General features: G+C 66.1%; 55 protein-coding genes and 2 pseudogenes. 27 read left to right on the forward strand and 30 right to left on the reverse strand.

Annotation, left to right across the window (positions count from 1 at the left end):
* The 20 genes and pseudogenes from IG78_RS48530 to IG78_RS0132485 all read right to left on the reverse strand — a co-directional run.
* Positions 1-676, reverse strand: a pseudogene (locus IG78_RS48530) (IS5 family transposase); the annotation flags it as partial.
* A 284-nt stretch (positions 677-960) separates the two neighbouring features.
* Positions 961-1,314, reverse strand: a complete 354-nt coding sequence (locus tag IG78_RS0132390) for a hypothetical protein (protein WP_030570048.1) — start codon at positions 1,312-1,314, stop codon at positions 961-963.
* A gap of 718 nt (positions 1,315-2,032) precedes the next feature.
* Complete coding sequence (locus tag IG78_RS0132400) at positions 2,033-2,485, reverse strand: hypothetical protein (protein WP_157855938.1); 453 nt, start codon at positions 2,483-2,485, stop codon at positions 2,033-2,035.
* Positions 2,486-2,786: 301 nt separating this feature from the next.
* Positions 2,787-3,590 (reverse strand): hypothetical protein, encoded by an 804-nt coding sequence (locus tag IG78_RS0132410; RefSeq protein ID WP_030570057.1) that lies wholly within the window; start codon positions 3,588-3,590, stop codon positions 2,787-2,789.
* A gap of 22 nt (positions 3,591-3,612) precedes the next feature.
* Positions 3,613-3,750 (reverse strand): hypothetical protein, encoded by a 138-nt coding sequence (locus IG78_RS49630; protein WP_157855939.1) that lies wholly within the window; start codon positions 3,748-3,750, stop codon positions 3,613-3,615.
* Entirely contained in the window at positions 3,747-4,334 is a 588-nt protein-coding gene (locus tag IG78_RS0132415; protein ID WP_030570060.1) for a hypothetical protein, read from the reverse strand. The genes IG78_RS49630 and IG78_RS0132415 overlap by 4 nt, the downstream gene beginning before the upstream one ends.
* Positions 4,331-5,005: a hypothetical protein gene (locus tag IG78_RS0132420; RefSeq protein ID WP_031129506.1), complete on the reverse strand. Its 675-nt coding sequence runs from the start codon at positions 5,003-5,005 to the stop codon at positions 4,331-4,333. The genes IG78_RS0132415 and IG78_RS0132420 overlap by 4 nt, the downstream gene beginning before the upstream one ends.
* Positions 4,986-5,768, reverse strand: a complete 783-nt coding sequence (locus tag IG78_RS0132425; protein WP_157855940.1) for a hypothetical protein — start codon at positions 5,766-5,768, stop codon at positions 4,986-4,988. The genes IG78_RS0132420 and IG78_RS0132425 overlap by 20 nt, the downstream gene beginning before the upstream one ends.
* 127 nt (positions 5,769-5,895) lie before the next feature.
* Entirely contained in the window at positions 5,896-6,267 is a 372-nt protein-coding gene (locus IG78_RS0132430) for a hypothetical protein (RefSeq protein WP_157855941.1), read from the reverse strand.
* Positions 6,268-6,308: 41 nt separating this feature from the next.
* Positions 6,309-7,055, reverse strand: a complete 747-nt coding sequence (locus tag IG78_RS44420) for a hypothetical protein (RefSeq protein ID WP_051853117.1) — start codon at positions 7,053-7,055, stop codon at positions 6,309-6,311.
* Positions 7,056-7,057: 2 nt separating this feature from the next.
* On the reverse strand, positions 7,058-7,645 hold the full coding sequence (locus tag IG78_RS0132440) for a hypothetical protein (protein WP_030570075.1): 588 nt from the start codon (positions 7,643-7,645) through the stop codon (positions 7,058-7,060).
* 83 nt (positions 7,646-7,728) lie between these two features.
* The gene (locus IG78_RS0132445; protein WP_030570078.1) at positions 7,729-8,001 is read right to left on the reverse strand and encodes a hypothetical protein; all 273 of its coding nucleotides are present in this window, start codon (positions 7,999-8,001) and stop codon (positions 7,729-7,731) included.
* Positions 7,973-8,473, reverse strand: a complete 501-nt coding sequence (locus tag IG78_RS0132450; protein WP_030570081.1) for a hypothetical protein — start codon at positions 8,471-8,473, stop codon at positions 7,973-7,975. The genes IG78_RS0132445 and IG78_RS0132450 overlap by 29 nt, the downstream gene beginning before the upstream one ends.
* A gap of 358 nt (positions 8,474-8,831) precedes the next feature.
* Complete coding sequence (locus tag IG78_RS0132455; RefSeq protein ID WP_030570084.1) at positions 8,832-9,122, reverse strand: hypothetical protein; 291 nt, start codon at positions 9,120-9,122, stop codon at positions 8,832-8,834.
* 13 nt (positions 9,123-9,135) lie between these two features.
* Positions 9,136-9,570, reverse strand: a complete 435-nt coding sequence (locus IG78_RS0132460) for a hypothetical protein (protein WP_030570086.1) — start codon at positions 9,568-9,570, stop codon at positions 9,136-9,138.
* A gap of 146 nt (positions 9,571-9,716) precedes the next feature.
* Entirely contained in the window at positions 9,717-10,136 is a 420-nt protein-coding gene (locus tag IG78_RS49635; protein WP_157855942.1) for a hypothetical protein, read from the reverse strand.
* 48 nt (positions 10,137-10,184) lie between these two features.
* Positions 10,185-10,430, reverse strand: a complete 246-nt coding sequence (locus tag IG78_RS0132470) for a hypothetical protein (RefSeq protein WP_157855943.1) — start codon at positions 10,428-10,430, stop codon at positions 10,185-10,187.
* Positions 10,430-10,783, reverse strand: coding sequence for a hypothetical protein (locus IG78_RS0132475; RefSeq protein ID WP_030570131.1), 354 nt, complete (start codon positions 10,781-10,783; stop codon positions 10,430-10,432). The genes IG78_RS0132470 and IG78_RS0132475 overlap by 1 nt, the downstream gene beginning before the upstream one ends.
* A gap of 88 nt (positions 10,784-10,871) precedes the next feature.
* Positions 10,872-11,321, reverse strand: coding sequence for a homing endonuclease associated repeat-containing protein (locus IG78_RS0132480; protein WP_030570134.1), 450 nt, complete (start codon positions 11,319-11,321; stop codon positions 10,872-10,874).
* Positions 11,322-11,354: 33 nt separating this feature from the next.
* Positions 11,355-11,543 carry a hypothetical protein gene (locus IG78_RS0132485; RefSeq protein WP_030570138.1) on the reverse strand — a complete coding sequence of 63 codons (189 nt, stop codon included), beginning with the start codon at positions 11,541-11,543 and terminating at the stop codon, positions 11,355-11,357.
* 528 nt (positions 11,544-12,071) lie between these two features.
* Here IG78_RS0132485 and IG78_RS0132490 point away from each other — a divergent pair.
* From IG78_RS0132490 to IG78_RS0132530, 9 genes are all read left to right on the forward strand, one after another.
* Positions 12,072-12,698 carry a hypothetical protein gene (locus IG78_RS0132490; RefSeq protein ID WP_030570141.1) on the forward strand — a complete coding sequence of 209 codons (627 nt, stop codon included), beginning with the start codon at positions 12,072-12,074 and terminating at the stop codon, positions 12,696-12,698.
* Positions 12,699-13,066: 368 nt separating this feature from the next.
* Positions 13,067-13,474, forward strand: a complete 408-nt coding sequence (locus tag IG78_RS42995; protein ID WP_030570144.1) for a hypothetical protein — start codon at positions 13,067-13,069, stop codon at positions 13,472-13,474.
* Positions 13,471-14,631: a hypothetical protein gene (locus tag IG78_RS0132500; RefSeq protein ID WP_030570147.1), complete on the forward strand. Its 1,161-nt coding sequence runs from the start codon at positions 13,471-13,473 to the stop codon at positions 14,629-14,631. Before IG78_RS42995 ends, IG78_RS0132500 begins: the two co-directional genes overlap by 4 nt.
* A 49-nt stretch (positions 14,632-14,680) precedes the next feature.
* A complete protein-coding gene (locus IG78_RS0132505; protein ID WP_157855944.1) occupies positions 14,681-15,106 on the forward strand; it encodes a helix-turn-helix domain-containing protein in 426 nt (141 codons plus the stop codon).
* 216 nt (positions 15,107-15,322) lie between these two features.
* Positions 15,323-16,648 (forward strand): zinc-ribbon domain-containing protein, encoded by a 1,326-nt coding sequence (locus IG78_RS44425; RefSeq protein ID WP_051853118.1) that lies wholly within the window; start codon positions 15,323-15,325, stop codon positions 16,646-16,648.
* A 24-nt stretch (positions 16,649-16,672) separates the two neighbouring features.
* On the forward strand, positions 16,673-19,060 hold the full coding sequence (locus tag IG78_RS0132515; RefSeq protein WP_030570155.1) for a DNA topoisomerase: 2,388 nt from the start codon (positions 16,673-16,675) through the stop codon (positions 19,058-19,060).
* Between the two features lie 658 nt (positions 19,061-19,718).
* Positions 19,719-19,952 (forward strand): hypothetical protein, encoded by a 234-nt coding sequence (locus tag IG78_RS49640; protein WP_157855945.1) that lies wholly within the window; start codon positions 19,719-19,721, stop codon positions 19,950-19,952.
* Positions 19,953-20,151: 199 nt separating this feature from the next.
* Entirely contained in the window at positions 20,152-20,562 is a 411-nt protein-coding gene (locus IG78_RS0132525; protein ID WP_157855946.1) for a hypothetical protein, read from the forward strand.
* Between the two features lie 1,032 nt (positions 20,563-21,594).
* Positions 21,595-22,494 carry a hypothetical protein gene (locus IG78_RS0132530; protein ID WP_030570161.1) on the forward strand — a complete coding sequence of 300 codons (900 nt, stop codon included), beginning with the start codon at positions 21,595-21,597 and terminating at the stop codon, positions 22,492-22,494.
* 86 nt (positions 22,495-22,580) lie between these two features.
* On the opposite strand, the gene IG78_RS0132535 is transcribed toward IG78_RS0132530, so the two are convergent.
* On the reverse strand, positions 22,581-23,792 hold the full coding sequence (locus tag IG78_RS0132535) for an IS110 family RNA-guided transposase (protein WP_037686840.1): 1,212 nt from the start codon (positions 23,790-23,792) through the stop codon (positions 22,581-22,583).
* A gap of 231 nt (positions 23,793-24,023) precedes the next feature.
* Here IG78_RS0132535 and IG78_RS0132540 point away from each other — a divergent pair, with 231 nt between their 5' ends.
* From IG78_RS0132540 to IG78_RS0132550, 3 genes are all read left to right on the forward strand, one after another.
* Positions 24,024-26,321 carry a hypothetical protein gene (locus IG78_RS0132540; RefSeq protein WP_030570167.1) on the forward strand — a complete coding sequence of 766 codons (2,298 nt, stop codon included), beginning with the start codon at positions 24,024-24,026 and terminating at the stop codon, positions 26,319-26,321.
* Positions 26,318-29,599: a hypothetical protein gene (locus IG78_RS0132545; protein ID WP_078965744.1), complete on the forward strand. Its 3,282-nt coding sequence runs from the start codon at positions 26,318-26,320 to the stop codon at positions 29,597-29,599. Before IG78_RS0132540 ends, IG78_RS0132545 begins: the two co-directional genes overlap by 4 nt.
* Before the next feature lie 99 nt (positions 29,600-29,698).
* Positions 29,699-30,178 (forward strand): hypothetical protein, encoded by a 480-nt coding sequence (locus IG78_RS0132550; protein WP_157855947.1) that lies wholly within the window; start codon positions 29,699-29,701, stop codon positions 30,176-30,178.
* 72 nt (positions 30,179-30,250) lie between these two features.
* On the opposite strand, the gene IG78_RS0132555 is transcribed toward IG78_RS0132550, so the two are convergent.
* From IG78_RS0132555 to IG78_RS44430, 4 genes are all read right to left on the reverse strand, one after another.
* Positions 30,251-30,820: a hypothetical protein gene (locus tag IG78_RS0132555; RefSeq protein WP_030570175.1), complete on the reverse strand. Its 570-nt coding sequence runs from the start codon at positions 30,818-30,820 to the stop codon at positions 30,251-30,253.
* A 128-nt stretch (positions 30,821-30,948) separates the two neighbouring features.
* Positions 30,949-31,146 (reverse strand): hypothetical protein, encoded by a 198-nt coding sequence (locus IG78_RS0132560; protein ID WP_030570178.1) that lies wholly within the window; start codon positions 31,144-31,146, stop codon positions 30,949-30,951.
* 142 nt (positions 31,147-31,288) lie between these two features.
* Positions 31,289-31,699 (reverse strand): hypothetical protein, encoded by a 411-nt coding sequence (locus IG78_RS49645; RefSeq protein WP_157855949.1) that lies wholly within the window; start codon positions 31,697-31,699, stop codon positions 31,289-31,291.
* A 315-nt stretch (positions 31,700-32,014) separates the two neighbouring features.
* The gene (locus IG78_RS44430; protein WP_051915555.1) at positions 32,015-32,608 is read right to left on the reverse strand and encodes a hypothetical protein; all 594 of its coding nucleotides are present in this window, start codon (positions 32,606-32,608) and stop codon (positions 32,015-32,017) included.
* 831 nt (positions 32,609-33,439) lie between these two features.
* Here IG78_RS44430 and IG78_RS0132575 point away from each other — a divergent pair.
* From IG78_RS0132575 to IG78_RS0132595, 5 genes are all read left to right on the forward strand, one after another.
* Positions 33,440-34,633 carry an MFS transporter gene (locus IG78_RS0132575; protein ID WP_225882294.1) on the forward strand — a complete coding sequence of 398 codons (1,194 nt, stop codon included), beginning with the start codon at positions 33,440-33,442 and terminating at the stop codon, positions 34,631-34,633.
* 21 nt (positions 34,634-34,654) lie between these two features.
* Positions 34,655-34,945: a hypothetical protein gene (locus tag IG78_RS0132580; RefSeq protein WP_030570190.1), complete on the forward strand. Its 291-nt coding sequence runs from the start codon at positions 34,655-34,657 to the stop codon at positions 34,943-34,945.
* Between the two features lie 35 nt (positions 34,946-34,980).
* On the forward strand, positions 34,981-35,136 hold the full coding sequence (locus IG78_RS49650; RefSeq protein WP_157855950.1) for a hypothetical protein: 156 nt from the start codon (positions 34,981-34,983) through the stop codon (positions 35,134-35,136).
* A gap of 130 nt (positions 35,137-35,266) precedes the next feature.
* Positions 35,267-35,728, forward strand: a complete 462-nt coding sequence (locus tag IG78_RS0132590; RefSeq protein WP_030570193.1) for a hypothetical protein — start codon at positions 35,267-35,269, stop codon at positions 35,726-35,728.
* Positions 35,729-35,878: 150 nt separating this feature from the next.
* Positions 35,879-37,117: an ATP-grasp domain-containing protein gene (locus tag IG78_RS0132595; RefSeq protein ID WP_225882295.1), complete on the forward strand. Its 1,239-nt coding sequence runs from the start codon at positions 35,879-35,881 to the stop codon at positions 37,115-37,117.
* Positions 37,118-37,415: 298 nt separating this feature from the next.
* Here the strand turns inward: IG78_RS0132595 and IG78_RS49655 are convergent, their stop codons facing one another.
* Positions 37,416-37,997, reverse strand: coding sequence for a hypothetical protein (locus tag IG78_RS49655; RefSeq protein WP_157855951.1), 582 nt, complete (start codon positions 37,995-37,997; stop codon positions 37,416-37,418).
* 344 nt (positions 37,998-38,341) lie between these two features.
* Here IG78_RS49655 and IG78_RS0132605 point away from each other — a divergent pair, with 344 nt between their 5' ends.
* The 4 genes from IG78_RS0132605 (at position 38,342) to IG78_RS0132620 (ending at position 42,476) form a co-directional block, all read left to right on the forward strand.
* Positions 38,342-39,496 carry an aminotransferase class I/II-fold pyridoxal phosphate-dependent enzyme gene (locus IG78_RS0132605; protein ID WP_051853120.1) on the forward strand — a complete coding sequence of 385 codons (1,155 nt, stop codon included), beginning with the start codon at positions 38,342-38,344 and terminating at the stop codon, positions 39,494-39,496.
* Between the two features lie 369 nt (positions 39,497-39,865).
* Positions 39,866-40,645: an isopentenyl transferase family protein gene (locus IG78_RS0132610; RefSeq protein ID WP_051853121.1), complete on the forward strand. Its 780-nt coding sequence runs from the start codon at positions 39,866-39,868 to the stop codon at positions 40,643-40,645.
* Between the two features lie 35 nt (positions 40,646-40,680).
* Complete coding sequence (locus IG78_RS0132615; protein ID WP_030570205.1) at positions 40,681-41,259, forward strand: LOG family protein; 579 nt, start codon at positions 40,681-40,683, stop codon at positions 41,257-41,259.
* Complete coding sequence (locus IG78_RS0132620; RefSeq protein ID WP_157855952.1) at positions 41,256-42,476, forward strand: cytochrome P450; 1,221 nt, start codon at positions 41,256-41,258, stop codon at positions 42,474-42,476. Before IG78_RS0132615 ends, IG78_RS0132620 begins: the two co-directional genes overlap by 4 nt.
* Positions 42,477-42,944: 468 nt before the next feature.
* Here the strand turns inward: IG78_RS0132620 and IG78_RS0132625 are convergent, their stop codons facing one another.
* A complete protein-coding gene (locus IG78_RS0132625) occupies positions 42,945-44,858 on the reverse strand; it encodes a helix-turn-helix domain-containing protein (RefSeq protein ID WP_030570210.1) in 1,914 nt (637 codons plus the stop codon).
* Between the two features lie 315 nt (positions 44,859-45,173).
* Here IG78_RS0132625 and IG78_RS0132630 point away from each other — a divergent pair, with 315 nt between their 5' ends.
* Both IG78_RS0132630 and IG78_RS0132635 read left to right on the forward strand, forming a co-directional pair.
* Positions 45,174-46,007: a helix-turn-helix domain-containing protein gene (locus IG78_RS0132630; RefSeq protein ID WP_157855953.1), complete on the forward strand. Its 834-nt coding sequence runs from the start codon at positions 45,174-45,176 to the stop codon at positions 46,005-46,007.
* Positions 46,008-46,036: 29 nt separating this feature from the next.
* A complete protein-coding gene (locus IG78_RS0132635; protein WP_030570216.1) occupies positions 46,037-46,843 on the forward strand; it encodes an SAM-dependent methyltransferase in 807 nt (268 codons plus the stop codon).
* Positions 46,844-47,448: 605 nt separating this feature from the next.
* On the opposite strand, the gene IG78_RS0132640 is transcribed toward IG78_RS0132635, so the two are convergent.
* On the reverse strand, positions 47,449-49,179 hold the full coding sequence (locus IG78_RS0132640; RefSeq protein ID WP_225882296.1) for a PucR family transcriptional regulator: 1,731 nt from the start codon (positions 49,177-49,179) through the stop codon (positions 47,449-47,451).
* A 745-nt stretch (positions 49,180-49,924) separates the two neighbouring features.
* Here IG78_RS0132640 and IG78_RS43010 point away from each other — a divergent pair.
* Positions 49,925-50,803 (forward strand): helix-turn-helix transcriptional regulator, encoded by an 879-nt coding sequence (locus IG78_RS43010; protein WP_051853123.1) that lies wholly within the window; start codon positions 49,925-49,927, stop codon positions 50,801-50,803.
* Here the strand turns inward: IG78_RS43010 and IG78_RS0132650 are convergent.
* Positions 50,800-51,960 (reverse strand): MAB_1171c family putative transporter, encoded by a 1,161-nt coding sequence (locus IG78_RS0132650; RefSeq protein ID WP_051853124.1) that lies wholly within the window; start codon positions 51,958-51,960, stop codon positions 50,800-50,802. The genes IG78_RS43010 and IG78_RS0132650 overlap by 4 nt on opposite strands.
* 4 nt (positions 51,961-51,964) lie before the next feature.
* Positions 51,965-52,588, reverse strand: a complete 624-nt coding sequence (locus IG78_RS0132655) for a hypothetical protein (RefSeq protein ID WP_051853125.1) — start codon at positions 52,586-52,588, stop codon at positions 51,965-51,967.
* Between the two features lie 415 nt (positions 52,589-53,003).
* Between IG78_RS0132655 and IG78_RS44435 the strand changes: the two genes are divergently transcribed.
* From IG78_RS44435 to IG78_RS46590, 3 genes and pseudogenes are all read left to right on the forward strand, one after another.
* A complete protein-coding gene (locus tag IG78_RS44435; RefSeq protein ID WP_225882297.1) occupies positions 53,004-53,810 on the forward strand; it encodes an MmyB family transcriptional regulator in 807 nt (268 codons plus the stop codon).
* Between the two features lie 376 nt (positions 53,811-54,186).
* Positions 54,187-55,251 (forward strand): beta-ketoacyl-[acyl-carrier-protein] synthase family protein, encoded by a 1,065-nt coding sequence (locus tag IG78_RS43015; protein ID WP_051853127.1) that lies wholly within the window; start codon positions 54,187-54,189, stop codon positions 55,249-55,251.
* 654 nt (positions 55,252-55,905) lie between these two features.
* Positions 55,906-56,756 (forward strand): annotated as a pseudogene (locus tag IG78_RS46590) (IS5 family transposase).
* Positions 56,757-57,143 lie beyond the last annotated feature (387 nt).

The following is a 57,143-nucleotide window of genomic DNA, read 5'->3' on the forward strand; positions in this document are numbered from 1 at the left end:
AGGTTCGCTCGATGACCCACCTGCGACGTCCCAATCGTTCGCTGGATTCGATGCCCTTGCGTGCGATATGGACGCCGATGTGTTTGCCCCAGAGCCATCGTCGCAGGTGAGGGGTATCGTAAGCCTTGTCCGCATGGAGGCGCTGGGGTTTGAAATCACGGCCGCGATGCGGGTCGTGTCGCGTTTGGAGTCCCGCCATCACCGGCTTCAGTCCCTCGCTGTCATGGACGTTCGCCGCGGAGATCCCGACGACCAGGGGCAGTCCGTTCGCGTCCGACAGGATGTGCATCTTGGTACCCGGCTTGCGCCGGTCCATGTGGCTCGGACCTGTGTGTTCGCCCCCTTTTTAGCGCGGACGTGGGCGGTGTCGAGCACAACGCGGGTGACGTCGATGAGGCCTGCGCCATCGAGTTGGTGGAGCACGGCCTCGTGCAGCCGGCCCCAGACATCGGCTCTGGACCAGATCAGGAACCGCCGATGAGCAGTCGACTTCGAGATCCCAAAGCAGGGCGGCAGCTGCCGCCAGGCACATCCGCTGACCAGCACATAGGCGATCGCGGCGAACAGCGTCTTATCAGGGGTACTCGCTGTTCCGCCGCCATTGCGGTCGCACTCTCGACGGCGGAAGCAACGGCTTCGCGATCTCCCACAACCGGCCAGAGGCAGAGCTCCAAATGAAGCCGGCTGATCCGAACGCGGAGCGTAGAAACTGGACAGTAGCCTCCGAGGGCCTCTGATCACTTGCAGATCTCACGTCAACATGCTGGCAGAAGAATTGATGGACTTCCTCTGCTCCGGACCGGCAGCACGGCCCGAGGGGGGCCATGCCGAGGTCAGGGCGGGAAGCGGCGAGCAGGACGGGCGCCTGGCCCGCCGCAGGTGGGAACGCCGGGACGGAGGGCGGACGACGGCGGCCGCGAAGGCGCAGGGGCCAACGCATCCGAGACGAGAAGGACGGGGCTATGCAGTTGCGCGCAACCGCTCGTCCCAGCAGCAGGTATCCCCCACATAGCCATTGTCGTGCAGGTGCGCCGTGGCCAGAAGGATCTTTCCCCGGCAGAACTTGCACGTCTCCAGCTCGACCTCTTCGCCGTAATCTTCGAGTGCCATTGCAATCTGGGCGTCGGTGGGATGCCTGTCGAACGACTCTTCGGTCAGGACCTTGTCATCACGGCGGCGCACCAAATCGTAGGAACGGCCATCGGTGCCGTTCCAGACTAATTCCCGAACTAGGTACTGCTCTCCTTCTACCTGGAACGGGTCGTGGTCGATTTCACGGACGACGACGGATCCGGGCCTTGAGGCGTTTCCCATAGTAGTTACCAACTTCCGTTCTGGTTTCGATTCTGAAGTGCGTGTCTATCTCGCGCGGAGAGGCGCTTTGGAGCACATGGTCGACGGCCTCGACATCGTGGTCACCGAGGGCCCGAAAGTCCTGGCCCGTGCTGCGGCAGCGTGCGTGATGATCCTCATTACGGACTGCCACTCTTCTGCGCTGCCTTCTGCCTGGTGCGCCTGCTGTAGTCGTCCGATCAGGCGGTAGGAGCTCACGAGACCCTGGGCCAAGGCGCTCGGTGCTGGAAGCGGCATGTGGTGGAGGCTGCCCCACGGCGTGGTGAGCAGCGCGGTCGAGCTGACAACGGCGATTTTCATTGGTCAGGGGTTCCTCTTGAAGATGAAGACGCGCCCGTTCTCCTGGACGAAGGCCTCGTCTTCCCTGAGCACGTACTCAGTTGAAGCGGGTAAGGCACGCGTACGACTTCTCGGCCTCGACCCGAACGCTGTGAGCGAGCTGCCTGTCGGACTGTACGTCCGTCAGCCTCCTCATGCCGTCGGCTGCGGCCACGCCGACTTCTCTCGGACTTCCTCAGGCGTTGTGAACCGCTGCTCGTCGGCGTCAGCGTCCCAGCGGGAGCACCGGACGGCGTCCCCCCACATCCGGATGCGGACCCACACCTTCTCGATGTCCGAGCGGTGATCTTCTCAATGCCGACGATCCGCAGCATCTTCGCCAGGTGCTCCTGCACGTTGCTCACCGGTGCCCCTCCTGCTCGATGATCGCGGCCAGCGTCAGCTCGGCCCACTGCTTGTTGACGTTCTCCACTCCGAGCTTGGAGTTCGGGTAGCCCTCGCGCGGGTTCGGCACGTTCTCGCGGATCGTCATGCTGCCGATACGCGAGCCGTCGCAGAGGCTGAACCGGTGGCCGTCGAACTCGGCGTACTCGCACGCCTCGGTCGACTCGCAGTTGCAGACGCTCGTGATGCTGTCGGCGAAGATGTTGTTGCCCTTGAGGCTCTCTCCGAAGTACTTCACGGCCAGGGAGCGACGGACCTCACCGAAAACGTCCAGTGACATGTTGTGCTCGTCAGCGTACTTCTCTAGCAGGACCACGTCCGTCTTGCGCTCCGCGGTCTCGTCCTGCCCCAGGCCGCCACGCGGGTCCCGGTAGTACCAGACCACTTCAACCGTTCGAGCCAGGCTCACTTCTCCGCTTCCTTCCAGTAGACACGGAACTTCGGCTCCGGCGTGCTCAGTCCTTCTGGCCGGACGGCTCCGGCTTGTTGTATCGGTAGACGAAATAGGCGGCCATCTAGCGGCTCGCGAATCCGGGGATTCCGCCGCCGTTGCAAAGGGTGGGAAGGTACTCGGCGACTCAGTTCGAGCCGCTGATGTGCTCCCACACAAAGCCGTAGGAGACCAGCGGATCGGTCCGGTGCTGGGCCTCGTAGCCGCTGACAGACGTGATCGTGCGGCGCACGAACCTGAAGGGCAGACTGCGGCTCGGTCATGTGCTCGGGTACTGCCGCATCGAGAACTGGACGGTGGAGAGGTTGCCCCACTTGTCGATGATCGCGGCCAACAGGTCGTCGAATTCGATGCCCTCCGCCACGTCGAGGGTGCCCCTGTCGAATCCGTTGGCCTCGTACAACGCGACGGTCGTAGCGCCCCGGTGCCAGATCGCGAAGTCGGGGCTGCTGTACTTGTTCGCCCGCTGCGGGTCAGCGAAGTGACAGGAGATTTGCCGGTAGTTCCCGCGGTACTCCAGGTCGACGAACATGGGAATCCAGCAGTCGTGCTTGCGGAATTCGGCGAGGCGTGCCACGCGCTTGCAGTCGACGCACCTGAACAAATACGCGCCGCTGCGCAGGTTCTTGTACGAGCGGCCAGTGTTCGAGAGCCGGTGGCCGGACTCGTGCACGTAGCGGACACGGACCGGGATGTCGGCCTCCACGTCCACCTTGACGAGCTGGCGGTACAGGGCGAGCAGCATGATCAGTCCGTCGCGGCCGAAGAGATGCTCGGCGTAGGGCCAGTACTTGTCCCGGTCCCCCGGTGCCTTCTTCACCTGCGCGTCGGCGTCGTCGAAGACGGTGGTCCACAGCTTCCACGTCAGCAGCTCTTCGCCGACCAGCGGGTAGTACGGGTAGTCGTCCGGCCGCAGGATGCCCGCCGCCAGGTCGTCGGTGACGAAGATGTTCAGCTTGGCGCCGCGTGCTCCGCCGCCGGCGTACATCTGGATCTCGAACTTCTGCAACACGGTGTGGTCGTCGCTCTGCCGTTCCGACCCGGCGTACTGCCAGGTGAACACGCATCTGTGGGCGCGACAAAGTTCATCGAGGAGATCGATCACGGGTTGGCCCTTCGGTCGGGTGCGGGTTGCGGTGCCACGTACGGCCCCAGTTCTCGCCGTCGTTGTAGGTGCCGTCGTACGACAGGGAGAAGTGGTCGCCGGCCAGGGTCAGCCTCACGGGGCCGGCCGCCTCGATGACGGCCTGGTACGCCTGGTGTAGCTCCAAGCTGGGCTTGCACTGCTTCGGGTCGCGAACATCTCACGTACCGATAGCGCGCCTCGCATGAGCTTCAGCAGGTCATACTTCGCCTCCACGGCGGGCAGCATGTAGGAGCCGCTCCGGATGCCGCCCTCCCCCAGGAGGCCGGGGCGCACCCTTAGCGCTGGCATGTCCGCCACGTCGTCCAGCGGCACGCGCCTGGCCCAGTACCGGTCGATCACCTCACCGGCGCGCTGGTCGAAGATGCAGTTCCAGCAGTCCCCGGCCAGCTTCGCCAGTCGGATGTACTCGTTCAGCGCGTCGTGGGCCCGGTACACCTCGTGCTCCCTGGGCAGGTCGTAGCAGGTCGCATACCGCCACTCGCCGCTTTCACCGAACCCGTCGTGCATGCTCTTGCCGACGAACATGCGGCCCGCGATCCATTCGCCGTCTCGCTCGCCGAGGAACACGCCGTCGAACTCGCCGCGCCACTCCGAGCGCCGGGGCCTGGACGATCGTCCCCCCTGAACTGTCGCTCTCGGGGTGCGCTTTTCCTTCGTCATGTCGTGACCTCCCTGACCTTCTTCATTTCCTCGACCCACGCCAGGAGGCGGACGGCCGTCGTGGTGGTGGGCTGACAGAGAATGAATCCGGTGTTGGCACCGATGTCGCCGTAGTCCTGGTCGACCTGGTCGTAACTGACCACGAGCAGGTTTTCTCCGCCGAAGGTGACCAAGTCGCCGGCCCCGATCCCGAAATACGGGGTCCAGTGATCGGCGGCGCAGTACGCCAGCCACTTCTCTTCGATTTCGGCGGGCCGCTGGTAGACACCCTCGAAGCCGGGGCCGGCCAGCCGGTTCGGGCACTCCGTGATGACCTCGCCGACGCTGTCGATGACGTACATCTGGAGCAGACCCGCGCGCATTTCTGCAGCGTCCTTGACGTCCCACCAGTCGCTATCCCGGGGGTACGCGCCGGGCTCGTCGTCGAACTGAATCCGGACCCTGATCCTCGGCGGCATGCTCTGCTCTGCGGCACCGTTGCGGGCCAGGTACGGGCGCCAGCGCTTGACCCGGTTGGTGCGCATGTAACTGTTGCCGCATTCCTCGCACACCTGGTCGTGCACCCGGCGCACGTTGTCCGCGAGCGGGGAGTCGTCGTTGTACTCCAGGAGGTGGGTCGCCCTGCTCTGGCAGCCGCCCGTCATGCACGTCTTACGCAGCGGCGTGTGCACCCTGCTGCTCCTTCCATGCGGCGTACATCTCGGCTGCCTTGGCCGGGACGAGCCAGGGGAAGGTGTCAGCGAACTCCCGGTACACGTCGGCGTCAGACTTTTCCCACACCTCTCGGTGGTCGGTGACCGGTCCCGTGATCAGCGTCGGGTTCACGCGTAGCTTCAAGATCGTCTGCTTGGCGTTGCGCTGGTACATCAGTGCCTCGTCGGCGAGGCCGGCCCGCTTCTCCGGGGTGTTGCAGGCGTCGCAGAACCGCTTTTTCCGCCCGGACACCTTGTGGATCACCATCAACGTGGCGGGCGGCGGGTAGGGGCCGTGTCCGCCGATGCACTGGTAGACCCCGTAGTTGTGCTGCGGTCCACCCTCGTGGACCTGGGACCACTCGGTGACGATCTCGAAGTCCTCGATCTCCGCGACCAGCTCGGACAGCGGAACGACGTGACTGCGGGTGTGCTCCGGTTGGAGAAAAGCGGCGTACGGCTTGGCCACGTTACGGCGGTAGAAACTCCCGTTGGGCTTGCGGAAGTTCTCGATCAGACCGTAGTGGTGCTCGGTGAAACCGTCCTCGACCTCCACCGTGATGCGCACCCAGTCACCGACCATGAACCGGATGTGGTGCTTCTCGACGGCCGCCTTCCACACCTCGTCCGACCCGTTGCCGTTGACCCAGGCATCCCGAACGATGCCGTCGATGTTGTACCGCTCCGGGTCGCGACCCTCCCATTCGAGGTGTTCACGAGCCGACTCGCGCATTTCACGCATGCTCGCACCCATGGTTTCCCTTTCTGCTGCTGAGACAAATGTGTACAAGCGCCCGGTACGGGAATCGAACCCGCCGAATGCCGCATAGGTCAGGACGGCTATCGCTGCTCGTCGGCCGGGCGGGCTTTTAGATCTCCCAGTCTTCGAAAAGGTCGTCCACCACTCCGAGGATCTGAAGGTGCTTCGCAAGGTGGGACGCCTCCTCGGCCACGCGCTCCAACTCCTCGCGGATTCCGCGCGGGTTGTCTCCCTCCCGCTTGAGCTGCTTCCACGCCTCGATCGCCGATCGCAGGGTCTCGGCCTTGCCCTTGAGGATGTTGCGATTCTTCTCGGAGATCACCCGGTCACCTGCGATGGCGAGAGCCGTCATGTGCGGGTGACCGGTCTGCGTGCCGGGCTTGGCGTGCCAGGCGTCCGGATGCTGGCCGCCCTCGCGGGCCCCCTGGTCGATCGCACCGAAGTGCTCCAGGAATCCGCTCTGGACCGGCGTCAGCTTCACGCCTCGGCCTTGAGTGCTGCGGAGCGCTGCCAGCACGCCGGTCAGAACGCCGTGCGATCCGTTGGCGTCGTACGGCTCGGAGACTGCGGGCATGGGGGCTTGGCCTCACGGAACTTAATCTGCCCCTTGACCTGGACCTCGTGCCCGTGCGGCGCATCGGCCGACACGTGGGTGCCACATGTGGTGCAGATGAACGTGTGCTTCTCCCACGACTGGCCGCAGTAGAAGCAGGGGTCGTTGTCGTGCTGCGGCGTGGGCATCAGCACGATGCGCTGCGGGTTGCCCTCGGCGTGCACGGCGGTGTAGTCATGCGGGAACGTCGCGGCGGCCCGGCGGACGTTATCCTCCGTGATGAACTCCGGGTGCGACAGGCCCCACTCGCGTAACTTCTTGGCGATCTCTCGGGCCAAGGCCTGCGGCAGCTCGTAGTCGTCGCGGACCCAGCGGGTCAGACCGGCCTCGGTCGGCGACTTCTCCCCGAGCTTCAGCCACTTGTTGCAGTTGGTGCCGGAGCACCGCTCATCGGAAATGGCGTGGCACACGCCGGGCTCGGCATCCGGTAGCTCGGTCAGTTCGGTCTCGCACTGCTGGTCCGTTACCGGCTGGGGGAAGTCGCCGGAGTCGTAGGAGTGCTCGTCGTCGACGTCGATACCGAGTTTCTCGGCCGCCTTACGAATCGCTTCCTCATGCGGCTTGCCGCGCTGCACCGTGATGCCGCTTGCCCGCATCACCTTGATCGTGCAGCTCGGGCACAGGTTCTCTGCCGCGTAGCTGTAGCCAACGATCACGTTCAGACCTCCTGGAAGTGGTATCGACCGGCGAACAGGTTGAAGTGGGTCGGCAGGTCGATCCACGTGTCGCGGTACGCCCGGGTGGTGTCCTCACGGATCTCGGTGTCAAGCGGCACGGCGACGGAGCGCGACCACCAGGTGGGCAGGCAGCGGCTGTTTTCGACGAACCGGACTTCGGCGCTGGGGGTGGGCTTGTCCCGGCCGTGCATCTCACAGGCCGCGTCGCGCATCTCCTTGAACCGCAGGGACTGGACGCCGTAGAGCTGCTTGCCGTCCACGTACACGTAGAAACGGCCGGTCGTATGGGTCATGGTGCGGGATGCGCCAATCTCGTAGACGTCGTGGGAGTACCACCCCTCGCTGTCCTTGTAGAAACTCATCCAACCGAGCGGATTCGGCATGGAGTACTCGTGTCCGGTCTCGACCGACAGGAGTTGCCCGAGCCCGTCATTCTCCAGAATGCGGACCGGCCTGAACTTCCCGGCGAGACCGAGGCTCATCATGCACTCGGACCATCCGAGCTTCACTACCACGGTGTCACCAGGCTTCACGTAGTTCTTTTCGGGCCTCTTGTGATGGGTGGGCACGAGTCCTCCTCGGGACAGTAATTGCGTCTGACAGTCGACAGCCCGGGGCGCGGCGTTTCTGCTGCGTCCTGGATTGCCACTGCTCAGACGTCGGTTGACGTGCGGCCCACGTACGCGTGGACCACCATTCGACATCTCGCCTCGCCGTTACGCATGTGTGCTTTCATATGGCGCACGCAATACCCGGCGGCCGGATCAGACTCCATGTCATCGCGACGCGGCTTGAGTTCTACGAACCGGTCGGCCGTGTCGACCCATTCGGCCGTTTGTTCCGCGGCGGGGAACACGTAGAACTGGAGCATGAAGAACCAGAGCCGGTCGATCGGCTCAGGCGTAGGCGCCGGCTGCCAGCTCATGGCCGATGCTGACGCCGTACGACGACCAGCGCACGATCGTGTCCTGGTCCCCGACGATGTTGAACAGGATTTTCTTGCGCCGATTTCCGTCCGGGTACTCGTGCCAGTCCTCGGCGTACTCGCGGGCCATCTCGATGGTGGGAAAGGGAATCTCGAACGGTGCCGCGTGCGGTTTGATCGGGGCGCGAAGATCCTTCGGGCCCTTGTCGTCGCAGGTCATGTGCGGGGATATGCGTCGGATCGTGATGGCGTCCGTCGCGATGCTGCAGCGTCCCCGCCAGGTCGAGCCGTCCGGCGTGCGGACCAACACGCGCCTCATCCGGTACTGGCCGCCGCTGGGCGTGTACCGGTCCCGCGGCTCGACCGTGTAGCTGGTGACCTTGCCCAGCGCCTCGCTGGTCCAGGTGGCGAACCGCTTCCGGTCATCGCCGATGCAACCGATGTAGCCGCTCCGCACGTCGGTCGACTTCATTTGCTTGCGCTGACATGCGTCCGCGCACGGATAGCAGCGCCGCTCGTCGGTCTCGGGACCCCGGGGATAGCCGGTGCCGACCCCGTCGCTCGGCGGGGGCGAGTGGCCGCACTCCGATAGGTCTAGCCTTCGGGCCTCGGCCCTGGTTGTCAGCCGGGTGCCGTTCATCAGCGATGTCGACCCGTCGTCGTGCTTGATGTCGTACCAGCCGTTGAGCTACTCACCGCCGGGCTCGCACATTCCCTTGCGCGTGCACTGGACGGGGTCGACGAATCCCCACTTGCGGTCGTAGTCCAGGACCCGCTTGCGGGCGTGATCTCGGCGCGGTCGAAAATGTGGGTCTGGTCACTCCGGTCCCTCACTCGTTCTCCTCAATGATCTCCGGGTGAGGCTCGGCGCTATTGCAGTTGGAACCATGCTCGTGCTCCTTCTGGAGCCAGTTCGCGGCGCCCCAGAAGTAGAAGGCCCGGAACAGATTGGCGAGCCTGTTCGTCGCACCACACGAGAGTTCCGCGCCGGACTGGTAACTGTCCGGATCGACAGTGCCGGACCATGTAAAGACGAAGTCCTCGGCTGCCTGGAGCTGTTCCTGCTGCACCTTGCGTCCGTCGCGCCACACGGCCAACTTATCGAGCGCTGCGCTCACCATTACGCGTTACCTCCTAGCCTATTCGACGGACGGGCCGATAAGTTGAATTACGCCCGTCCTTTTCCTGAATTCCGTTCTTGCCCTTGCACGCGGCACACTCGCAGAAATGCACTTTGTGCAGTTCGCCCGGCTTGAACGCGCCCGTCATCTCCCACGGTGCGCTTTCGGTCTTCCAGGCGAATTCGATCAAGACCATGTCGTCACAGATCACACGCCTTACGTGCGCCTCAAAGGAGAACGGCGACCGGACCACCGTGAGGCCACTCTGGCTGGTCGGCACGTGGTAATGCGGCCGGGCCCGCACCAGCGTCCCGTTCTCCGCCAGCATTTCCGCTGAGTCCTCGGCATGAGTAATCGGCTCACCGATCGGACGAACCTCCCTGCTGAACGCCGAAGACCTGATATACGTCCCCGGCTCGCCATCCGTCTCGGTCTCCTTGTTCGCCACGTTCACTCCTCCCCACTGATGGGCGTGCGCGTTCCATCGACGTGCACGACAAATGCCTGACTGAAATTGCGCCCCTCGTACTCACGGACCTTCATTCGGAACTGAGGCTCGCCCTTTTGCTGACGCGCTCGCATCCTTGACCTCGATCACCTCGACGCCCGATACCTGAACGTAGATGTCCTCGACCGTTCGCAGCAGGGACCGGGCGTCCTGTCCTTCACGTCACCGGTATCCAGGTCGAGGAGCATGTCGTCGATCACGATGCGCGCGTACGTCAGCTGCTCCCGGACCGTGGGCTCACCCTCCGAGCGCTCGGCGGGTTGCTCGTCCCTGCGCGTCGCCAGCGACAGCACGGACTTGACGACGTCCCGAGCACTGCGCCGCTTACGCCGCTTGACCTCCGGCACCATCGGCCGGGATGCCGGATCGCTCCGCCCGTAGACGTACGGCTTGGTCAGATTCACCGGCGCCAGGTGCGACTCGCGACGAGTCGGTGACTGGCCGCGCGCCATGGTCCCTTGCCGACCCGCGACTGTGGTGATCCGATTCCGTCGGGAGTTGGTCATGCGGTGCGGATTCCTTCCATTTTGATGACGGACGGCAGCCCCAGGCGCTTAGGAGTTGAAGGCGGTCAGATGAATGGAGTGCCGGTCCTCAGAGGCCTTTTTTTCTCGTGGTCGTAGGGCTCGTTGGGCCGGAGGGCCGCAATGCGCACGACGGGTGTGGGCCCCGTCGGCCTCCGGGCGCTGCGCGGCCGGTGTCGGCGTACGGGTCTGGGTGTTGATCTCACGGGCGATCCACAGGATGCAGGCGACGATGGCCAGCACGATGAAGAGGAGCTCCAGGCTCTGTATTGCCATCAGGGGGTACATGGGGGAGGTCCTTTCGGAGAGTGGAGCGTGGGAGCCACACCCTCGCCGAGCTCGGCCAGGGTGTGGCCGCAGGAGAGGTAGGTGACCTCATACAGCGGGCCCCGACCCCAGCTCGGGTCCCAGTCCTCGGGCGGCAAGGCGGGTTCGACGGTGCAATTGACGATGTCGCGGGGCAGGCCCGGCTCGCCGGTCTCGTCGTAGGAGCAGAAGGGGCACCACTCCAGCTCGGGCAGCTGCGCGGCGTCGCCGAGCAGTTCAGGCGCGGTGAACGTACAGGTCATCTCAGCCGACGCAGCGTCGGCCAGGAGGAGGTCAGTGATCGGTGCGGCGATGACGGTCATGGGGTCCTCGGCTCGGTCGTAGTGGGATTTGGGCAGGGCTGAACAGCGCGCAGCGCGAAAAGAACGGTTGTGCACATACCGATGAATTTCAGCCGCAAGCCAGCTCTGTGGCCCGCGACCAACTGCCCATCCGAAAGCGGATGGTGGTGGCCGGTGGGACATCACCCTTCAGGTCCGCCGGATCTGTGCGCCAGGCCTCGTAGGCCGCTAACGTCGTGGAGCCCGTCTCCCGCAAGCACTGCCGGATCGCGGCAATGAGCTGCTCCTGGGTCCACTTCGTCGTCGCAGTCTGGAGCTGCTGGGGCTGTTCGATCACAGCGAGACCCGCGAGCTCCAGCGCACGGTTCCAGCCGCCGAAGCGGCGCTCGTAGAGCGGAGCTGACGGATCGGTGCCTCTGCGGCGCTGCTCGAAGGTGCGACGCCCCAGGGTGTTCTCTCCCTGCGCCAGGTGGATGAGCACGTGCAGGAGCTGCTGGTCGGTGTAGACGACCGGCCCGGACTTCCTGGGTGCAGGGACGTGCACGGCATGCATAGTCATGGCCGGTGCTCTCCTTCTGGAAGCGGTCGCGCATCAGAGTGTGTGCGCACCTGCACGAGCTGCTGATCGCGGGTGATGGACGCGAGCAACGCAGGTCCGCGGGAACTGGCCGCAGCAGGTCGAGTCGTCCATCTCGACGGCGAGGTACGGCCGTTCCTTGAGCCGGGCGGCGGCCTGCTTGTCGACGTAGACCGGGTTCGCGCCCTCGAAGACGATCGGCACCAGGTCTTCGGGGCATCGCTCACGTGCAGCGTGAGCGGCAGTGGATCGACATCGGTGGTGGCCTGAGCAGAAGTAAGAGCAGTCATGTCGAGCAGTCCTTCGTAGGAGGAGATGAGAAGCCCACGACCAGCAGCCCGACAGAGGCCACCCGCAGCCGACACGCACACGCGTGTCACAGAGCCCTCCGGATCAACTCCGTTGATCCCCGAGCGCCAAACAGACCCGCAGGCACCCTGCGCGCCCGAGCCCCGCTCGGCGCGCCCTCTGCACCCCCTTACCTCGAGACATCCTGACTCACCACTGACTACCATTCGATAAGCACTTGGATAAGATATCCTCGAAGGTCAGTCGATTCAATCGGACTGGTCGGTGACAAGAGAAGCGGGGTGAGAAGCGATGAGGACCTGGAGGATGAGGAAGGCTGCGCCCGTGCCCGCTGCACTCGCTGTGGCCGCGGGCGTCTTGCTCAACGGATGCTCAAGTGGTGACGGCAGCACAACCCAGGCGCCGCCTGCACCGAGTCCGACCGTGAGCACCGTCAAGGTCACCGATACGGCCCTCGGCAAGGCGATGGGCAAGCTCGCCTTCCAGGGCACTGAGAGTTCCAGCAAGGACGGCGGGGCCTGCCAAACCAGAGCAGCGCGGAAGGCGGGAATGCCGGAGGAAACACTGGCCCACATCGTCAAGGCCGACAGCGACGACATGGGTGCAGTCCTCGATGGATTGAACAAGGTGAGCGAGGATGACGCTGCACTCCTGGCCTCGTGGTCACTGCGCGAGGACTTCGACGCGTGCATCGACAAGGCTGTACTTCCGATCGGCAGCAGCCCCAAGACTCAGAGCTACGTGCCGCCGAAGGCAGCCGCGGAGCCCGCAGCTGGCAAGCCGGACCTGAAGCAGGCTTACCCGGTCCGCGCGGATCAGCCGGTCAACTCGTCCATCGAGCTCACCAAGGGCCTGGTCTCGATGTTCTCCTCCTACGCCCGGGACGAGGGTCAGAAGAAGACCTACGCGGCAGCCGGCACATGCCTGTCGACCCTGGTGCACAACGCGGGCTTCAGTCAGGAGGCGCTGCACTTCTTCGCCGGCGGCGCATCCCTCGGCACCGGGTCGATCGTCGAACACCTGCCGAACGACAAGGACAAGGCGATCTAGCAGTCGCCGAGGTTCACCCAGGGGCTCGTCGACTGCACGACGAATGCGACGCCGACTCCCACGCCCGGCCCCTGAGCGGAAGTCCATCAGACAGAGGAAAGGCCCGGCGCGCTCCTTCGCACCGAGCCCTTCCTCTTCTCGCCGTCACGCGAAGATGGGTGAGATTCGTAGCAGGCGGCACCGCCCGCGAGGAAAGGAATCGAGCAGGGCCACCCACTGCGGCGATGCGCCGCCCGGGGGCTGACTGGACACATCCGCGACTCTACTGACATTCAAGCAAAGACACACAAAGAGTGCATGTAACTTATCGAGTGGCATCGATAGGATGGGCTCATAGATCAGCCAACTAGCGCAAGGAGAAGCCTCGCATGGCCGTCCCGCAGGAGTTGGAGAAGACGACACGGCCCGTGCGTGGCACGAAGAAGAAGCCGCCGGGCGCGACGCAGAGCAGCAGTAGTGGTCGCCAGGGCATGTTCGTCCGGCTGAATCCGGACGACAAGCAGCGCGCGGAGTACTGGGCTGACAAGCGCGGGTTCTCCTCGGTGAACGAGTACGTGGCCGAGGCGGTGGTCGAGAAGATCCGGCGCGAGAACCTCGACTACGACCTGCCGACTCTGGAGATCGCGCGACTCAACGAGCTTGTCGACCAGGTCGCGGCGCTGGCGAAGAACTCGGCGAACCTCGAACGCGTCGTCACCACAGGCTTCGGCTCCCTCATCGGGCTCACCCGCGGTGACAACTACCTCCTGGATGACGAGGACGGGGAGCTCGCATGAACCGGGACTTCGCAGAGATGCTGGAAGCGGCCACACCCACCGACGAGGTGATGGAGGTGGACACGTCCTTCCTCGACGCCTACCGGCACGGCGGGAGCGAGGAGCTCAAGCGCATCCAGGCCCAGGCGGCACAGCCTGAACCTGATGTGGCAACGCCCGAGCCGGAGGTGCATCTCGATGAGACCGTCGACGTCGACCCTCAACCCGGGGTTGAAAGTCTGCAGGCTGATCCCGACGTGGACGCCGAAGAGGAGCGCCTGGACCTGGAGCCGGACAACGACCCCGACGCCGGCGGCTCCGAGCGGGCCGACGGATCCAACCAGCGTGGTGGTGACGTCGGTGGACAGGGAAGCACTGCCGGGACGCTCCCGGGCGGTGTGCCGGCGACCCCTGCGGCCGATGCCGTTCCGGCTCCCGGGGCACAGCCAGACGTCGCCGCGGCGGAAGTCACTTCTCACGACGTCGTCGCCACACCGGATGAACCCGAGCATGTGACGCCCGGCTCGCTCCAGCTCACCGACCATCAGGACGCCGTGCAGAGTGCGGCAACGAAGGGCGGATCGGCCAGCACAGCCGAGACCACCACGCTCCCCCAGGCGGGCTTCCGGCTCGCGGGCGTACAGAGCCAGCCGCACATCAAGGCGCTGCCCGAGAGCATCATGAACGCGCTGCGGGAGCAGCTGCGAGCAGCCGCAGTCCGTGAGCTGGGTGTGAGCGACATCGCTGCCCGGGAGTTCAGCCAGCGGCTGAGCCAGGGCACGCTGGTGACGGCGTTCCTGCTGGCGCAGCTCGACCTGCACCTTGATGCCGATCCTGCCACCGAGCGCGCCGTCGAGCTGTTCCGCTCCCGCGACCCGCTGCTGGGCAGCGTGGTGGCACGCCTGGCGAACATCGAAACCGCCGACCGCGAGCGGGACGGGTTGCTGCGCAAGCTGCGCGACGAACTGGGCGAGGTGCGCCAGACTAGCGCGGTAGTCGAGCAGGCGCTGGCGTACTCCATCGCCGACCGCACGGAGAACTTCCTGCGGGGCTCGCACAACCTCCACGACGCGCCGATCACGCACAAGGAGGCGATCTACTTCCGGGACAGGGCCCGTGAGGCGACCAGGAAGCAGCTGAGGCTTGAACGCGAGCGGGCAGGACGGCCGATTCGATAACCACGACCCGGTGTACCTCGGCCTGTACTGCACTCCGCAGTGTGCGGGTATGGCCGCGCCGGCCTCGCGGCCCGAGGACGCGCCGCGCGGATGCCGGACGCAACGCGCAGGGGCGTGGGTCTTCAAGCGCCGCTACCGGAGCGAGCAGGAGATCCCCGTGAAGCTCCGGGAAGATGCCTCGACGAGCTGGTATTGGTGCGAAGAGAGCTGTGGCGCGATCCACGTCGGCCACACGCGCATGGGCGAGCAGGAGAAGTTCCGGATGTTCGAGGACCTCGCCGCGGACCTGCCGGATCTGCTGGTCAAGCTCAGGGGTCAGGCCACGCGCAAGCAGGTCGCCGAGGTGGCCGGCGTACGGCCCATGCGACTGAAGGAGCTGGAGGAAGGCCTGAAGCACCCTGAGGGACTCGAGACGCTCGGCAAGGTGCTGCGGGTGTACCGCGTCCGGCTCGGCGTGGCGATGCCGACTCAGTAATAGCGCTGAACAGACGACGACCCCGATAAGCACTGCTTCTCGGGGCCTTCTCGAGTGATGATTGCTCGAACAGCGCGCCGGCGCTGGCTATCTCCGCACGGCTCTCACCTTTATTCGAAGACCTATTGATCTCTTATCAACTCTCCCTCGATTTCCTTTTCCAGGTAGGATCGGATTGGTTCATGAGTCGCCTATTGGGAAGCGGAGGTGGGTCGCATGGGTGCTGCTGCGATCGATGTGGGCCTCCATGTCGACGGTGACCTGGCGGGGTACAAGCTGGACGACGGCTCCCCGATCTATGCAGGTCGGCAGACTCGTGTCTTCTTGAAGGACGTGCGTCCTGACCTCAGATCTCGACCCCTGGTTCCGGACGAGGTGTTCGACTCGCTTAGCGCGAACTCGACGCAGCCCTGCACGGTCATCTTGTGCGCACATGGCCACATGGCGAGCATGAAGCCGAGGGACTTCCGCTACTTGGAGGACTGCGTCTACTGCCTCGGCAAGCGAGTCTGGCCGGGTTTCAATGATCTTGAGACGCTGCATCCCGACTTCGTCGCGACGCACTGGATCCACGAGAAGAACGAACTCGACCCGGGCCTGCTTGCTCCGAAGTCACATCAGAAGGTGTGGCTCCGGTGCGAGCAGGGTCACGAGTCGAAGGTGACGTTGGCGACCCGGTTCACTACATGGAGCAAGGGCGTCTTCATCTGCCGCCGCTGCCAGGGTCTGAACAGGGCGCTGCGCGCGGAGAAGACGTTCCGGTCCGAGTATCCGGAGCTGGCGCTCGAATGGGGCCCCACCAATGAGCGTAAAGCATACGAGGTGACGCCGAAGTCCTGTCTCACTGTCGGTTGGATCTGTGTTAGGGGACACGAATGGCGTGAGGCCGTCGCAGCTCGTGTGGTGAATGGGACTGGATGTCCGTACTGCTCTGGACATCGTGTCCTGGCCGGCTTCAACGACCTGGTGGCGGTCTCGCCCAAGGTCGCGGCGCAGTGGCATCCGGACAACGGGCTCAGCCAGGCCGAAGTGACCGTCGGGTCGAACATCCGAGTTCTGTGGCTCTGTCCCGAGGGCCACGAGTGGGAAGCCCAGGTCAACTATCGCAACCGCAACGGCTGTCCGAGGTGCGTCCGTACCCAGGTCTCGTTGGTGGAGCGATTGCTCTGGGCGCGTGTGGCGGAGCGGATCCCGGGCGTCGGAGTCGATGTCGTCGTGGACGACGCGCTCGATCAGAGGAACCGCCCCGCGCGTTGCGATGCGGCTCTGCCTCAGTGCCGCGCGGTTCTCGAGTACGACGGCCAGTACTGGCGCCGGGACCGACTGACGCGCGATCGGGCGACCACCGATGCGCTGCTGCGTGCGGGCTGGTCGGTGATCCGCGTTCCGGAAGACGGCTTGCCTCTACTCGACATCGACGATGCCGGCCTCTTCCAGATCCAGACCCCTGTGTGGCGCACGCCGACAGATGAGGCCCTCGCTCTATGTCCTGGCCGATCGCGTCGTGCACATCTTGACCACTATCCAGAGCTCCGCTGCTGAGCAGACGAATACGAAGGAGACGAAATGACTGTGGGATTACTTACGGAGAAGCCTTCGGCGGCAAGGGCGTTCAGCAAGGCGCTCGGAGGGGACACCGGGACCTACAACGGCGAGAGCTACGTGATCACGCATGCTCTTGGGCACCTCTATGAGCTCGACAAGCCGGAGAACCAGCTCATTGGCGCGACATCTGACGAGCAGGGCGCGATGCGGTTCTGGAGCATCGACAATCTGCCGTGGGACCTGAGTCGGTTTGAGTGGAAGTACGTCCAGATGGACAAGGTCGGGCAGGTGGTCAATGACATCCGCTCGAAGCTCTCCAAGTGCGACGAGATCGTAGTGGCCACGGATGTGGATCCGTCCGGTGAGGGTGGTCTGATCGCGGTCTCGGTGCTGAAGGCGCTGGGGCTCGACAAGAAGAAGATCTCGCGGATGTACTTCACCGACGAGGCCGCTGTGTCGCTGCAGAATGCGTTCACCTCACGCAAGGTCATCCCGGACCTGAATCAGTTCGACGAGTACAGGAAGGCTTCCTTTCGTTCGGCACTGGACTTCGCCAGCATCCAGTTCACGAGGATCGCCTCTGTTCTCGCCCGCCAGTCTGGCCAGGACCTCGTGCTGCGCCAGGGCCGACTCAAGTCGGCGATGGTCTCTCTTGTCGGCGACCAGCAGAAGGCCTACGACGCGTACGTCAAGAAGCCGTTCTTCCAGAACCGCTTCCGTGACGAGAACGACGTCATGTACACGAACCATGATGAGCCGCGGTTCGACCAGAAGGGCCAGGTGCCGCAGCAGTACGGCCCCTCCGCTGTCGTCCTGGACGGCAAGGCGGGCAAGAAGACCGCGCCGCCGAAGCTGCTCGACCTCGCTTCTTTGTCCTCGATGCTCGTCGGCAAGGGCGTGAAGGCGAACCTCACGCTCTCGACCTACCAGAAGATGTACGAGGGCCAGGTCGTCTCGTACCCGCGCACGGAAGATAAGACGATCACGCCTGAACAGTTCAAGGACCTCGCACCACTGGTCGACAAGATCGCCGCCGTGGTCGGCGTCGACCCTGGGCTTCTGACGCACCGCCAGCCTCGTTTCACGCACGTGAAGCCCCAGGGCGCGCACGGCGCGAACCGTCCGGGTCCTCAGGTGCCCTCGTCACTGGACGAGGTCGAGCACAAGTACGGCAAGGCCGGACGGCTCATCTTCGAGATGCTCGCGAAAAACTACCTGGCCATGCTCGCCGAGGACTATCTCTACGAACAGCAGAAGGGCCACGTGGAGAAGTACCCGGACTACGTCGGCATCGCCAACGTGCCCAAGAGCCCCGGCTGGCGGGCCGTGTTCGATCCGGACGCCGGCGACGACACGGCCGAGGGTGACGAGAACGAGTCCAGCAAGGGTCTGGGCCAGACCGCGGAGCCGTTCATCTTCGAGGGCGCGAACAAGCGCCCCGAGCACCCGACGATGAAGTGGCTGATGAAGCAGCTGGAGAAGCGCGACGTGGGCACGGGCGCGACCCGCACCTCGACATATTCGGAGGTCACCAATGGCAAGGCGAAGTATCCGCTGCTGACCGAGAAGGGTCGAAAGCTCAGGCTGGCGCAGGCCGGCGAGATGAGCTGGCGGCTCCTGCCGGGCACGCGCATCGGCGACCTCGGGCTCACTGAGAAGGTCTACGCCGACATGCGCGACATCGCCGCCGGGACGGCGACCGCCGAGGAGCGCCTGGCCGTCGTCGCCGACTGGGTGCGCGAGGACATTGCCACGATGACGAAGAACGCCGTGTCCATGCGCGCCGAGCTGGGCCTGAAGGAGCAGGTGGTCACCGCCCGCGCCGAGGGCGTGTGGCAGGCCGCTCCGGGCGGCCCGAAGAAGGTCGCCTTCAAGAAGATCTGGTCGGGCCACGAGTTCAGCGTTGACGAGGTGGCGAAGCTGCTTGCGGGCGAGACGATCTCGTTCGAGGCCACGAACAAGGCGGGCAAGTCCTACACGGCCGCCGGAGCGCTCGGCGTCGGCGACTACAAGGGCCGCACGTTCGTCGGGTTCCAGCTGGAGGTGCCCGACAAGCCGACGAAGTGGTCCGGCCGGACGTTCACGCCGGCGGAGGTCACGGCGCTCCTCGCGGGCCAGGCGCTGGAGATCGACGACTTCAGGAGCGCGAGGACCGGCGGTAAGACCTTCGGCTGCAAGGTCAGATGGAACGCGAAGACCAAGAAGATCGTCCCCGACTTCGGCTCTGGCGACGAGCCGCCGCGGTCCTGGTGCCAGGTGACCTTCACCGATGCGCAGCGCAAGGACCTGGCAGCCGGCAAGACCATCCAGTGCACGGGGTTCGTCTCGTCGAAGGGCAAGACGTTTGATGCCGCCGTGTCCTGGAAGGAAGAGGGCGGCAAGAAGAAGATCGTGCCGTTGTTCGGCTGATGCCCGGACAGGCGCTGACGAGCAGCAGCGCGTCACGGACCTCGGGACCCGCTGCTGCCTGGCGGGGGCTGGTGTGACTGGTCGACGTAGTTGTCACCGAGGACGCTCAGCGACCTGCGCATTCACCTCGCGTTGGTCTCGCTATCTGCCACCAGTTGGTCGAGCTAGTTGTCACCAGCCCCGTCTGGTCACGCTGGATGTCACCGGCTGAAGTAGAGAACCGGGCTGCTCAGGGTGATTGCGCTTCTCCGACATCGCGGTCTCGATCGCCGCGCGCCGCGATGGTCGCGGTCCTCGGGAAGGACAGCCGTGGCCAGGCGGACGGTGACTTGACGAGCGTGGGCCGGTCAGGGTCGACATGCACCCACCGTTCCCCGCGTCCGACCAGGACTCTCACGCCCGCTACTGGTCTTCGACCTCGGCGGCCTCAAGATTTGAACGGAGTTGACGGTCCTGCGTGGCAGAATCCGATGACATGACAGCCGTTGTTCCCACACCCGCCAAGAGACGACGATGGTGTCCCACCCCGACGAAGTTGAAGCACTTCAACGAGGCGTGGGCGCAGATCGCAGCGGCTGAGCAGGCAGCGAAGTACGGAGGAACATTCCAGGCGTACCGCTGTGGGTGCGGGTGGTGGCACACGCGCGACCGTAGGAAGGTGCGGGCCAAGGACAAGGCACGTGAGACCCGAAGCGCACGCAGGCGCCGGTCCAAGCGTGGTGAGCCGCCGCCTTTCCAGTGGCGTGTGGCGCACCGCGAGCAGGAGAAGGCAGAGCGGGCGCGGAGGAAGAACCGCCGTCGAAAGCGCGCGGCCGAGCTTCCCCTGCGTGTCTGGGAGGATGACGGCGGCGCCTGCATCTGGCTATTCCTCTACAACGACAGCAACGAGTAGCGAGAGGCAGCCGCAGGACAACAGCTCGTCGTCCTTCTGCAGAGATGCTCAGAGGATCTTGCGCACCACATCGACCAGCAGGTCCAGGGCCAGTGACAGGTATCGCGCCCAGGTGCCGACTATCTCGCCCAGTCACAGTCGGGTGCAAGAGAGGCGCGGACGGATTCGACTGTCAGTGGCCCGCGCGACCATGGCGTCCATGACACCGGAACCCTCCCGCTCCGCTGCCGTGCGGCAGATCCCCGTCTGGGCCACCACCGTGGGGCCCGGATGGGCCGCTCTGCTCGACCGGCTGCACCACGGCCTGCTGGCCCTGGACGCCGACTACCGGATCGAGTCGTTCGGCACGAAGTTCGGCGGCCTACGCGCTACCGTCGCCGACCGCTTCATCGAGGGCGAATTCGATGGGGAGTTCGCCGACCGGGCCACCGCACTGACCGACGCCGCCGAGACGGACTCGGAGCACACTTGTGAAGCCTGCGGTGAGCCCGGCCGTATCCGCCTGCGCGGCGACGGGCCGCGGGTATGGATGCAGGCCAGCTGCGGCAACTGCCGCGTCCCTGCCTTCTCCCGATCTGCTTCGCCACCCGGGGCCAGCGGCCCAACGTGAAAGGGCGACGTCGCATCCGCAGCCAGCGGCTGGCCCGGTGGGAAAAAGGTAGGCGTGTTCACTCCGGGGTCGTCTGTTCGCGGTTCTTGCGCTCCTTGTACTTGCGGATTAGTTGCCAGGGGCAGGGGTTGCAGGCCATGTCACAGCGGGCACCGTCCAGGAAGGCGCTCTTGGTATCGCCGCAGTGATCGTGCTCCGTGGCGAAGTCGTTCAGGCAGCGCGGCCTTGGTGTCGCGAGCGTAGATGCGCGGGATGACGGTGACCAGGCCCTAAGCGGGCGGCCAGAGGGCCCCTCGGGCGCGGGCAGTTGGGAGGACCCCGGGCCGGAGCCAGGTGCCGACGCTGACGACCGCGCTGGGCGTCAGCCACGGCGGCACCTTGCGAGCGTCGACCGATGCATCCGGATGCTGGGCCGAACGTGGTGCGAGGCGGAACTGCCCACGGACGAGCAGGCGCCCGGCCCCTGAATGCCGGAGTGGGCCCCGACGTGGTGCTGGCCCACGAGGCACTGGCGATCCCGGGGCTTCTGCAGCGGTCCGGCGACGGCCGTGGCTGGCACCCTGACGATTTGACGCACGGGCACGAGGCGCAGCGGGGTGCACACCGAAAGGGTGCACGCTTGTTCCGGCCACGGAGACGCTGTACGTCGCCGGGCACTACCACTTCCGTCACTCACAGCGGACCGTGCTCGATGGGATTGCGGTGCGTGCGTCAGGAGATCCTCGACCGGGACGGCTCGACTGATGCGCTAACGGTGCTCGCCAGGACGACGTTGTCCCGAGCTTCGAGGCCGTAGCGATGGGCTGAGCGCCTCTGCTCCCGTGGCGCGACTGATCTGTCAGCCGCTCAGACGACTCCTGACGACTCGACCACGCTAGTCCACGCCATCGGACATCGCCACTCAAATACCTTTCGCCTCTGATTTGAATGACCTACCTGAGATAGGATGCCATCTACGCAACTTCACACATGACAGCTTTTCGATAGAGCGAACAATGACCATTGCGGTCGCAGGGGGGAGATGAGAGATTCATGGCGAAACTGTCTTATAAGGTGCCGAGTTCGCTGAACAGGAGCTTCCTCGACCACGAGATCACGCTGAGCAAGGGAGGTTGGGCGGCCAAGCCCTCCCCGATCAAGCAGCTGCTCTTCTTCGGCGGCGGCATCCTCGCCCTGCTGTGGTTCAGCACGTCGACGTTTGTCGCGAGTTCGGGACCGGTGGCCATCACGTTCTTCGCCCTCTGGGGACTGGCAACGATCGCCTACTTCGGCGGGCTGGTGAAGACGAAGGAGCTGCGCATCATGCGTGTGCCGGTCTTCCTGGCGTACCTGCCCCGGAAGGCCCGTCACGTCTTTACGCGCCGCAGCTCGAACCCCACGGACTTCTACTCGATCGTCGGCATCGACGGGATCGACGAGGACGGGCTGATCCGCTTCTCCGATGGCGGTGAAGGCCGGGTCTACCTGGTCGTCGGCTCGGCGAGCTATCTGCTCTTCGACGAGGACCGGGGCGGGATCCTCGATCGGGTCGACACCTTCTGGCGCAAGGTCGAGACGGCCTGCGAGCACAGCTTCATCACGACGAAAGAGCCGCAGCGGGTCTACCACCAGGTGGCGAACCTGGAACGGCGCAACCAGGCCCTGCAGGTCCGCGATCCGGATCTGATCGAGCTGCAGAACGAGCAGTACGACATTCTCACGCGGCACGTGGGCGGGAAGTTCACTTCAATTCACCAGTACCTGCTGCTTAAGGGTAAGAACGCCGACGCACTGCGCAAGGGGCACCAGGTCCTCCAGGCCGAGGTCGGCGGCTCGACTCTGATGATCAAGGAAGCCACGATGCTCGACCGCGGGGAAGCCCTGTCGATGCTCCGGGTTTTCTACCAGGGCATCGACGACGAACTGCTCGTTCTCGAGGCGTCGCTGAACTGACCAGCGCCAGGCCGACCGCCACGACAAGGAACGAACGGATTCCCAATGAAGTTGTCAAGCCCGGTTGGTGACTTGCTGTGAGCGGGTCAGCCCAGAGCGACAGGGTTCGGCGGCGCGGCGACCTCGAAGGTGCGACCATCACGTATGAGGGCCCACAGGACGTTGAGACAACGGCGGGCAAGAGCAATGACGGCCTGCCGGTGGCCCTTGCCCTCCGCTCTCTTTCGGTCGTAGAAGGCCTTCGACGTGGGGCAGCACCTGGCGGCGACCATGGCGGACATGTAGAAGACCCGCAGCAGGCGTCGGCAGTAGCGTCGTGGTCGGCGCATGTTGCCGCTGATACGTCCGGAGTCTTTGGGGACCGGGGCCAGTCCGGCGACGCCGGCGAGGCGATCGGAGCTGCCGAAGACGCTCATGTCGCCGCCGGTGTGGGCGATGAACTCGGCGCCCAGGACGGGGCCGATGCCGAGCATGCTCAGGATGACCTCAGCGTGTGGGTGGTCGCGAAACCGGCCCTCGATCAGGGCGTCGGTCTCGGCGATCTCCTCATCGAGGGCCATCACCTCCCTCGCGAGCTTGGCCACCACGGCGGCGGCCAGCTTCTCCCCGGCGACGGCGGTGTGCTGGGCCTCGGCGGCGGCCACCGCGGTGGCCGCGATGAGCTGGTAGTTGCGGACCTTGCGGTTCTTCAGCCAGGTCGAGAGCCGGTTCTTGCCGATGCGCCGGAGGGCTTCCGGGGTCTGGTAGTGGGTCAGCAGGATGAGGGCCGCCTTGGACGTCTTGTAGTCGAAGGCTCGTTCCAGGGCGGGGAAGTACTCCAGCATCTGGGCCCGCAGTCGGTTGATCGCCCTGGTGCGGTCGGCGGCCAGGTCCAGGCGGCGCGATGTCAGGATGCGCAGGTCGACGGCGATGTCGTCGCCCCGGCGCATCGTCTGGAGGTCGCGGCGCATGCGTGCCTGGTCGGCGATGACGTAGGCGTCCTTGGCGTCGGTCTTGCCATCGCCCCGGTAGGAGCCGGAGGCGTGGTGGACGGTGCGGCCGGGGATGTAGAGGACCTGCTGCCCGTTGTCTGTCAGCAGCGCGATCATCAGCGCGGCCCCGCCGGCGTTGAGGTCGATCGCCCAGGTCACCGGCTCCCCGTGGCTCAACTCCAGCACGTCGCTTATCAGTTTGAGCAGCGCAGTCTCGTAGTTGGCGACCCGTTGCGACAGCCTCCGCTTGCCATCGGTGTCGATCACCACGCAGTGATGCTCGGCCTTGCCCGCGTCCGTACCAGCCCACAGTTCGGGCACGGCCACCTCCGAAGTCGTTCCTTTACTGGTCCCAGCAGACGACCTCGCCAGCGTGTCCTTACCAAGCGATCTTGCCGCGCGCATCCCAATGAGTGGTCGAGTCGTCGCGGGATGCCGGGCGACCAATCCGTTCGAGCCACCACAAGGCAGGAGAACACAAACCACATCCGGCATCCCTGGGCCTCCCGATCCTACGAGTGACCGGAATCAACCCACCAACAACGTAAGGAGGACACCATGGCGCTGATGACGAAAGTCCGGGCACAGCTCGGCATTCCGGGAAAGAAGCCTGACGAGACTGATGAGACCGCGGAGCTTGTGGTCGATGATCCGCGCGCGGACGGTGCTGCTCAGGCTGAGGGCGTGCAGGACGCTGAGCCGGCGGACGGCGCAGCCGATGCTGCCGAGCCGAAGAAGAACTGGTGGCAGCGCCGCCGGGAGGTGAAGCACCTCCAGGGCACGTTCGACGCCTACCCTCATCTGCTCGCGCTGAAGCCGAAGGAGAAGTATCTCTTCCGCTCCGACTACTTCGACGTCGACGGCTCGGTCGCCTGTATCTTGGCGTACTTCCACGACGACGCCGCGCACGACAACTTCGCGGCCTTCTGGGGTATCGACCGGATCCCGGACGGCCTGGACGAGCGGGTCACCGCCGTCGTGCTTGAGCAGGTCAAGCGGATGGATGAGAAGTGGATCGACTCGTACACCAAGCAGTCGGAGAAGCTGGACCGGCTGGATGCGAACGAGCAGGAGGAGACGGGCACGACTTCCTCCAAGCGCAAGGCCGCGAAGATTTCCGGTGACCTCGGTATCACGATCGGCGAGATCCAGGACGGCGCGAGCTACGTCTCGGTGCACAACCGGCTCTTCCTCAAGGCCCCCGACCTGGCGACCCTGGACGACACGATCGACCGGGTCATGCGTCTGTACATCGACCGATTTGGCACGCTGAAGGCTGCGCCCTACGCCGGCAAGCAGCGCCAGGAGCTCTCGGGTCTGTGGAAGAGCAACGAGAAGAAGAAGGGCAAGGGCTTCCACTTCACCTCGAACGAGCTGGCCGGCTCGTACTCGCTGGTGACCAATGGCCTCAACGACCGAGGCGGCGAGTACGTCGGCTACATGGTCGGCGACGTCAACAACAGCGCCGTGCTCATGGACGTTAACGCCTACGACCACCACACGATCGTCGCCGACGCCACGCTCAGCGAGTACCTCGATCGCCAGCGGGTGGCCAACATGTGGTGCTCGAAGATCTCACAGGCGGCGCTGCTGAACAACGGCCAGGTCGTCCACCTCATCCTCGACGGAGCGAACCTCGACAAGCTCGGCCCGAAGTTCGAGCGGCTCACCTCGCGCGTGGATCTGAATCAGGGCGACGTGAACATGTTCGAGATGTTCGGCGAGGAGGAGGACGAGCTGACGGTCTTCTCCGCTCAGATGGAGAAGCTCAAGCTGATGTTCGAGCAGCTCTACGAGACCAGCGACGGAGCAATCGGCTCGATCATCCGCAGCGCCCTGGAAGACACCGCGACCGACTTCTACATCGAGCAGGGCATGTGGCGGCACAACGCCAAGGAGCAGCGTCACCGTCTGCGTGTGGTGAACATCCCGCACACCCAGGTGCCGCGCCTTCAGATGTTCGTCTCCTACGTGGCAACCGCGCACAAGGCGTTGCTGAACTCCCGCAAGACCGACCCGGACCAGCTGCGCGCCTACAACGTGCTCAGGGGCATCGCCAACGCGATGCTGAGCACCAACGGCGACCTGTTCAACAACCACACGGCCTCGGCCGTGGACAGGGTCCGGGATTCACGGCGCGTGGTCTACGACTTCTCGCGGCTCATGCGCCGCGGCAAGGGCGTGGCGATGGCGCAACTGGTGAACATCGTCGGCTTCGCCGTCGGCACGCTGGGGCTCGGCGATACCGTGATCATCCACGGCACCGAGCACATCGACGACCGGGTGAAGAAGTACATCAAGGACCAGTTCGACCATATGCACGAGCGCGGCGGCCGAGTGGTCTACAGCTACAACGACGTCGACAAGATGCTGGCCGACAGCGACTTCAGCAAGTTCGACGCCGCGGACTACACGCTCTTCGGTCCGATGCGCGACGGCACGGTAGCGGAATACCAGAAGCAGCTGCACCAGCGGATTCCGCCGGATCTCGCCCAGCTCATCACGACCAAGGGCGAGAACCTCACGTACCTGCGCCGGGGCATCTCCAACGTGGTCTTCCACCTGGATTTGGCACTGGGGATCAACCCCTACCGCGAGGCCCAGCGCAGGCAGGTCCGCCTGGAGGCGGCCAGGGCCGAAGAGGCTGCGCGGATGAACGCGATCATGCACGACAAGCCGACACCGGGCGCGAACCTCACCAGCATCCGGAAGCACAGCGAGGGCGGCGACGGCGAGGCTGACGCGGGCCCAAGCGACGGGGGCAAGCACCGCGACGGCAAGAAGAGCCCGCAGCCCGAGGACGGCGCAAGGGGGCCAGCTAGGAAGCCCAAGCCGAAGAAGCTGGTCAAGGCATGAGCGAGGTCAGCACTGATACGAAGGCGAGGAGCAGACGAGAGACGATGAACGGGGCGATCACGGCAGGGGCGCGGCTACGTGCCTGGGCCGACCACGGCGGTGGCGGAGCCTGCCGGGGCAGGTTTGCGCGCGGACTTGCCCTCGTGCTCCTGGCCGCGCTGTTCGTGCCGGCCCTCATGATCGCGACCTCTTCGCCGGCGTCCGCGGACGACCAGGATCGCGACAACTACAGCCTCTACCAGCTGGCGTCGAATGCGAGCTCGTACTTCAGCGAGGAGAACTCGCCGTCGAACGACGAGGGCATGCACGAGAACTGGAAGCCGATCACAAGCAGTCCTGCTTCGGGTGGGTCCATGCTCGGCTACGTCGACCCGGAGTTCAGCCTGGGCGACATCGTGGGCTGGTTCTTCGCTGAGGTGTCGGGGTCCTCGCAGACCGTCACGTACGAGACCCTGGCAGCGAAAGACGACAAGGGCAACGCGAAGTACTCGGGCATGCTCGACTACGCGCACTTCGGGGCGGCCAACAACGACCTTGGCCTGGACACGATGTCCTCGGGCATCGGCGGCCAGATCGTGAGCGTGATCGGAGGCTCCATCATCTGGATTCTCTACGCCCTGGCGCTGGCAGTCGGCACGCTGTTCTTCGTCATCCTGCAGTTCCTGAAGCTCATCAACCCCTTCATGTGGTTCTACCAGGCGGTCAGGGGGGTCAATCCGACATTCGCCGACGGGATGACGGGAGGTGACACCGGAGGCGGCGCGCTCGCGGGCCTCCAGCACTGGATCAGCGACTGGTATGGCCTGCTCGTCGATATCTCGTGGCAGGCGCTGGTGCCGGTCTTCATCGGCTTCCTGCTCATCGGCCTGGTCATGTTCAAGAAGATGGACCGGGGTTCGGCGATCAAGAAGCTCATCGTGCGCGTCGTCTTCATCGGCGCCGGCCTGCCGCTCATCGGGTCGATGTACACCAGCGTGCTCGACAAGTTCGACGACTCGGTTCTCGGCCAGCATGCCGGTCCGACGCGTGTCGTGCTGAGTACTTACGTCGACTTCGAGGCGTGGATGATGAACGACCGCCTCGGGATCCCGGACCAGGCCACTGTCTCCTGGAAGGGCGAGCAGGCGAGCTCTGACGCGATGATGTCGGTGCGCACGAGCGCGCTGGCGATCAACAAGCAGTCCCACGGAGCGACGTTCAAAGGCATCAGCATCGGCCCGAAGGCCGACGACGCCGAGTCGGCCTGGAAGGACGGCACGGTCTCTGTCGGTACCGGTGCGTCGGATGACTTCAAGGCGGTGTTCTCGACTTTCGGGATTATCGGCAAGTACATCGGCAGCAACGAAATCGCAGCTTCCGACTTCGAGTCGGGGATCAAGAGCTCGATCACGCAGCTGGACGAGAGCGCGGATGACAAGAAGGACTGGTTCGTCGACAAGGACACTTACGGCGACGTGGAGGATTTCGGTGAGGAGGAGGGGCCGAAGCCGGTGGATCACCCGGTGATTTCGACCGACGGCAAGGGCCTGACCTCCTCTCGTCCCGGCAAGGGCTCGACGGTCTTCACGACGACCGGGACGAAGAGCAAGTGCGGCTTCGTGGTGGGCAAGACGCCGTCCTCGTGCAACCTGTCCCCTCTGGCGGCATACAACTACCTCAACACCGGATTCAGCCCCAGCTCGCTGAACATGTACAGCTCGAACAAAGCAATGTCTGGCTTCACCCGCGAGAACCACATGGCCGTCAGCCAGGTGGGCACGGGGCCGGCGAAGTTCATGTACTGGTCCAACGCAGCCACGGTCTTGGGTTCCATGGTCCTGCTCGGCTTCTGGTACGCCATCGGCATGCTCGCCGGCTCGGTCAAGCGGATCTTCGGCCTCGTAGCGGCCGTGCCGTTCGCAACGCTGGGCGCGTTGGCCGCGATCGCCAAGGTGATCGTCTACTCCATGGCGCTGATCCTGGAGGTCCTTGTCACGCTGTTCATCTACCAGTTCGTCTCGGAGTTCCTGATCTCGGTTCCGGACATCATGGCCGGGCCCATGTCGAGCTTCATGAGCCCGGGCGGCCTGTGGGGCAGCGCTGCGCTCGGCGGGATCATCGTGGTGATCCTGACGCTCATCTCGTCGCTGATAATCATGGGCATCACCTTCGCTCTGCTGCGGGTCCGCAAGACGGTGCTGCAGGCGATGGACGAAGTAATCACCAAGCTCGTGGACAAGTTCCTGGAGACCAACACCGCGCCGAAGCCGGACCAGGGCGGGCTGATGCCTGCTCTGGCCGCAGGTGCAGGGGCTGGCGCGGGCATGGCCCTGGGCAACAAGCTCGCCAACGGGTTCAACAACAAGACCAGCGGCCCGGCGTCTCCGAGCACGGGCAAGCCCGCGGGCAAGACGGCGTCGACGAACGCCGGCGGCACGAACGGCGACGCCACGGCTCTGACTGCTGGCAAGCAGGCGCTGGCTCTTGAGGGCAGCAGCGCGGGGGGCCCGGGCAACCCGAACAGCCCGGCACTGGACGGTGGTCCTGGTGGCGGTGGCACCAGTGGCGGTGGCGGTCCCGCTGGTGCTCAGGGCGTGTCTGGCCAGGGCGACGGCCCCGACGACAGAGGCGGTCCACTGCAGCTGACCAGTGGCGGAGCGGGCAGCACACACTCGGACAAGCAGACGGCACAGAATCTGAGCAACCAGGGCGGCCTGTCGAATCTCGGGTACACCTCGGACGGCAACAAGGTCATCCCCGGCGAGGTTCTGGCCTCGTCCACGGAGCCGCCGAGCTCTCCTGGCGGCTCTCAAGGGCAGGGCAGCAATCAGCAGGCTGTACCGCAGCGCTTCAACGGAGGCGCTGCTCCCGGTCCCGTTCCCGCTTCCGGGCAGCCGGCCGCGCCGAGCACGGGTCCTACGCGCCTCGCTCAGGGCACCCCGGCGAGGCATCTGGGAGCCGGAACGTCGGCTCCTCGTCCCATGGCCGCTCCGGTTTCGGGTCAGACTCCGGCTGCGCCTGGTGCGCGGACACCGACGCGAGTGCAGGCAGCGCGTCAGCCGGGTTCGACTCAGGCGTCGACGCCGACACCGCGGCAGACGCCCGCCCCGCGGGATCAGGCACCGCGGACGTCGGCTCCTGCACCGGCTCCTTCACCGCGGCAGGCTCCGGTTCCGCGTCCTCGTCCACGTCCGCGCCGGGTTGTCGATCTGGCCCCTCAGAGCGTGGAAACTCCGGAGCCGCGGCAGCGGCCGGCCGGTGGTCTTCGCCGCGGTCGGCGCGAAAAGCCGCAAGACTGATCGGGCGAGTGTGGAGCGACGCACCCGGAGGGGACAATCGCGATGGTCGTCTTCACCGGGTGCGTCGTCTTATGCGGGCAAGAGGAGAAGGGAAAGAGAATGAGGCTCGGATCGAAGCTTCGCGGCGAGTTCCCGCTCGGCTGGTGGCGCTCGGCGCGATGGTGGATCACCGGGATCCGCGAGCTGGCCTTGAGCACCGCGGCGACCGTGGCCACCGCTGTGTTCGTCGGCGAGGTGAAGCGCGCTGTGCGGCATCGCGACGAGCCGCGGACTCTGGCGCGCTTGTCCGGCACGTTCGAGGGGTACGTGGCCAGCCTCTTGGCCAACAGCGCAGGCTTGGCCGTTCTGGCCACCATGGCGATCGAGGATGGTCTGCCTGTGGTGCTGACGGCGTTGCTGACCGGGTGGTGTCTGCTCAACATCGGCATCAGTGCCACGGTGTTCGTCGTGGTCGCCCGGTCGAGGATCCGGCAGTCGGCAGCATGGGCTGAGTTGGATTTCGTCGAGCAGCACGCGCCGAAGTACGGCCGGCCGCCGGAGACGATTGAGGAGTACCGGGCGCAGCAGCTCCAGAAGTAGGCGTCAGAGAAAAGACAGAACCCCGTGGACGTGATATCTACGGGGTTCTGTGCTGCCTGGGTCGTGCGGCAATCAGCCGTGCTGGTTGCAGTCTTTGGCCATCAATGCCTTCGCCTGGTCGCTGTCGGCGGGGATGAGATGGACCTGGTCGATCGAGTAGGCGAAGGTGTACCCGAGCGTGATCATGCTGTTGGACATCGAGATCGAGCCGGATCCCGGGTCAGTGCCTGTCTGGTCGGAGCCGTTGACGTCGTCCCACAGCACGCTGGTCCGGCTGTCGTTGATCGTGCCGGTCGAGAGAACCTGGTACTGCCCCTTGTTGGTCTTGCCGTCCTTGACGATCGAGCCGTGCTTGATGTCGCCGAGGGCCTTCCTGGTCAGCTGGCACTGCTGGTCCCCAGCGGTGACGTCGATGTACGTGATCTTGTACCCGTCGATTGCGGCGATGCCGCCGCGCGCCCCGTCGGTGATGGAGATGTAGGCACCGTCGAAGCTGGAGGCCTGGCTGCTGCTGGGGCTCTGCGAGGAAGCGGCATCGCTGCTCCCGCTGCAGGCGGTGAGCATGAGAGCACCCGCGGCCAGGGCCGCGGCTGACACGGCGGTCCTGTTCCGTGTCGCACGTGCGGTCCTGGTGGAGTTCATGGTGTTCTCCCTTCGTTCGTTCTGGAAAGCCGGTTTGGGTCAGCTCTGTGGAGGCTGGGCTGGTTGCATCGGCGGAATCGTAGGCGGCTGACGCGGCGACAGCCGGACGAGGACTGCAGCAGCCAGCATCACGACCGCCAGCAGCGCCACGAGCACCACGCCCGCTCCGATGGAGGCGTGGCGGTACCTCTGACGGTGCCCATGGTCCCGAAGCCGTCGATCATGCCGATCAGGCCGGCGACGGTGCCGACGACTCCGGCGGTGATGCGGAACCAGTTCGCCTTGCGGATGACTGCCACGACAGAGGCAGCGATGGCCACGAGCATGACGAAGAGCAGGAAGCCGCCCTCATCTCCGGCCTCATCGCAGAAGTCGTTGACCGAGAACCCATGACTGAAGAGACCGGCATGAACAGGGAGATGATCGCCAGGAACGCCGCGTCGGGAAGAATGAAGGTGGCCAGCCCCCTCATCTGGCCAGTCCCAAACGCGAGGTGCTCTGCTGCATCGAGCGTGCGGCGCTCTGCGCGGCGGGGGCAGCGCGGTTGCTGAGGAAGCCCTTGGCTCCAGAGTTCTCGACAGTCGGCGTGACCTTGGTGCTGAAGAAGTCCCGGGCACCGTTGACGACTTGCTTGGCTCGGTCGGCCACCTGCTGCATCGACGGATCACGAGGCCTGCGCTCTGGAGCGATCAGTCCGGCATGAACGGCGGCCTGATACCCGGACATCGTCGGCTCGCGGAGATGCGTCTGCCGAAACCCGGCGTCCCCCTGCTCGGCCGTGACAACGGGTGGAACCTGCGGTCGCGGCGGCATGGCCCGAGAAGCTGTTGCGTAGCCCTGTGTCGGCTCCTCGGGTAACTGAGGCTGATCCTCAGCCATGATCGCCCCCGCTTTCTCTCGTTGAGTCCTGCGTGTCCAGGTAGTGCCTCTGCGCAGGGACCGGCGTCTCGGCTCCACAGTTCCACACTGCGTCCCCGAGACCCGGATCCCTACCACGCCCGGGAGCCGAATCCGGCCCCCCAGGACGACCCGACCGGCTTCCGCGCTTTCTTCTCGTATATCAGCACTTGCGAAGGCATTCACAAGCGTACTGTCAGTATTGCAGACTGATGTACCGGATGTACGACCTAACAACAGAAGGCTAGTCAAAGTCGGGTACAGATAGGTGACTTTGACTGACCAGAACTCGGCCTGTCAGGCGTCTTTTCGGAGGTTGACGAGTCGATGCTCAGTCAGCGCCAGTGCGACTTCGGACTGATTGAGCGCGTGCTCGCCGTCCTGGATGCGCCACTGAAGACGCTCCACGGGCGGGGCGTCAGCTTCCTGGAGTGCCAGGTCACCGAGCTCGCGCAGCTCCGCGTACGCACCCTGCAGCTGTTCTTCATGGTGCGCCGACCGGACCCTGAGGCGGGCGACCCGCTCTTTCCACCAGTTCACCCGCGACTCGCGGTCGAGCGTGGTCTTCCCCTCAAGCCAGGCGCGGAGCTCGGACTGGTCGATGTCGCCAGGGAGTCCGGTGGCGAGGGGCCCCTCGGGTTCCGGCATGTCGATGGGGATGTGCGACAGCAGCACTGCGGGGGTCGTGTCGAGCGCGTAGGCGATCGCGACGAGGTCGTCGACGGTCACGGGGCGAGCGCATCGCTCCATCTCCGCGAGAGCATCGGCTGAGATCGGGTGATCGAGCATCCGGAGCACGTAGGCCAGTTCGTCGACGGTCAGCTCCCGCAACTGGCGGTAGTGGGTGATGGCGTCGGACACAGCAAGGGACGTGGGAAGGGGCGACGGCATGCATCGATCATAGGCGTGCTCGGTGCGACCCCCGGGTGAGTCGTCGCATACCTCTCGGCCGTCGCCGCAGACGCACGACGGGTCCCGGGAGTGGCGACCTCTGCGCCCCCCTCGGGCCGAGGGCAGGCGCCAGAAGAGGCGCACCTTGACGAAGAGGTTCAGGTCGGTCTTGTCGTCGCAGCCAGTACTGCAGGTATCCCACGCAGCGGCGTTCACAGAGTCGCAATCGACTGCCTATTGAATGACATTGCGAGGCGTGTTTAGATAGGGCTCAATAGGCACTCGGTTCACTCTATACAAGGCGGGCAACATGTTCGGGCGCGGCTCTTCCGCCGATTGCGGTGTGATTTCGACCGTGCGTGACTCCCCGGCGAGTCGAGTCTCCACTGCCCGTCTCGCGCAGTCTCGCTGCGCCCGATTCCCATGGCGGCCATTCAGGTCGGAGCCACTGCGGCCGTCACCCATTGCCTTGCGGTGCGATGCCATGACGACAACTCAGGCCTCGGTCACACGCCGGAGGAAGGCCGCATAGAACCGCCGGCGCCTCGGACAGTCATGCCCACCGTCTGTGCACTGGCAGCGACCCGTGCGGCCGGTGGGGCGTCTCGCCCCGTCACCCACGTCCCCACCCCATGCCTCGCCTTCATCCCCCTGGGGCGATCCCCGTGTACATCCACCGGCGCCCGAACCATCTGACGCCGGCCGCCCCACCCGGAACGTCGCGTATCCGCTTTCCCTGGAGCGTCTGTGTCAGCAACCACCCTACCCGCCACCAGCACCACTTCCTCGAAACAGGCCCCACCAGGCCGGTTTCCCCCCGCGATCTGGGCGTTGCTGTTCACCACCTTGATAGCGCGCGCCTTCGGATTCGCTTATCCGTTCCTCAGCTACCACCTCAAGGACCTGGGCTACAGCACCCAGAGTGTCGGGCAAGCTCTCGCCGTGTTCGGGGTCGGCTGGCTCATCGGCCAGCTGATCACCGGATGGGCAGCCGACCGCCTCGGCCGTCGGCGCACCCTCGTCGTCGCCATGCTCGCCTCCGCGGTCTGCCTGCCACTGATGGCGCAGGCACAGGCGTTCCTGGCTGTGTGCGCGGGAGCTCTGGTCGCGGGCATCGTCTACGACGCTCCCCGTCCCGTTGTCTCCGCTGGGATCGCCGATCTCATTACCGACGACGGCCAGCGGGCTGTCGTCAACGGCTGGCGCCACGGTGCTGTGAACATCGGCGCGGCGATCACCGGAGCCGTCGGCGGCCTTCTGGCCGGACTGCTCGGCTTCACGGCCCTGTTCTACTTCAACGCCGCAGCCTGTGCCGCCTGCGCCCTGATCGCCCGCCGCTACCTGGACAGCGACGCTCCGAAGGCAGCACTCGCCACGGGGCCGGTCACGCGAACCCCGCTGGGCTCCGCGCTACGCGACGGACGGCTGTGGCTGCTCTGCGCGGTCAGCGTCGCCGCATTGACCTGCGCCGCTGGGATGTTCTCTGCCCTGCCCATGCTGATGGAGAACGACGGGCTCTCCGCGGACGCCTACGGATGGTCTCAGGTCGCCAACGCCGGCGCCGTCATCACGCTCACCCCGCTCCTCAACCCATGGCTGCGCCGTCGTTGCGACCGCCCGGAACCCACCGTCGGCCTCCTCGCCCTCGGTGCTCTCCTCCTGGGGGCCGGCATGGGCAGCGCCGGACTCGCCGACACGACTCTCGGCTACAGCATCGCCGTCGCCGCGGCCGTCCCCGGCGAGATCGTCTTCTTCATCGCCGCCAACGACATCGTCAACAAGATATCCCCACTCGATGCACGCGGCCTGTACGCAGGGCTCTGGGGCACGACCCTCGCCCTCGGAGTGATCATCGCCCCCGTCCTCGCGGCCGCCTGCCTGACCTCGGGCGGCGACGGCCTTGCCGCGCTCGCCACTCTCACGGTCGGCGCCCTGGGGAGCGTCCTGTGCCTGCCACTCATCGGGCTCACTCACCGCCGCACGATCACCGCTGCCAGCAGTATCCCAGCGCCCGCCGCATCCTGACCCCCAACCGGAGACACGCCCATGACCCTGATGGCCCTGCGCCCCAACTCCCGCACCGTGAATAGCTCCTGGCACTCCTCGGTGGCCGCACTTCCCGCCAAGCACCGCCCGGCCACACCCTTCGACAGCCGCGAGTGGGCCGCGGTCTGGCAGTCGGTACGCACCGAACAGGTCCGCGGCCGCCACCACCTGTTCCTCCAGGACGGCCCGCGCCAGCACCGCATGTCAAGGACATCGGCGTCGAAGGTGGGCTGGGTGACGCCGGCGTCGCCTTCCATGGCACGCCACAGCGGGCTGTCGTTGACCTGGTAGAGGGCAAGGACGGCTACCGCGCTCTCGTCCAGGTCATGGCCGGCACCGGAAGTCTCGCCTACCAGTTCGCCGACACCTACGACAACGGCAGGTGCTCTGCACGCTCTGCCCCGCGCCACGACCTCCTGGAGCAGAGCCACTACAAGTTCCGCGTTTGCATCGTGCGGATCGGCCAGCGCCCCCACCACTGAAGCCCCATCCACCGCGTCTTCAACGACCGCTGACCGCGCCTCGCAGCCGCCCCCGACCGGGGCCAGAAGCACCGCGCGGATCATAGCCACATCCACCCCATCGCCCCACCCGACGAAAGAAGGCATCCCTATGTCCACACCCAGGTACGCACTGTCCGCCGCAGCTATCGCAGGCCTGCTCACCCTCGCGGCCGCCGTCCCGGCCACAGCAGACAGCGGCTGGCGCATCAGCGCGAAGACCACGGCCGCCGCGTCTGCGGCAGCACAGGCCGACACCGACGTGGCATCGGCGGCGGCGCCACGCTGGTACTGCTCGGGGCGGAAGGTGAGCCGCTGCATCACACGTGCCGGACGCGACCGTGTGCAGCTGAATTTCGTCAACAAGACCTACAAGAAGGTCAAGGCCGAGTTCGGTGTCACGTGCCAGGGCCGCCAGGGCCAAGACGTGATCCACCTCACCTACAACCTGAGGCCGCGCGGAGGCTACCTCTCCCGGGTGATCAAGTGCCCCGCCGGTTTCCGGGAATCCGCGGTCGGCTGGCAGATCACGCCCGGCCACAACGTCTACTACTCCCCGAACATCACCATCTGACGACCGCTGCCGGTTGCCTCCTGCCCTCCGTCCGGCGGTGCCGGAGGCAACCGGCCAGCCCGGCCCGCCAGCGCTCGCTCCCGTTGTCCCGCCTCACGTCAGGACCTCTCCATGCCCGAACGCTCTTTTCCTCACGACAGGCTGTCCCCGATGCTGATCGTCCTGGGGGCGGGAGATCGCCTCTACCGCGGCGCCAACCTGGCGCAGATCGCAGCCCGATACCCGGTCGCCCTCCTCGACCCACAACCGCCCGCGTGGGCATGCGAGCTCGCCGATGCAGCCGTCGCCGTGGACCTGGCCGACACCCGAGCCGTCCACGAGGCCGCGCGGTCCCTGGCTGAGCGGCACGACGTCGGCGGTGTCGTCACCTACCTGGAGAACCACGTCGTCCTCACCGCGGATGTCGCTCTTGGGCTCCAACTGCCCGGCAACCCCCCGGCTGCGGTCGCCGCCTGCCGGGACAAGCACCTGACCCGCTCCTTCCTGGCCGGAACCGGTGTGCCCTCGGTCCACTCCTACCTCGTAGCCGACGCCGACACGGCCGTCGAATACGCCGCGCTCCTCGACGCGCCGGTCGTCCTAAAGCCCCGCTCCCTGGGCGGCAGCGCCGGGGTACGCCGCGCCGACACCCCCGCCCAAGTCCGTGCGGCTTTCCAACACGCCGTCGATGCCCGCCTGTTCGGCCTGGAGGACACCGGCACGCCCGGCGTGCTGATCGAGGAGTATCTGGAGGGTCCCGAGATCAGCGTGGAGTGCGTCGTGCTCGGCCACGGAGCCGTGCACATCGCCGCGATCACCCGTAAAGCGCTGAGCGCCGAGCCCTGCTTCCTGGAGACCGGCCACACCGTCGACGCCGCCGACCCCCTCCTGGCCGACCCCCAGATTCGGGACACCGCCCAAGCGGCCCTGACCGCGGTAGGTCTCACGAGCGGAGTGGTCCATCTGGAGATGCGCCTGACCGCCCGCGGGCCGCGAATTATCGAAGTCAACGCCCGCCTGGGCGGGGACCTCATCTCGCGCCTGATCCATCTGGCCACCGGCCTCAGCCTGCCGGCCATCGCCGCCGACCTCGCCGCCGGCGCATCCCCAGACCTGATGCCTCACCAGAACCAAAGCGCTGCCATCCGGTTCCTCTACCCCTCGGTCACCGGCCGCGTCACCGCGGTGAACACCGGCGTCCTCGCCGAATGGGTCGACCAGATGGTGTGGACTGCCGCGCCCGGCGACCACGTCACCGCCCTGCCGCACGCCACCGTTGAGGACCGCACCGCACTGGTTGTCGTCACCGGGGCCGATGCCGCCATGTGCCACCAACGACTGGATCAGGTGCAGGCCGGGTGTGGCATCCACATCCAGCCTGACCCAGCCTCCACGGCCTGCGTCGCCTAACCCACCGACCCGATCACCCCTCCAGGAGTCCCGCACCATGGCCCTCGCCGCCCCCGCCCCCGCGGCAGCCCCTCCCGCGCACCGAAGCAGCACGGCCGCCGTCGTCACTCCGGCCGGCGCAGGCGACCTGTACCTGCCCGCGCTGGCCCGGCACGGCGGGAACTCCGTGGTGGTCAGCACCCCTACCGCCCACCCGATCAGCGACGGCTACCTCCGGCACATCGCGCACCGCTCGAGCCTGCGCCGCAAGGCTGCCCACCTCGAGAACCTCGGCGTCCAGGCCTTCATCGCCGGATCATCAGCCGGCACCGAACTTGCCGGCCAGCTCGCTGGCCGCCTCCACCTGCCTGGCAACGCCGCCGACAACGCCGACATCCGCGGCGACACCGGCTTCACCGGTGTCGCGCTCCTCGATGCCGGCATCACCGCCCCGCGCAGCATCCGCGCCACGCGCCTGTTCGACGCCCTGAACTGGGCCGCCTTCACTCAGGTGAGCAGCCTCGTCCTCCAGCACCCCAACCCCGCCCACCCGCACCCCGGCCACTTCTGCCACACCGCCGACGACATCACCCACGCCTGGCGCCGCCTTCATCGCTCCACCAGCCAGCCTCTCGTGCTGCGCGAACACCTCACCGGCACCCAATTCCGGATCCACATCCTGACCGGGTCCGGCCCCGACGGCAGCACCGACCACACCATCACCTTGATCTGGTCCGAAACCCGCACCCTGGCCCAACAGGTCTGCCGCGCCGCCCTGTTGGGCCGCCACGTACTGCTGGCCCGCGCCCTGGCCCTCTACACGATTGCCGACTTCGCCACCGATGTATTGCGCCGGGCACACCGGGCACGATCCGATCCGCGACACCGTCCTGCTGCTCACCACCGGCCACCCCCTACCCCCCCGGCCGCTGCGCCCCCACGTCACCAGGACCGCGCTACTGCCCCGCTGTACCGGAGCCCTCGACCCCCGCCTGCTGCGCACCATCACCACGCTGCCGACCATGGCCGTCACCAGCGACCTGCACGCCGGCGCTGCAGTGCGCGCAGGTCAGACCGCCGGCTGGCTCCTCCTGGTCGCCGACGACACACGCGCCATCAACGCGGACTGTCAGGTGATCCGAGCCGTCGAGCACCTCGGCCTGACGCAGGCCCCGTATGACACCCCGTCATCGCCTCGCACCCCCTCAAAGCGCGCCTCACCCCGGCACCTGACTGGAGACACCGATGACCGACCAGATGCGCTGCGCGTCCCGCGACGCCCGTCAAGGCGGGGACCTCAATGCCTACGCCGCCCTCCAGATCCGCCTCGACCTGAGCGTGTGCTCCAACCGGCTGGGACCGCCCGACAGCGCGGTGCACGCCCTGGCCCACTTCGCCACCCACCGCTCCCACGAGCTGGGCCCGCCCCCCTACGGGGCGGAAAGGATCTACTTGGCGGCGTACGCCGACCATCTCGGTGTCGACGAGACGGAGTTGCACTGCGGCCGCGGAGTCACGGAGTTCCTCATTCTGCTCGCCCGGCACCTCCATGGCGAAGATGTCGCGCTGCTCACTCCGGAGTACACGGAGACAATGCGGCGTTTCAGCTTCGCAACGTTCTACTCGCCCACCGAGCAGCGGTACAACAGCCCAGCGCACCGGCTCGAACGCCTCCACCAGGCGATGGCCCGCCACCGGTACGTCATCCTCAGCAACCCCAACAACCCGCTGGGCCTGTACACCGATGCCGCCGACCTGCTCGACGCCTGCCGCCAGCACCCCGGCACCGTGCTGATCGTCGACGAGGAGTACATCGAATTCCAAGGACCGGATCTGAGTCTGGCCGGAGCGGACGCCGACAACCTCGTCATTCTGCAGAGCACCGGCAAGACATACGGCATCACAGGGACCCGGGCAGGAATCATGTGGACTCGCAACGCCGCACTACACCGCGCCATCCAACTCCAGCTTCCCGCATGGCCGTTGTCGCTGCTCGACATTACCGTCGCCACAGCCGCCCTGGGCGACCAGGACTGGGCCCGGTCAGTCCTGCCGCGTGTGCGGCGCGATGCACAGAAACTGGAGCAGATCCTGACCGACCGGTTCGGCAGCGCGGTCGTCCCCTCCGGCATCCACTACCGGTTCGTGCACCTGCACGACCCGCAAGCGGCGGCTGAATCCCTGGAAGCACACGGCATCGCCGTCCGGGCCTTCGACGGTGCGGTCCGGGGACGCGTCGCCGGCATCCGCGTCATGACCCCGGCGAGCACCGACGAGTTCGAGCTCCTGCACCACGCCACCCTGCGACTGCCCGGGCAGCCCCATCGCCCCAAACCCTCCGGAGCCGGAATTCCCTACCACGGCAAGTCTGTACTCGAACCAGCACCAGCCGGACACTGACCAACCCCACCTCCGTGCCCGCCGCTCCCCGGTTGCTGCCCACACCCCCAATCTCACCGCGCCACACAGGCTCCACCGCCCCCACTGACCGCGCCATCCCCCCCCCACTCACCTTCACAGGAAAGGTCGCCATGACCCGCCTGAAGCGCATCGGGCAGCTCGCCGCAGCCAGAGCCTCCGGCGCCCCACGAGTGACGGAGTCAACATCCGCAGTTACGTGCCCTACGGCTGCGCCTACCCCTACGGCACGAACCTGGCGCCCACGCAGCCCACGCCGAATTGGACCCCCACCCCGGTGCCGGGGCGCGCGGCTGCACCCTGACACCATCCTCACCTTCCCCTCCGAGCTGAAAGCCCTCCGGTGACTCCATGCGCGTACTACAGGCCGCAGGCGCTGCCCTCAACCCCCGCCTGCACCTCGTCCTCGGCCCCACCGGCATCGGCAAGACCCACCGCGCGGTCGCGGCTGCCATCGACAGCCGTTGCCCTGTCATCGCCCTGGACCGCATCCAGTGTCACCCCGAGCTCACCACCGGATCCGGTCGTCCTCTTGCACGGGACCTGGCTGGCACGACCCGGCTCTACCTAGACAAACGCCCGCTCTCGCACGGCCCGATCGCCGCCCGCCCAGCCGTCGACCGCCTGGTTGATGCCGCGCGACGCCTACTCAGGGGCGGGGCCACCACACTGATCCTGGAGGGCGGATCGAACTCCATCCTGCGCGAACTCGCCCAACGCACCGATTGGTGCGAGGGCTGGACGCTTGACGTCACTGCCTACGTGGAAGGCAACCCGCGCCGCTACGAAGCGGCCGTCGCCCGGCGGGTGGAGCAGATGGTCGGTTACAGAACCGGCTCCGCAGATACGCGGACCCTTCAGGAAGAACTCGCGGACGTGTCGGATGACCCGTCGGCGCGTAAACATCTCGCCGAGGTCATCGGATTTCGGGAGGCCATCGAATTGTGCGAACAGCACAGCCTGACGCCCCTGGAGCTGACCGGGCCTCCCGGTCACCTCTGGCGCTACGAGCTGAGCGAGCGCATCCGCTGCGCTCACCTCGCATACGCCCGCCAGCAGCGCCACGCCATCGCCACAGCCCTCCCCGCCCTGCACGACCTCGCGGAGGGAGTCGAACTGTGCGAGAGCTGACCGAAGCTGCCGGACATGATGGGCGCCGGCTGAGGATGACGGTGTTCTGCGGCGCTGGCCCCGCCGTCCCTGTCTACATGCGGGCCGCCGCGGCGACCGGCCGGCTCCTGGCCGAGCACAACATCCACGTCGTCTACGGCGGCGCCCGACTGGGCCTCATGGGCGCCCTCGCCGATGCCGCCCTAGCCGCCGGAGGGGAGGTCACGGGCGTTATCCCCCATGCCCTCCATACCGCCGACATCACCCATCCCGGCCTCAGCCACCTTCATGTCGTGCAGGACACGGCCACGCGCAAGAAGCGGCTCACGGACCTGACGGACGGGATCCTGGCGCTGCCCGGAGGACTCGGCACGCTCGACGAACTCGCCTGCGTCTGGGCTGCCGCCGTGCACGGCACTCACACCGGACCCGTCGGCCTCCTCAACACCTGCGGCTACTACAACCCCTTGCTCGAATTCCTACGCACCGCAAACGCCGCGGGATTCCTTGCCCACCACCCCGGCCTGCGCCTGGAGAACCTCGTGCTAGCTGACGATGACCCCGTCCGCCTCCTGCACTCCATTGCCCCCCACACCGCGCTGCTGACACTGGCCAACGTCAAGGAGGCGACGTGACCGGCCCTTCACCGCCAGGCAGTTGCCCCTACCACGAATTGCACCCCGGTCCCGGTCTCCACCAGCGCCTCGCCGAACTCCGAGCACGCGCCCCCGTTGTCCAGGTGGCGCTGCACGGCCGTGTGCTCGCATGGCTGCTCACCCGCGCCGTCGACATCGAAAGCGCCCTGACCGACCCGCGGCTCACCAGCGACGACCGCTGGCTCCACCCCACGCCCGGGCACGACGGAAGCCGTTCCAGCGTGAAGATCTCGCTCATGGGCCTGGACGGCGCCGAGCACACGCGACTGCGCGGTATCCTCGCCCGCTCCTTCGTCCCACGCAATATCGAGAACTTCCGCCCGCGCATTCAGGCCTTGGCTGACGAGCTCGTCGACCGCATCGAGCAGCGGCCCACCGCCGACCTCATCCAGAGCCTGGCGCTCCCCCTGCCTCTGCACGTCATCTGCGACGTCCTCGGCATCCCGCTGGCCGACCGGGATTCCGCTCACCAGCTCACGCGGCGTTTCCTGGCCCCCGACTCCGGGCCTCAAGCCCGAGAACACACACGGGAGCAGTTGCGCAAGCACCTCGGCAACCACATCGACGACCAGAACGGATTCCGCGACGGCGCCATCACCAGGATCCTCGCGCAGCACGGCGAGCTCACCACCAGCGAGATCACCGACGCCGGCTTGCTGCTCCTGATGGCCGGCTACGAGACCACGGCCGCTCTCATCGGCAGCATGCTCCTGACACTGCTGGGGCGCCCTGCGTACTACCAGGCACTGACGCGCGATCCGTCCCGCATCCCTGTGGCCGTCAACGAACTCGCCCGCCTGCACGGGCCGGTGGCGCTCGGCGTCACGCGCTACAGCAAAACCGACATCACCATCTCCGGCACCCATATCCCGGCGGGGCAGCGAGTCCTGCTCAGCCTCGGAGCAGCAGACCGCGACCCACGTCGCTGGCCCGATCCCGACCGAGCAGACCTCGCCCGCCACTCCCACAAACGGGTCCTTACCTTCGGACAGGGACCTCACTACTGCCTTGGCGCGGGTCTGGCCCGCATGGAAGCCCAGACCGCCCTCGCCACGCTTGTCCGCCGTATCCCTCAGCTCGCACTCGCGGAGCCCGCCAGTGCCATCCCGCAGCAGCCCGGCATCTTTCACGGCCCTGCACGACTCCAGGTGCGCATCAACGCTCCCCGTCGTGACCTACTTTTGCCACCAGCATGAGGAGCAAATGAGCGAGGACAAAAACCACGTCCAGCACGTCCTCACAGCTATCGCGGTGAATGTCGAGCGGATTTACGAACACCTCTCGCGGCCACCAGACCGCGACCCACAACCCCCTACCGCCCTCCAGATGTTCCTGGACTGGCAGACCATTCCACGGCCACAGGCCTGGCGAGCCAGCATCCGAGAATGATCACGGGCGTCCCCGTCCCCGTTGGAAGGCCACCAGCTACCGGTAGAGCCCTGCCGCCCGACGTCCAACAACAACTCGGGATCACCACGTCGTCTGAACACCAACGATCAAGATCCCCGACAGAGTCAGCCACTAAGGTCACGAGGCGGTGCCTCGGATGCTTGAGAGGCTGTAACCGATACTGGGCGACGGCCGCGCCGCCTCAAAGGGTGCTTGAGCTGTGGCCGAGCTCTCCACGGCTGCGCGGTCGGGGAGGGGGCACGAGAGTCGTGCGCTCAGACGGAGGCGGGCTTGTTCCGCGGGCCGTGCAGGAGCTTTGGTTTTCCGGTATGGACGTGTAGGGCTATCTGGAGGTCGCGCTGGCCGCTGAGGGTGTTCAGGTTGCGATTTGTGTAGTGCTCCAGCGCCCGCAGATGAGAGCGCACGGTGGCTTCGGACAGGCTCAGTCCACGGGCCGTTGGCTCGATACACGTGTCGTTCGCGAGCCAGGAAGTGGCAGTGGCCAGCAACTGTCGGCGATCGGCGCACGCCGGGGCGAGCAGGGCTGCGGCCCACTGTCCGACTTGCGGCGCCGCCACCAGCGATTCAAGCGTTGGCGGTTCGGTCTCCCCCGCGGTGATCCTGGGTTGCTGTTCCTGTCGGGCATGCACCTCGAGTGCCAAGCTGGTGGCGATGCGGTCACTCACGGAGTTGAAGTTCATGCTGAGCATGTGGGCTGCTTGGCTCACGTGGCGGGCGACTGTGTTGCGATGGAGGTCCAGGCGGCGCGCTGCAACGGTATAGGGGTAGGCCAGTGCCACGGCGAGGGTCTTGCGTACGTGACACCACTGAGCTCCTGGTTCCAGGAGCGGGCGCAACAAGTCATGAGACCACGTCTGTGCCTCCCTCCGTGGCAGTAACCGGACCAGATCGGTGCACTGTGAGGGCAGTGCCACCGAGTTCGGGGAGCCCACCGCGGACCGCTGAGCAGCGATCGCCTCCTGCATGGCATCTGCCAGCAGGGACAGTGGATACAGTCCGCTGCCCCCCAGGGAGGCGTCCGGTGCACGGTTGACGAGCCGGGCCAGTTCGACCGCGACAGCATCATCGCATTCCTCCCCCAACGCAATGGATTGCATCACGAGGATGCGTCGGGGCGTGCGGGGGTCGCCGACGACCAGGGCCTGGTCCGCCACAGCTGCTGTGCAGAGGCGTACGGCTGTGTCTCGGCACTCAGGGGTGACGTCGATGACGAAGACACGCGCGGAATCGGCGCAGAGCAGACGGGGTGCGAGGGGCGCCAGAACACTTCGTGCCCGGTCGACCTCGCCGCTCAGGAGCAGTTCCATGGCCGCGGCATAGGCTGACTGGGAGCCGTAGGTAACGAGTCCACTGTCGCGCTGGGCCTGGTCGACCAGCCCGAGCACTTTGGCTGCATGCCGGAGGAGCCTCTTGTCGGCCTCGTCCAGGACGGTGGACCGTGCCACCGCCAGGATGGCGCCTGAACCTGCCTGGGGCGTCAGCGAGATGACGTGTGTATGGGGTGTGGGTCGGCTGCCGCTGTCCGCGGTCTTGCTGATAATCGCCTGGCCTATGTCTGCGGCCGCGGTGGCTGGTACTGCCGCCAGGACCCCATTGGTTTGGCTGACTATGACCTGAGCACCAAGAGTCGCCGCGAGCCATTCCGTTATGCGTTGCATTGTGGTGCTGTCGGTAAGGCGAGCAGGCATGTGCTGGAGAAGGGCGTTGAGTTGTTCCACGCGATGCTCTGCCCATTCTGTGCGCCTATCCAGCCACTTATCGAATGCTTTGAGCCAGTGGTGGAGGCCGGCGCGTGTGAGCATCAGCGGGACGCCCAGTTCCGCTGACAGTTCAGTGGCGGCGGAGGGAAGAGAAGCGGCAGTACCTGGGCTCCACGTCATGACCAGCGCTGCACAGCGGCACCGCGACATCTGGTGCAAGAGCGTCGTCATCGCTGCCGCCAGGCCGTCTTCGGTGTAGGTCGCCAGTGGTTCGGTGATCAGAACCAGGAAGCCGTCCTTGAGGTCTTGGGACGCCACTCCGCCGCGCAGTCCGTCCGGATGCAGTGGCAGGAGCCCGGCTACTGGTGCGGTCCGGTAGCGGAGAGAGGCGCCCGGCGCGAAGGCGAGCTCGAGGTCTGGCGTGTTGAGCAGTGCGCCGAGCGTGGCTTCCGGGATCTGCCCCGTCATCTCCGTCGCCTCCCCGTGGCGTGCAGTGCCTCCGCGATGCGGCCAAGCCACAGGGGCCGGGAAGCAGTCTGCTTCTGCCCCGACCGTCAACGCTGGCCATCCGAGGTCAGCTCGCCACGGCCGGCATGGAGAGCGCGATCACCTCGTTACTATGCGCGTCGTTCACGTCACTGCGCAACCCATACTCTGCATAGTGCACAGTAAGTTGAGCACCTGTTGAGGAACCCGGCAGCCGTGGGACACTGCGTGGCACTCGGGCAGTCGAGGGAGGTAGGAGGAATGAGCGAGAGAAGGACTGCCCCCACCGTCCTGCATATGGTCACAGCCAAACGGCTGCAGCAGATGCGGCTGCAGGCAGGGCTGTCTGCGCAGCAGGTGGGCGTCAAGCTGCATATCCACTACACCACGATCACACGACTGGAAAGCGCCAAGATCGCCCTGAAATGGCCCACGGTCAAAGCCATGCTGGAGGTCTACGGTGTTCCTGACGCCGAGATCGAGGAATTTCGCGCCCTGACCGAGCAGGCCAACAGGCCGGGGTGGTGGCTCTCTTACCAGGACGCTATGTCCAGCACGGCAGCTACGTACGTCAGCCTGGAGGACTCTGCCAGTCACATCCGCGTCTACGCGCCAGCAGCCGTACCGGCGCTGTTGCAGACCGCGGACTATGCCCGCGGCGTGCTGCGCCTGAACCGTCCGCAGCCCACTGCTGCGCAGTTGGAGCACCGCGTGGCCCTGCGGATGGAGCGTCAGGCCGTGTTGTCCCGCTCAGATCCACCGCGCACGTGGTTCCTCATCGACGAAACGGTGCTGCGCCGTCATGTCGGGAACGATCCCAGCGTCATGTTGCCCCAGGTGGAGCACCTGATCGAGGCGACGTATCTGCCTAACGTTGCTCTCCAGGTGCTGCCTTTCTCCAGAGGTATCCCGCCTGGCGCGGCGGGTGGTCCCTTCACCATCTTTCGATTTCCCCTGCCGGATTTCCCCGACATCGTGTGGATTGAGGGCATCGATTCTGCGCACCATACGAACGATCTGTCGCGCGTCTCCCTGCACAGCGAAGTCCGGGACAGAATGGCCGCGCAGGCCCTGCGCGTGGAAGAGACCAAGGGGTTCCTGGAGACGGTTCTCAAGGAACTGGGCCGATGACTAAAAGTGTGGACCGGTGAAGGAGAGACGTGACAGACAGTGGGTTTGATTCAGCCCCGATCGATATCGATACCTCTGTACCGCACTCGGCCCGCATCTACGACTATCTACTCGATGGCAAAGACAACTACGCGGCGGACAGGAAGGCAGCCGACGAGATCACAGCCTTGTTCCCGGACGTTCGTGCCGCCGCGTGGGCCAACCGGGAGTACATGCAGCGGGCTGCTCGCTTCCTTGCCGAGCGAGACGTCGATCAGTACTTGGACATCGGCACAGGGATCCCGACCGAGCCTAACCTGCATCAGGTGGTGCAGGAGATCGTCGTCGACGCACGGGTGGTGTATGCCGACAACGATCCGATTGTCCTGGCGCATGCCGAGGCGTTGCTGCGGGGCACGCGGCAAGGCCGGACTGCCTACGTCTCAGCTGATGTGAGGAACCCTGAGTCCGTGCTCGCCTACGCGCGCGAACATCTGGACTTCCGACGGCCCATCGCGCTGTCGCTGGTTTCGGTCCTGCAGTTCGTGTCGGATCCGTACGACCCGTTCCAGGTGATTCGCCAGATGCTGGAGCCACTGGCGCCGGGAAGCTATCTCGTGCTCTCTCATGTCACGTATGAATTCGAACCGGAGATTTGGGAGCGTATCGACGCTATTTATCAAAAGGGACCCGACTCGATGAAGGCCAGGTCGCGTGAGGACTTCTCCCGGTTCTTCGACGGTCTCGAGCTGTGCGCCCCGGGCATCGTTGTGGCGACACAGTGGCAGCCCGACAGCCACATGACGGTGCGCGATGGCCGGGTGCCGCTTTACGCGGCGGTCGCCCGCAAACCGTAGGCCAGCAACAGGGCTCACAGCGCGCAGAGTTGAGGCCGCCTGGAGCGCTCGCCTCTTTGGGGTGCAGCTCCAGGCGGCTTGAGCGCACCTGCAGCACCTGCACCTCCTCCGGTGCAGTCCTTGTCGGATTGGCTCACAAACGCTGTCCACGCGCCGCCGTCCCGTTGCCAAGGTTCCTTGCAGGTTTTGACGGTGTCCTCGACGCGGTGTGCGCCGTGAGGCTGGATGAGCCTTGGCTCGGCCGGCACCCGCCAGAGGCGGTCACCTCTCTTGAGACGCCGGCAGATTCCGCAGCCATCGCCACAGAAGGACGAGCCCTCGGCTAGGCATTCCCTGCGGCGCTCCTTCACCACGCGTCCCGTATGGGCGTTGCTGCAAGCCATGCTCGAAATTGCGGCCAGCCCTGGAATCCGCGCGCCGCCAAGGGCCCGCCCCCCGCACCCTCGACGGGGGTCCACGGTCTTGAGGACCAGGATCACTTGGGAAGGTGAAGAGGAAACCCGTGTTTCACCCGCTTAACGGGACATGCTGCGGCGGGCACGTCACGCAGCGAAGCGCACGGGCTGTGGGCGCGTGATCGTGTCGCCCGGTCACGGGCTGCACGATCACGCGGCATGGCTGAGCACGGCGGGTCTGTCGTTGATGGCACGGCTCCCGGTGAGTGCATGCAGTGCAATCTGCAGGTCGCGCTGTCCGGTGAGTGAGGTCAGGTCTCGCTCAATGTGCTGTTCCAATGCCCGGAGGTGGGATCGCACGGTTGTTTCGGACGAGCCGAGGGCGCGGGCGGCCGATTCGATGAGTGTGTTGTGCTTAAGCCAGGCAGTGGCGGTGGTCAGCAGGGGGCGGCGGTCGTCTCGAGCTTTGCTGAGAAGGGTTTCGGCCCAATCACACACTGGTGGTGCGGTGATGAGTGACTGCAGTGTTGGCGAGCTGTCCCTGAGGACGCCGTGGGCCGGGGTGGTCTGGCGGGTCAGCAGGTCAAGGGCGAGGCTGGCATCGATGCGGTCACTGACGGCCCTGAAGTCCAGGCCGAGCAGTTCCGCGGCTTGCGTTACGCGGCGAGCCACCGTGTTGCGGTGCAGGTCCAGGCGGCGTGCTGCCACGTTGTACGGATAGGCCAGCGCGACGGTGAGCGTCTCACGGACTGCCTGCCACTGCGGTCCCGCTAGGGGCCGGAGGAATTGCTGGGCCCACGCTTGTGCCTCGGGCTGTGGCACCAGGCTGAGGACATCGGTGTGCTGAACGGCCAGGACGACGCGTTCGGGATGGTTCACGGCGAAGTGCTGAGCGGTTACTGCTTCTCGCAGCGCGAGGCTGAGCCGCGCTATCGGATGCTTTCTGCTGCCGCCCAGAAACGTGTTGGGGCCTAGTGAGGCGATGAGCTTGTCGAGGCCGTCGTCGGCTTGCCCTTCGGCTTTGCTGTCTGGTGGCTGGGGTTGGATGACGAGGATACGGCTGGGCTTGAGGCGATCTGCGACCACGAGGGCCTGGTCGGTGACGGCCGCTTCGCATCGCCGCAGCGTCTCCTCCCGGTGTGCGGGGAGGGTGTCCACCACAAAGACGCGCGCAGTGTCTGCCGACACGAAACCGCGGTGCAGGGTGGCCATGACGCGGCGGGCGGTGTCTGTTTCCCCGCTGAGGAGCAGGTCGACGACTGCCTCGCGGGCTGCCCGGCAGGCGCCGGTGATGGCACCGTATTCGTCCTGGGCCTGCGCGGCGAGTCCGAGCAGCTTCGCGGCGTGTCGCAGCAGTCGCATGCCCGGCACGTCGAAGGGTGTGCTCTTGGCGAGAGCCAGGACGGTGCCGCGGGAGCTGGCCGGGGCGAGCGAGATGAGCTGGGTGTGCTGGGCTGCGGTGGTGTCGGGGCTGCTGTTGTCGATGGACTGGTGGATGACAGCGGTTGACACCAGGTCGGCGGCGGAGGGTGGTGAGGCTGCCAGAATGCTGTCGCCTTCGCTGACCAGTACGTGAGCTTGCAGGGCGTCCGCGAGCCAGTCCGTGATGTGCTGCATGGCCTGCGGGTCGGCGAGCTGGGCAGGCAGGCGGTGGATCAAGGTGTTGAGTCGGGCGGCCTGGAGCTCGGCCGACCTGAGTCGGTCGCTTTGGATGGCGGCGTGCAGGGAGGTCCAAGCGGCAAGGGGCGCGGCCGAGGACAGCAGCGGCAAGCCTGCCCGGGCGGCGAGATCACGGATCGGGACGGGGACGGGGTGGTGGAGGCCCTGAGTAGTGACGGCGAGGCCGGCGCATCCGGCGGGCGTCATGCGTTCGCAGAGTTCTTCTATAGCGGCGGCCAACTTCCCCTGGATCCGGGCCGCGGGCGTGCCGGTGACCAGCACCAGGGCTCCCGGGGGAAGAGGGAGCGGAGGGCTGGATGCCACGAGGGCGGGTGGGGTCAGGAAGGTCACTCCGGTGACCGTCCGCGAATGGAAGGACACGGGCCTTTGTGCGGATGCGAGTGTGAGTTGCAGCTCGGGTCTTTTGACCAGCGAGCCTAGTGTCGGCATCATGTGCGCTCCGGTGCGGGCCCGTTGGCGGGTGCGGCCCTGGCGAGAGTGGGGGCAGTATCGGATGGTGCCGTTCCCCGCGGCGATGCGCCGGGGGCCGGGGGCTGCGGTGGCATTGGGAGCACCTGCCAGCCGGGGGCTGATCGTCGGTGCGGCCTGTTCGTGGTCGGCTCCTTGTCCAGGAGAGCAGGCGCACCGGGCAGACCCGACCCGGGCGGCGGCTGCACGTATCCGCTGCTGTGGGCTGCGGACCTGCCGCCGCCCGGCAGGGTGAGAGCCCTGTGCGTTAGGTCCGTGCTGCTCGCGGCGCGGGTGGTGACGGATACCGGATGAGTTCTCGCTTTTGGGGGCGTGGGTCTGCCACACTCATGGATGTCTCCGTTTCTGGTGATCACGCCGGTCCCGGTCGCAGGGTTGTCGAGGCCATGTGTGGCCGGGAGGGCGTACTGGAAACGTGGAGGCAGGGCGGCCGGTCACCGAGCCTGCTTCGGGTGAAACTTACCCTAGGCTATTTTGACCCGCTCCTCAATGGCTACCATGCATCTGCCGTGTCAGTCGCCAGCACTGGAGTTCCGCGATGCCTGCACGCCATTTCGATGGCCAGAAATTGAAAGCCGCACGGGCCGCGGCCAGCTTCTCGCAGGCTGACCTGGCCGGAGCGCTGGACGTCAGCCGTAAGACGGTCAGCGCCTGGGAGCAGGGCAGGGGGCGGCCGGATCCTCAGCGCCTGCCCGCCATCGCCAGAGCGTTCGATGTACCCATCGACCGCCTCTTTGAGAGGCGCGGTGAGCCCGATCTCGCCGACCTGCGGTGCGACGCGGGCTTTGCCCAGTACGAAGTAGAAAACCAGCTTGGTGCCAGGGACGCTGTCATGAAGGCAGAGCGTGGCCTGCGTCGGCTGCCTGGAGCCTTGGTGGCGAAGCTGATCGATCTCTACGCAGTGACCGAGGACGAGCTGCGGGCCGCAGAGGACCAGGCGTTCGGCATGACCTGCGAGGTCGACACCGCGGCGTCGACCTCGCAGATGTTCCCGACAACGATCGCCGAAAAGATCGACTACCTGTTGGAGCTCACGTTCCCCGATGCCGGGCGGCGGCCCTCGGATACGGACATCGCCCGCAGCATCAATGAGGCGGCAGGCGCTGTGGTGATGTCCGAAGTCAAGGTGCAGGAGCTGCGGCGCGGTACGGCAACGGAGACCACTCCGGTCATCCGACAGGGCTTGGCTCAGGTGTTCGGAGTCGATGAGTTCTTCTTCCGCGCCAATGACAAGATGCCGGACGCGATCGCGTCCGGGTTGCGCACACTTGGCCTGGTCCGCACCGGACAGATCAGTCAGATCGCCGCCCGGGGAATGGGCGGGCAGAGCCTGTCTGCGGAGGTGCTGCAGGCCCTGATCGCGCTCGTGGACAGCGCCGCTGCTCCAGCGGCCGGGCGGGGCAGGGACCGCTCTTAGCCCTGCCGACCACCCTTGCCGCGTGCCGGTGACGCCTCGCGGCCAGAGGTCGCACGCAGTGCCTTGGACAGGTGGACGAGCTGCTGCACCACAGCCTCGCGGCCCAGGTCCTGAGACAGCGCAACCGGTATCCCCTGCTGCGGTGGCGGAGCGCTCCCGCTCTGCACGGTCTTTGCCGCCCGCCGAAGGCGGATCGCCAGGTCCTCGGGGGTTGCGGCCGGCCATGAGGACGCCGAGGGCTCCTCGGCGTGCAGGTGTGGGCTGACGCGGATCAGTCCGTCATGGCATTCGATGATCCGGCGTGCGTAGCGGCGGTGCACGCCGCGGGAGCGGCCGCCCCAGCCCGTGTCGCGCAGCACCGTATCGGGGAAGGTCTCGGTCAGCAGTGTCCACAGGGGCTCGAGCTGCGCATGGACGCGCCGGTGCTCGCGCCAGAGACGCCAGGCAAGCGCGCGGCTGCGGGCTCCGGGCCAGGTGACACCCAGGACGAAGAGCGGCACGCTGACCACCAACGCCCTGTCCGAGGGCAGGGTCAGCCAATGGGGCAGTTCTCCGCCTTCGTGGCCGGCGACGAGGATGGAGCCGCGGACGGCGGTGGCGACGGCGAAGGCGGCGAGGCCCAATGCCGCGAGCCAGAGCCCGGCGGCCTGGGAGCCATGGGAGCGTCGTGCGTAGCGATAGGTCCACCGGGTGGAGATGCTCAGCGCGTACATGAGGTACAGCCCCACCACGAGATAGGCGGCTAGGACCGCAGGTGTCGTCATGTCGGCGTTGGTGTAGCTGCGGTTGAGGGTGCCGGGGTACGGCATCGCCGCGGTGGCAGCTCCGATGGCCGCCACCGCGCTGAGGAAGGCCAGTCCCTCCAGCCGCACTCTGCGCCGCGCGGGGGCGCCGCCGTCGGAGTGCAGATAGAAGAGCATGAGGGCGTAGGCCATGCCCATGATCAGCACGTCGGCGAGGGTTTTGGCTGCTCCGGCACCGCACAGGTCGTAGACCGCGCTGCGGCCCTGGGTCGTGGAGAGCGGGTAGGCGGCTGCGGCACAGACCAGGCTCAGGGTGAGACACCGGGTCGGGAGATCTTGGGGTGCGCGGGAGAGCTGGTAGAGCTTCCAGAGCGCACCCGTTGCCAGGGTGAGGAAGAACAGTGCGTAGTACACCTCCTCACATCCAGCCGCGGCGGTCGCCCATGGCGCAGTGCACGGCTGCCAAGTCGGCCTCGGGCGAGGATGGCGGGGCAAGGGAGGTCAGCAGGAGCGACCAGGTCGTCACGATGTCCGCCGCTCGTTCCGCTTCCCACTCCTGGGCGTTGTCGTAGGAGCAGCGTGCGCGTGCACTGACCACTCTGTCGACGGTCTCGGGGCTGACGCCGGGGAGGAGGGCTTCGAAGGGCTGGGTGCCAGGATCTGGAGCATGGTTGCCGCAGATGTGGCCCATCACTTCGTGCAGGATGATGTGGTCCTGGTGCCAGGGGTGGGTGTGCTGTTGGTACAGGACGATGTCAGTGTCCTTGGTTTTCACCCACAGGCCCGCCGGACCATGGGCGGGCAGGGGGACGGCCCGCAGGATGATGGCGCGTCCGCGCTGGGCGGCCAGCGCCTGGCACAGTGCCTCGATGCTCAGCGGAAACCGTACTCCCAGCTCTCTGAGCTGCTGTCGCAGTCGCCGCCGCAGGTCCCGCTCTGCGGAGCGCTCCCGCCGTGCGGCGAGAAACTCCTCGCGTGCCGCACGGAACACGGAGTTTTCGCCGTCCGACCTGCGGCGGGTGCCCCTGGTGATGCTCGGCATCAGTACCTCGCTGCCTTCCTTCCGTTCTGGGCCCGTTGCCGCATGGGCAGGGGCCTTCACTGTCCCCTGGCCGGTCGGCGGCGGCCAGGGGACAGATGCCTGGTGGAATCCCTCACCGCGGCCACTGCCTCCCACGCCAACTCGTCGGCTGTGCTCAGCGATTCACGAATCGCGGGGCCAGACCTCACGTTGAAGTGGGCGAGTCAACGTATGGTGGCGCAGTTCAGGCGGTTTCGGTTTCCTGCCTGCTCAGGATGCACTTCCCGGCAGATACCGCATCGGCGGGCGGCGCTTTCCCGAGCAGAGAGTTGATTGTGACCGAGCCACTTGCACATGTAGTAGGCCCATCGATCTCAGGTTATTGAAGGTTTAATAAGTTGGACACGTGCGACTTCGGGTGCCCTGGGGGGAAATTATGGACATAAGGCGCTTTTCTAAACTTCTGACTGAGGCGCGCCGCAGTACTAATGTGTCCAAATTTCCAGCCGTAGCCAATCTGAGGCACGAGGACGGAGGGCCCTCGCAGCGCCGGAGGAAGCACCTGACGCAGACTGATGTGAATCTCCTGCTCGGCGAGGGAAAGAGTGTCTACGAACGACTCGAACGCGGACACATCCGCAACCCTTCGCCGCGACTGCTCCGCAAGGTGGCCCTGCTGTTCAATCTGAAAGAGCACCAGTGGAACGACCTCAACCTGGCCATCTACGGCCACAAGGCGGTCAAACCTCTGGACCCCTCAGAGGCCCAGGCCATCCATCCCCACTGGCACTGGGTCATCAATGAACCGCACGCCACCTACATAAGCGACTTCGCCTGGAATGTCGTGAACTACAACCAGGCCGCAGCGGAACTCTTCGGAGGGATACCGGGCAACATGATGCGCTGGATGCTGTCACTGCCACCCGAGACGGGCAGCCGCGCAGCTATGCCCGACTGGGCAGAGAGCTGGGGGCCGGTAGCCCTGTCCCAGCTGATCGCCGCCCTCAGCGAGGAGCCCCAGCACGCGGAACTGCGGCAGATCGAGGCCGAGGTGCTCGCCGACCCGGAGCTGAAGGCGATGTACAGGCGGCTCCGCAATTCCTACATCCATCCCGACGGTACCCGGCGGCGGATGCGGCACGGCACCCTCCATCAGGACGGCGTGATGGAGGCGGCTGCCGCCTTCCCCATGGGCAGCCCACAGATGCGAATAATCCACCTGAAATGGACTCCGCTTCGCTAGCCGGGCGAACGGATGTGCCCAAGGACACTGCGAAGGCGACCCTAAGCCAGCAAGAATGTGATCCATGAGCATCTCACCTCCAGGCCAAGGAAGTTGGAGCCCGCCACCTCCCGCAGGGGTCCAGCGCTGCACAGGCATGTCACCGCTGCTGCGCGTCGCGGTGAAAAGGTACTGCACCATGCCAGCCTGGTGAGCTTCATCTAGTCCGCCTTCGCTCCACCTACTTGCTGCCGCCGCCCCCACGGGGGGCCACACACCCCGGCTCCTCCCCCGCAACGCCCTCCACCGGCTGCGCCGAGCACCACCAGCGAGGAATCGAGCGGTACCTGGTACGCAGCTGACCGACCGCATCCTCGCGCGCAGAACGGGAGTCCCCGTGGCCTTTGTCACCCGCCCCACCCTCGTCTTCCCGCCCCACCAGATAGACACCACAGACGTCGTCAAGGACATCAACGCCCGGATGCCCGCCCCTCCGGAGGAGCGGTTGCCCCCCGCGGTGGTGCAGCGCTTTGCCACCAATCTGCAGATCGACACTCGGTTCTTCGTCACGCCGCTGGAAGCGGTATCCGAGACCGGCACTGTGGCGGAGCGCAATGACCTCGCTCTCCCGCTGATGTACGAACGGGCGGTGGAGGCGGCACGCACCGCGATCAGAGCAGCCAACCTCACCGAGGGCGACATCGACTGCATCATTACCAGCCACAGCACCACCCCCGCGACACCTGGCCTGGACGTCCTCCTGGTCAACGAACTCAGACTGCGTGAAGACGTCATGCGCATGCCTGCAACCCAGCTCGGCTGCGTCGCCGGCGCCCACACCCTGTCCTGGGCAGCCCAACTCGTCGACAGGATGCCGAATTTGCGCGTTCTGGTCGTCATCGGGGAAGCCCTGAGCACGGTGTACCGCAGTGAGCAAAATGACGCGCCTGGCGTCATCTACCGCACTCTCTTCGGCGACAGCGCCGGCGCCTGCGTCGTCTCCAGCGACCCCCAGCGTGCCGTTCTGGAAACCCGCAGCACCTGGCAGCGCGTCGTCCCTGGCACGATGAACGCCTACAGGTTGCAGTACGAGCCAGGGGGTTTGAAGTTCACCTCCGAGAAGGGCGCGCCCGACGGAGTCACCCACCTTATGGAACCGCTGTGGGCCTGGCTGCGGAGCGATGACCCGGACTGGACACCCGAGGTGGTCGTAGCCCACCCCGGCAGCCCTTCCATTCTGGAAAGCACCGCGAAAGGCCTTGGCTGTCCGCCCGAGTTCCTGCGCCACTCGTTGGAGAGCTTGCGCACCCGCGGCAATCTCGGCGGTGCTGCCGTCCTGGACATTCTCGCCCGCACCGCCGACAGCAGGCCCCCGCACGGCAGCCGTACCCTCATGCTGAGCATCGGCCCCGGCCTGACCGGCGCCGCCATCGAAGGCAGGTGGCACAACCCCTGCAGATGACACGACGACGCCACCTTCGGCGCCTCCACAACGCTGCTGGCCAGCTGTAATGCCAGGCCCAGGTGCGGCCACGCGGACGCCTGGACGTAAGGTGTGACACAGCACCGAGCCGACCCGGCCCCTGCGCTGAGCCATCGGGCGGACGCGGACGAGGTCTCAGCCATCCCGTACGGTCCGCTGGGAGGCTCTTTCGGTCCATGCCTACGCGGCCGCGGGCTGGACACCGCTGCTGGTGGACAGCGCCGGCATGCCGGTGAGGGCACATCGAAGGCCGGTTGGCCTGCCACCCACCTAGGGCACTTCGTTTGGATCATTCGGTGCTGCGTAACATCGCTCCTCAAGACCAGGGAGGCACGAGGCATGGGACTGTTCAGAAGGAAGCGCAGTGGTCAACGGATGCCTCCGCCCAAGCTGGTTGCCGAGGCCAAGGTAAACCCAGGGGGCTGGGTATACGAGATCGACGGGAACATGGTCGATGATCCGAACGGGGCTGTGCCCCCTGAAGCCATCATCGCGGTTTGGCAGGTAGACGCTCACGGAAGGCTCTCAGGCGGCTACCAGGCGAATCCGAACTACCGGCCTCGGGCGGCTAGGTAGTAGCCCGTATCGGACGAGGCGGTACGGCCGTTTCATGCCGGTCGTCGGCTCGTTGGTCTGGCCGTGCCGTTGACTGACGCGCAGTGGGCGCGGATCGAGCCGTTGCTCCCGGATCGGACGCCGAGGCGGGGTGGTCGGTGGCGGGATCACCGTGAAGTGATCGACGCGATCGCGTGGAAGTTTCAGACCGGATCGCAGTGGGTGCACCTCCCGAAGAAGTACGGCAACTGGCGAGGCGTCTACAACCGGCTGAGGATATGGGCCGTCGACGGCACCTGGGAGCGGGTCTTCACTACGCTCATCGCGCAGGCCGACGCCGAGGAGGACCTCGACTGGGCCGTCTCGGTGGACTCCACCATCGTGCGCGCACACCAGCACTCGGCCGGCGCCCGTAAAAAGGGGCGCCGACCGGCGAACCGGAAGACCACGCCATCGGCCGGTCCCGCGGCGGGCTGACCACGAAGATTCATCTCGCCTCCGATGCCCGCTGCCGGCCTCTGGCCTTCCATCTCACCGCCGGACAGGCCGGTGACGCACCCGCCTTCGCTGATGTCATGGCACGCCTTCGCGTTCCTCGGCGGCGAGGACGTCCCCGCACCAGGCCGGACGTGGTGCTGGCCGACAAGGCGTACTTCTCCCGCGCGATCCGCGAGCACCTGCGCAAGCGCGGTATCCGGGCGGTCATCCCCGTTCCGGCCGATCAACGCGGCCACCGGCTGCGGCGCGGCAGCCGGGGCGGCAGGCCACCCGCCTTCGACCGCGAGGCGTACAAGCAGCGCAACACCGTCGAACGCTGCATCAACCGCTTGAAACAGTGGCGAGGTATCGCCACTCGCTACGAGAAGACAGCGGCCATCTACCTGGCTGGACTGCACGTCGCGGGCATCTTCCTCTGGTCCGCCAGGTGATCCAAACGAAACGGCCTAGCCGCGAGCTCCTACCACGTCACCTCCGGCTCCGCCTCGTCGCTCACATGCTCCCCTTGTTTCCGGTACAGGAGAGGAGTCAATCACAGTGACGGCGGCCGTGATCAGTGGCAGTCTCGGCTCGTGGGCTCCCCGCCGGTTCCGCAGACGTGGGCGCCTGCCCCACCTCGCGCAGCAGGGTGCATCGCTGAGGCGGAGCAAGCTGGCGTTTACGCAGCCGACGCGGTGCGGCCGGCAGGTCACGTCGCGGTCCCCTCGCGTGGTGAGGTGCGTGTGCTGCGGCGCACCTGACCCCCACCGTCTCTGCGACTCCATCTGAGTGCAACTCCCCTCAGGGCGAGGCGGGTCGTACTGAGCCCGGATCCACCG

The organism is Streptomyces aureocirculatus (assembly GCF_000720475.1).
GTDB classification, from domain to species: domain Bacteria; phylum Actinomycetota; class Actinomycetes; order Streptomycetales; family Streptomycetaceae; genus Streptomyces; species Streptomyces aureocirculatus.

What these genes read in the sequence shown, in the direction of transcription:
- IG78_RS0132390 (WP_030570048.1), bottom strand. Translation starts at nt 1,314, where the DNA reads ATGGGAAACGCCTCAAGGCCCGGATCCGTCGTCGTCCGTGAAATCGAC.
- IG78_RS0132415 (WP_030570060.1), bottom strand. Translation starts at nt 4,334, where the DNA reads ATGACGAAGGAAAAGCGCACCCCGAGAGCGACAGTTCAGGGGGGACGA.
- IG78_RS0132425 (WP_157855940.1), bottom strand. Translation starts at nt 5,768, where the DNA reads ATGCGTGAAATGCGCGAGTCGGCTCGTGAACACCTCGAATGGGAGGGT.
- IG78_RS0132445 (WP_030570078.1), bottom strand. Translation starts at nt 8,001, where the DNA reads ATGAGCTGGCAGCCGGCGCCTACGCCTGAGCCGATCGACCGGCTCTGG.
- IG78_RS0132450 (WP_030570081.1), bottom strand. Translation starts at nt 8,473, where the DNA reads ATGAAGTCGACCGACGTGCGGAGCGGCTACATCGGTTGCATCGGCGAT.
- IG78_RS0132455 (WP_030570084.1), bottom strand. Translation starts at nt 9,122, where the DNA reads ATGGTGAGCGCAGCGCTCGATAAGTTGGCCGTGTGGCGCGACGGACGC.
- IG78_RS49635 (WP_157855942.1), bottom strand. Translation starts at nt 10,136, where the DNA reads ATGACCAACTCCCGACGGAATCGGATCACCACAGTCGCGGGTCGGCAA.
- IG78_RS0132470 (WP_157855943.1), bottom strand. Translation starts at nt 10,430, where the DNA reads ATGGCAATACAGAGCCTGGAGCTCCTCTTCATCGTGCTGGCCATCGTC.
- IG78_RS0132475 (WP_030570131.1), bottom strand. Translation starts at nt 10,783, where the DNA reads ATGACCGTCATCGCCGCACCGATCACTGACCTCCTCCTGGCCGACGCT.
- IG78_RS0132480 (WP_030570134.1), bottom strand. Translation starts at nt 11,321, where the DNA reads ATGACTATGCATGCCGTGCACGTCCCTGCACCCAGGAAGTCCGGGCCG.
- IG78_RS42995 (WP_030570144.1), top strand. Translation starts at nt 13,067, where the DNA reads ATGGCCGTCCCGCAGGAGTTGGAGAAGACGACACGGCCCGTGCGTGGC.
- IG78_RS0132500 (WP_030570147.1), top strand. Translation starts at nt 13,471, where the DNA reads ATGAACCGGGACTTCGCAGAGATGCTGGAAGCGGCCACACCCACCGAC.
- IG78_RS0132505 (WP_157855944.1), top strand. Translation starts at nt 14,681, where the DNA reads ATGGCCGCGCCGGCCTCGCGGCCCGAGGACGCGCCGCGCGGATGCCGG.
- IG78_RS44425 (WP_051853118.1), top strand. Translation starts at nt 15,323, where the DNA reads ATGGGTGCTGCTGCGATCGATGTGGGCCTCCATGTCGACGGTGACCTG.
- IG78_RS0132515 (WP_030570155.1), top strand. Translation starts at nt 16,673, where the DNA reads ATGACTGTGGGATTACTTACGGAGAAGCCTTCGGCGGCAAGGGCGTTC.
- IG78_RS0132525 (WP_157855946.1), top strand. Translation starts at nt 20,152, where the DNA reads ATGACACCGGAACCCTCCCGCTCCGCTGCCGTGCGGCAGATCCCCGTC.
- IG78_RS0132530 (WP_030570161.1), top strand. Translation starts at nt 21,595, where the DNA reads ATGGCGAAACTGTCTTATAAGGTGCCGAGTTCGCTGAACAGGAGCTTC.
- IG78_RS0132540 (WP_030570167.1), top strand. Translation starts at nt 24,024, where the DNA reads ATGGCGCTGATGACGAAAGTCCGGGCACAGCTCGGCATTCCGGGAAAG.
- IG78_RS0132545 (WP_078965744.1), top strand. Translation starts at nt 26,318, where the DNA reads ATGAGCGAGGTCAGCACTGATACGAAGGCGAGGAGCAGACGAGAGACG.
- IG78_RS0132550 (WP_157855947.1), top strand. Translation starts at nt 29,699, where the DNA reads ATGAGGCTCGGATCGAAGCTTCGCGGCGAGTTCCCGCTCGGCTGGTGG.
- IG78_RS0132555 (WP_030570175.1), bottom strand. Translation starts at nt 30,820, where the DNA reads ATGAACTCCACCAGGACCGCACGTGCGACACGGAACAGGACCGCCGTG.
- IG78_RS0132560 (WP_030570178.1), bottom strand. Translation starts at nt 31,146, where the DNA reads ATGCTCGTGGCCATCGCTGCCTCTGTCGTGGCAGTCATCCGCAAGGCG.
- IG78_RS49645 (WP_157855949.1), bottom strand. Translation starts at nt 31,699, where the DNA reads ATGGCTGAGGATCAGCCTCAGTTACCCGAGGAGCCGACACAGGGCTAC.
- IG78_RS44430 (WP_051915555.1), bottom strand. Translation starts at nt 32,608, where the DNA reads ATGCCGTCGCCCCTTCCCACGTCCCTTGCTGTGTCCGACGCCATCACC.
- IG78_RS0132580 (WP_030570190.1), top strand. Translation starts at nt 34,655, where the DNA reads ATGACCCTGATGGCCCTGCGCCCCAACTCCCGCACCGTGAATAGCTCC.
- IG78_RS49650 (WP_157855950.1), top strand. Translation starts at nt 34,981, where the DNA reads ATGGCCGGCACCGGAAGTCTCGCCTACCAGTTCGCCGACACCTACGAC.
- IG78_RS0132590 (WP_030570193.1), top strand. Translation starts at nt 35,267, where the DNA reads ATGTCCACACCCAGGTACGCACTGTCCGCCGCAGCTATCGCAGGCCTG.
- IG78_RS0132595 (WP_225882295.1), top strand. Translation starts at nt 35,879, where the DNA reads ATGCTGATCGTCCTGGGGGCGGGAGATCGCCTCTACCGCGGCGCCAAC.
- IG78_RS0132605 (WP_051853120.1), top strand. Translation starts at nt 38,342, where the DNA reads ATGACCGACCAGATGCGCTGCGCGTCCCGCGACGCCCGTCAAGGCGGG.
- IG78_RS0132610 (WP_051853121.1), top strand. Translation starts at nt 39,866, where the DNA reads ATGCGCGTACTACAGGCCGCAGGCGCTGCCCTCAACCCCCGCCTGCAC.
- IG78_RS0132615 (WP_030570205.1), top strand. Translation starts at nt 40,681, where the DNA reads ATGACGGTGTTCTGCGGCGCTGGCCCCGCCGTCCCTGTCTACATGCGG.
- IG78_RS0132625 (WP_030570210.1), bottom strand. Translation starts at nt 44,858, where the DNA reads ATGACGGGGCAGATCCCGGAAGCCACGCTCGGCGCACTGCTCAACACG.
- IG78_RS0132630 (WP_157855953.1), top strand. Translation starts at nt 45,174, where the DNA reads ATGGTCACAGCCAAACGGCTGCAGCAGATGCGGCTGCAGGCAGGGCTG.
- IG78_RS43010 (WP_051853123.1), top strand. Translation starts at nt 49,925, where the DNA reads ATGCCTGCACGCCATTTCGATGGCCAGAAATTGAAAGCCGCACGGGCC.
- IG78_RS0132655 (WP_051853125.1), bottom strand. Translation starts at nt 52,588, where the DNA reads ATGCCGAGCATCACCAGGGGCACCCGCCGCAGGTCGGACGGCGAAAAC.
- IG78_RS44435 (WP_225882297.1), top strand. Translation starts at nt 53,004, where the DNA reads ATGGACATAAGGCGCTTTTCTAAACTTCTGACTGAGGCGCGCCGCAGT.